A 55,536-nucleotide genomic window follows, 5' to 3' on the forward strand; every position below is an offset into this window, starting at 1 on the left:
GCCGCGGAACTCAACCACCGGCCACGCAAACGACACGGCTACCGAACACCCGCAGAAGTCCTCGCCGAGCTAATCTCTAACCCATCAAATAAATCCGGTGTTGCAGGCACCACTTGAATCCGCCCGTCCCGAATCCCTAGCGATTAGAGACAGAACGTTCTCGGGGCACCGGGGCTCAATAGGGTGGTCTCCCGAGGAAACTCCGATCTCTATGTCTCAACCTGCCTGAGCAAGTCCGGCACGGGTGGGTGCCATTGCCAGCGCCGGCCATTGCAGCCTAGTAAGGGCTGCAGCTGTTTCGCTTCCGGGTTCGGCCGTGTAAGTGAGGACGCGGTGGCCGGAATCGTCCGGCATGGTCAGGACCTCGAACCCCAGTTCCAGGGTGCCGAGCTGGGAGTGGTTCAGCGTCTTGTTCCCTGACATGCAGTTCTCGACGGGATGTTCCGCCCACATCGTTGCAAACTCCGGACTCTTGAGGCTCAGTTCCCCGACAAGGGCTGCAAGGTCTGTGTCGTCGGCGAACCGCCCGGAGAACAACCGCAGGGACGCCACGGCGCGCCGGGCCTCGGTGCGCCACTGCGGGTAGAGGGCGCGTGTGGCTTGGTCCAGGAAGAGCATCCGGGTCATATTCGGGCGTTCGGAAGGCGTGTCCGGGGCGTCGAAGTCCAGATGGGCTGCCACGAGGCGGTGGCCGGCGTGGTTCCAGGCAAGGACTTCTGTGCGTTTGCCCAGCACCACTGTGGGAACACCACCCATGGCATCGACCAGGCGCTTAGTTCCTGGCCGGACCTGATCCGGACTGCTCCGCGTGGTCTTGGTAGCACGGCGCTTGGCGCCGGAGAGGTCGGAGAGGTGTTTCCGTTCGACCTCGGTCATGGCAAGGGCGCGGGCCAAGGCGTCGACGACGGCGTCGGAGGCGTTGACGTGCTGGCCCTGTTCGAGCCTGGCGTAATAGGTCACGCTCATGCCCGCGAGCATGGCCACTTCTTCCCGGCGCAGGCCGGGTACGCGGCGGGTGCCGTAGTCCATCAGTCCCACGTCCGCCGGGGTCAGGGCTGCGCGGCGTTTGCGCAGGAAGTCGCCCATCGCTGATTCGTTCACATCCCCGAGTATTCACGATCAATCGGGAACCTGGGTAGCACTGCCAGTGCTACCCACAACACGGCGTAGCTGTTCCTGCCTGCCGTCGGCAGGGTGGAGGGGAACCCGCACCCACGTACGATGATTGGACACCTTCCGCAATGACAGCCAACGACACCACACCCCTTCCTCAATTCACGGCCCCGGCGCAACCGCCGGCCCAAGATATTCCTGTCCGGATGACGACGCGGCAGCGGCTGGTCATGGTCCTGTTGCTGACGGCGAGTTTCACCCTCGCCGTGGACTTCTCCATCCTGAACGTCGCGCTCCCCCGGATCGGGGCTGACGTTGGGTTCTCCCTGGAGCACCTGCAATGGATCGCCACGTCCTTCGCGCTGTGCGCGGCAGGTTTCACGCTGCTCTTCGGCCGGGTGGCTGACCTGTTCGGCCGTAAACGGCTCTTCATCGCCGGCATGGCGCTGCTCGGCATCGGCTCCCTGATCGGTGGGCTCGCCAACGACCCGGGGCTGCTCCTCACCGCCCGGGTCGCCCAGGGCCTCGCCACCGCCGCCGTCACCCCGGCCGCGCTGTCACTGCTGACAACGTCTTTCCCGGAAGGGACGCTGCGGACAAAGCACTGGGCCTGAACGGGTCGCTAATGGCTGCCGGGTTCACTGCCGGCGCGATCCTCGGCGGGCTGCTCACCGAACTTCTGTCGTGGCGGTGGGCATTCTTCATCAACATCCCGGTTGCCGTGGGCCGGTCGCCTGGCGCCGACGCGCTCGAGCGCGGCAGAACAGCCGCAGAGGGCACTCCGGACATACTCGAAGCGGTGATGGCGATCATCCGCCCCGTCGTGGAGTGCAACCGGATCCAAATAGACAACGGGCGCACCTACCTGCGCGAGATGGTCTTCGGCGACCCCGAGGAGCCCCACCACCGCGACGCTCTTGCCCTCACCGTACAGACCGAGGCCGCAATCACTTCAGTGCTCCGGCAGGACCAGCGCATTCGCCCCAGCGAGGCAGCGACGCTGGCACGAATCGTCTCCGCGATCATGTTCCTCGCCATGGCAGCCCCCAACCACGTCGCCAGCACGGTCAACGACATCGTCCAGGACATCAGAAACCAGGTCCGCGTCCTGCTGCCGCGGTGACCGTCCGCCGGGAGCGCTCAACAGTGCTACTTCACGGGGCGGGTTACTGTCTTCTCTTTGCTGAGCACCGAGCCGGCCGTCCCGGAGATGGACGCAGTATCCGGGGAAAGGACTTTTTCAGTGCCGAGGGTGACCGTGCCGGCGGCAGAGACGGGCCGGGCCTTGGTCTTTTCTGACGATACAAAGCGGACGCCCTCGGAAAGGGATTTGGACTTCTCAGAAGTCTTGACCGCTTGAGCCGTAGCCCGGAAGGAAACGTCGGCGGTGACCTGGGAAACTACCGGGTTCTCGGCGTCGGCATAGTTCGTGAACTCCATGGACATCCTCAAACGCCCCTTAGACAACCCGTTCGGAAGCGCAAGGTTCAGCGTAGTCGCATCCCCGAACCCGTCTATCAGTGTCACGGCTGTGCAGGTGTTAATCTTGATGACAGACACGTAGCCTACCTTCTCGGGCGGAGCCGATCCGCGGGCCGTGAAGACGCTGCCGAACACGCTGACGTTCGTCTGGATGCATCCATCCGTGCGGACAAATTCCGCGGTCACTCCCTCGCCTCTCATCTCGGTTTTCGTAGTAACGCGGTCCCCCGCGGTGCTCGGCCCGGCGCCGGCGAGTTGAACGACGAGAGTTCCGGCCAGGGCCAGTACTCCGAGTGCTGTCTTTTTCATGGCGCCTGTCTCCTTCGTAGGCCGCGAGTCCGCAGGGTCATCGGATCGTATAAGCAAGAGGTTGGAAAAACAGTGGAACGGTCCGGACTCGAGCGACCGGCGGCGCTTTGATTCCCAAGGTGCTCCACGCTGATCCCAAGGACGCGGACTGACACTTCGTTTGGGACGGCGGTGGCCGCAGGTTCACCCTCCGGATCTGGCTACCTAACCCCAGTCCACCGCCGGTCCCGCCAGGAGTGCACCCCGCACCCCGGGAAGGAGGCGCTCGCCCCATGCGTCGCAATCGTGTTATCGCCGGAACGTCCGCCTTCCTCCTAGGCGTGACTGGCCTGTGGGCCGCGTCCCTCGCCATCGGTGGCGGGAATACCGCTGCGGAGGTGCCGCTACCAACTACTGGTACTACCTTCGTTGTGCCACCCCCACTGTCACCACGCAAGCCCAGGATTCCGGCGCCAGATGTCCGGATCGCCGCTGTGGGTGACATGAACGGCGTAAGGAACTTTGACGCTGATAGCCCGTCCGCTCTGAACGGTGCGGCGATCACCCGGCTCGTGCAGACGAACCAGATTGACGCGTTCCTGGGGCTCGGGGACTTCCAGTACGCCGTCCCGCACTGCGCTGACTACCTGAAGTACTGGACGCCGCTGTGGGGCGGCACCAAGCCCAAGCTGTACTGGGTGTCCGCCCCCAACCACGACTGGCGACCAGGCCGTAACGAAGACCTCGACAACTTCATGAACGGCCAATGCCCCGGTGCCCCTGCGAAGGCTGCGATCAACCAGCAGCGCGGGTTCATCGGGAACGGGGATCCGTACTCGAAGGACTTCGGGAACTGGCACTTCGTGTTCCTGTCGTCCGCGTTCTGGCAGTACGACCCCGAGCACGCTGAAGCACTGACGACGTGGCTGGACGACAACCTCACTGCTGCCCAGGCGGCGGGCAAGTACCTTGCAGTGGTGTACCACGAACCGTATTTCACGTCGGACACGGCCGTACACGGGCGGGCCGATGACCACAAGCCATGGATCGACGTCATGTACAAGCACCGGGTCCGTCTGACCCTGTCGGGGTCACAGCACAACTATGAACGCTCTTGTCCGGTGAACAACGAGGACCAGTGCGTCAGTGACGGTATGACAGCGTTCCAGGTTTCCACGGGAGGCGTAACCCTCCGCCCCTTCACGAGCAGTCCGTCGTTTATCGTGAAGCGGTTCGACCAAACCCACGGGTTCCTTCGGATGACACTCAAGGATGACGGGTCTTTCAGCTGGAACTTCGTTCGCACGTCGGGCTCGGGCAAGGGCACGGACGCAGGAACGCGTCCGGCACCGGAGTAATCTGCCGGCGCTCCATGCCTATTCCAAGGACGAGGACTGACAATTAGATTGGGATTGCGGTGGCCATGGGTGCGCCCTTCCGGATCTGGCTACCGAGCCCAGTCCGCCGTAAGTCCCGCGAGTAGCGCGCACCGTCCCCAGGAAGGAGGCCCTCGGCCCCATGCGTCGCAGTCGTGTTATCGCTGGAACGTCTGCTGTTCTCCTTGGCGTTGCTGGCCTTTGGGCCGCGTCCCTCGCTATCGGCGGTGGGAACACCCCTGAGGAAGTGCCGCAACCAACTGCGACTTTCGCTGCCCCACGGCCACCGTCACCCAGCAGGCCCAGGGTCCCGGCACCCGATGTTCGGATCGCTGCTGTGGGTGACATGAATGGCGTCAGGAACGTTGACGCTGATAGCCCGTCCGGCCGGAACGGTGCTGCGATCACCCGGCTCGTGCAGAAGAACCAGATTGACGCGTTCCTGGGGCTCGGGGACTTCCAGTACGACACCGCGCACTGCGCTGACTACGTGAAGTACTGGACGCCGCTGTGGGGCGGCACCAAGCCCAAGTTGTACTGGGTGTCCGCCCCCAACCATGACTGGCAGCCAGGCCGCAATGAAGACCTCGACAACTTCATGAACGGCCAATGTCCGGGTGCCCCGGCGAAGGCTGCGATCAACCGGCAGCGCGGGTTCATCGGGAACGGGGATCCGTACTCGAAGGACTTTGGCAACTGGCACTTCGTGTTCCTGTCGTCCGCGCAGTGGCGCTACGACCCCGCGCAGGCTGATGCGCTGACGAAGTGGCTGGATGACGACCTCGCTGCCGCCAGTGCGGAGGGCAAGTACCTGGCGGTCGTGTTTCACGACCCGTACTTCACGTCCGACACCGACGCACACGGGCGCTCCACGGAGCTAAAACCGTGGATCGACGTGATGTACAAGCACCGAGTGCGTCTGACCCTGTCAGGGTCACAACACAACTACGAACGCTCATGTCCGGTGAACAACGAGGACCGGTGCGTCAGTGACGGGATGACAGCGTTCCAGGTGTCTACGGGAGGCATCGGCCTCCGCTCCTTCACGAGCGATCCTTCGTACATCGAAACGCGGTTTAGCGACACCCACGGGTTTCTGCGGATGACACTCAAGGATGACGGGTCTTTCAGCTGGAACTTCGTTCGCACGTCGGGCTTGAGTTCGGGCACGGATTCAGGAACGCGTCAGGCACCGTAGCCCTTCGCCGACGGCTAGATCCGGATGGGCCTCCAGGTCGGTCCGGAATCAGTGGACACCTAGGCGGGCGAGTGCACGGCCACGGACGCCCGCTCAACGGTGGGGCACGCGATCTTCAGCGCGGCGCCGCCGGGTGCCTCATCCAGGCCGAGGAGCAAGCGGACTCCGGCCGCCCCGAGCTCGTAGTGGGGCAGGGACACCGTGGACAGCGGGGGCCGGAGGTGGGCGGCGATGACTTCCTGGTTGTCGAAGCCGACGACGGCGATGTCGTCCGGGATGGATCGCCCGGCTTCCCGCAAACCGTCGTACAGCCCCATCGCCATGCGGTCGTTGTAGCAGTACACGGCGGTGACATCGCGCTTGAGCAGCTCTTCCGTAGCACCGTATCCGCCTTCCTGGTTCGGATAGGCTTCCAGAACCAGGTGCGGGTCGAACGGAATTCCGGCTGCCTTCAGCGCTTCCTTGTACCCCTGGAGCCGTCCATCCCTGGCCGGGGCCGGGGTGGTGGCATTAATGAAGGCAATGCTCCGGTGGCCGCCGCGGAGCAGGATTTCCGTCGCGGACCGTCCGCCCTGCTCTTCATCCGGCACCACGGCACGGGCCGCGCCCGGCTCCGGGGAGAAGCAGTTGACCAGGACGAAGTCAGCCTCGCGGAGTGTTTCCGGGACGGCCGTGGACCGGTGGAACCACGTCGAGTACAGGATGCCGCGGACCTTGTATTCAAGCATCATGCCGATCGCGTCCTTTTCGAGGTCGCGGTTTCCCTCGGTGTTGGCGATCAGCAGTGCGTACCCGTGTTTCCACGCCTCGTCCTGCGCCCCGTGGATGATCTGGCCCGCGAACGGGGTGGTGGCCACGCCATCAGCGACGAGTCCGATGAACTTCGAGGTGCCGCTGACCAGGGTCTGGGCCATGGCGTTGGGGCGGTAGCCGAGCCGCCGGATCGCATCGTTGACACGCTGCCGCGTCTCTTCGGCGATGCGCGCGTTCTTCTTCTTGTTGATCACCAGGGATACCGTGGCGGTGGACACTCCGGCCGCTTCAGCCACTTCGCGGAGGGTCACGGGGTGGGCGCGCTCAGGTGCCCGCGGCACACGGGCCGAAGGCACCAGCCTGCCCGTGCTTTTCTCCTTTGAAACCATCTGCCCTCCGTCAGGAGTATATCCGCCTGCCATTGCCGTCATCCCTTGGTCGCCCCGCTCTCCAGGCCCTGGATCATGGCCTTGTTGAGGACCAGGAAAACCAGCAGCAGCGGGGTGATGGTGACGCAGACGGCGGCAAACGTTGCGGTCCAGTCCACCTTGCCCATCGCTCCGATGTAGTTCTGCAGGCCCAGCGGAATGGTTTTCAGCTCCTCCGACAGGACGAACGTGTTGGCGAAGATGAAGTCATTCCAGATGAAGATGCTGTTGACCAGCACCACCGTCACCACGGTGTTCACGGACAGCGGCAGCGTGATCAGCCCGAAGATCCGGTAGGGGCCGGCCCCGTCCAGGGAGGCCGCCTCGTAGGTTTCTCGCGGGATGTATTCGAAGAATGACGAGAACAGGTAGACGGACATCGGCAGGGAGAACCCCGCCAAGGGAATGATCATCGACTGGTACGTGTCGAGCAGGTTCACCGCGGAGTAGTCGATGAACAGCGGCACCAGGGCGATCTGGACGGGGACAATAATGCCGATCAGGAACAGCCCGCGGACGAGCTTGCTCAGGCGGAAGCCGAGGACCTGGATGGCGTAGGCGGCCATCATGCCCAGCAGCACGATCAGCACGTTCGCGCCCGTGGTGACGATGAAGCTGTTCAGGATGTTTTTTCCGAGGTCGCCGGTTTCGAAGGCCCGGGCGTAGTTCTCCAGGGTGAGGGCCTTGGGCAGGGCGAACGGGTCCCCGGTGGCGAAGTCGTGCTCACTGCGCAGGCTTGTCAGGAAAAGCCAGGCGAGCGGGTAAACCTGGACGACGACGATCAGTGCGATGAGCACCCGGGACAGGATCCGGAACAGGTCGGGTCGGCGTCGGCGCGCGGCCGGAGTTGGCGTGGCCGGCGGCGCCGGGGCGGCCGGTGCGGCTGGGGCTGTCTGGGTGATCATGACTCTGCCTTCCGCTTGAGCATGAAGAGGATGAGACCGACGGCAACCAGGCACTCGATCACGATGAACACCGAGTTGGTGCTGGCGTAGCCGAAGTCGGTGCTGGTGAATGCTGTCTTGTACATGTAGGTGGTGAGGAGCTCCGAGGACTGGCCGGGGCCGCCGTTGGTCATGAGGTAGGGGATGTCGAAGCCGCGGAGCCCGTAGGTGGTGGCCATGATCGTGGTGGTGATCCACACCGGGCGGATGTGCGGGAAGCGGATCTTGGTGAACAGGGTCCAGCGGGAGGCCCCGTCGAGGACGGCAGCCTCCTCCAGTTCCTTCGGGACGGAGATCAGCGCCGCGTAGATGATCAGCATGTACAGCCCGGTGAACCGCCATCCTTCGGGCGCGGAGACAGCCGCAAGGACCGTGTTGACGTCGGAGAGCCATGCGCGTTCCAGGCTGCCGAGACCGATCCAGTCCAGGAGCTGGTTGAGCAGCCCCACGGGGTCGATGGAGTAGATGCGCACGAACAGGAACGCGATGGCAACCGTGGAGATGACGGCCGGCAGCAGGTAGAGGGTTTTGATGAGTTCGCGGCCGCGCCGCAGCGAGGTCAGCAGGCTGGCCACGACAAGGGCGCCGCCCAACTGCAGGACCAGGCAGATGGTGAGGTATCCGAGGGCATTGAAGAACGAGCGCCAGAAGACGTCGTCGGCGGTGAACATCCGGATGTAGTTGGCCAGTCCCACGAATTCCATGTCGCTGATGCCGTTCCAGGAGAAGAAGCTCAGGAACAGGGACTGGAGGATGGGGAACAGCACGGCTGCACCGTAGAGGAGCAGCGGCGGGAGCAGGAAGACCAGGACTGAGAGCCGGGACCGGTTGGGGAGCATGGCGGGGCCTTTCGGGCGGGGGACGCTGGGCTCCCCCGCCGCTTAGGGGTTATTTGAAGAACTTCGGTGCGTTCTGCGCGACGGTGCTGTCCATCGTGTTGGTGAACTGCTCGGGGGTGATGTTGCCCTGGACCAGGAGCACGAGCTCCTGCTGCAGCCGGCCGTTGGTGGTCGGGTCCAGCTGGGTGTCCCACGGCATGGCCTGCTGGTCCCCCAGATCCTCTGCCTTCTCGACCGCCTTCTTGTACAGCGGGGTGGCGTTGGCGGGGATCGCCGTCTTGACGTCAGTCGTCGGCGAGAGGGCTCCGGTTGCCGCGTATTCGGCGGGGTACTTCCCCAGTGCGAACTTGAGGAAGTCACTCACGAGCGGGTCGTACGTCTTGGCGTTCACCGCCATGCCGATGCCGGAGGGGGAGACGAACTCGTTGGCGGCGGTGGCCGAGCCTTCCGTCGTCGGAAGCGTGATGAAGTCGATGTCCCCGCGCACTGCCGGGTTCAGCTTGTCCGTGGCCAGGCTGGGCAGTTCCCAGGTGCCGATGTTGTACATGGCTGCCTTGCCGGAGGTGAACTGGTTCTGCGCATCGGAATAGCCCTGGGAGGAGAAGCCGTCCTGGAAGCATTTGGCCTTGCCCAGGGCAGCCAGCCATTCAACCGACTTCTGGCCTGCCGGGTCGGAGAACTTGGCCTCGCCCTTCTTCAGCTTTTGAATGAAGTCCGGGCCGGCCTCGCGGAAGGGCTGATAGGCGACGTAGCGTTCCAGCGGCCACTGGTCCTGCCCGTCGATGGCGATCGGCGTGATGCCGGCCTTGCGCAGGGACGTACACATGGCGGGAATGTCGTCCAGGGACTTCGGGGCGGCAACCCCTGCCTTCTGCAGCAGTGCCTTGTTGTACCAGAAGAATTCGAGCTCGAACTGGAACGGGATCATGTAGAGCGAGCGGTCGTCGAAGCGCTGGTAATCCAGGGCGGCGGGCCGGTAGTTGTCGTAGACGTTGAGGGTCTTCAGGAGTTTTTCGGCGTCGACCATCTTGCCCTGCTTGGCCAGCTGTTGGGCGAAAGGGGTGGCGTCGGTGTCAAAGAGCTCGGGAAGCTTGTTCGCGGCGGCGAGGGTTTCGAGCTTCTGGATGTAGGAGGGCCTGTCCGGTGTGGTGATCAGGTTGAGGGAGAAGCCGGGATGGTCCTTGGCGTAGTCCTCGGCAAGCTTCTTCATGATGTTGATGACGGCACCATCGGCCGGACGGGACAGCAGCCATGAGATTTCACGGGCCTTGATTTCTCCGGTGGGGGTGACGTTGGAGGGGCTGCTAACCCCTCCCCCGCCGCAGCCGGCCAGGGCCAGGGCGGTGACAGCTGCCACGGCAGCGGTTCGGAACAGTTTTTTCATTGCGGCTATCTTCCTGATTGGAACGGACGACGACGGTGTCTGGCTTATTCAGTTGTCGGTGCGCTGGCGGATCTCAAGTTCGGAGACGGTGACGGAACCCTCGCCGGCGAAGACACCGATCCGGCCCTCCGGCAGGTCATAGATTCGGGTGCTGAGGGACACCTGCCCGTCGACGACGGCGACGCAGAGATCGCCGTCGACAATCACCTCCAGGGTGTGCTCCCCAGGGTTGAGGGTGCAGTGGCGTTCCAGCTCGATCCCGAAGGGAACATCCCCGGAGACCTGCCACTGCGCGTCGCCGGTGATCCTGCGGGGCCACCGGTCGAACACTATGCGCCCACGTTTCGGTTCCAGACGGACGGCGTAGGACCGATCGCCGTCGGCGCTGGAGCGGAGCAGCAGCCCGCATTCGGTGGTGTTGGGGCCGATGTCCAGCACCGCCTTTGCGTAGAACTGCCCGGGCAGGTCCTGCGCGGAAACCAGGGCCGCATATCCGTCCGGCACATTCAGGCGCGCCGGCAGTTCGTTTGTCAGTGATACCGGGACCTCGTCCCAGAAGCTGTCCACGAGCTCGTCGGCGAAGCCGAACGCCAGGGTACCGTCCGGGTTCTGCCGCGCCTCCAGGACGGACATGGTGCCCGCCCACTGCCAGGGGCCGTCGTCGGAATTTCCTTCCTTGCTGGCGATCCAGCCGAAGAAGAAGCGGCGGCCGTCCCGCGCTGCGCTCTTGGACGCGTAGAAGGCGCGGCCGTCGATGCTGTCCAGGTGCGGCACGGTCCAGGGGCCGTCCGGGCTCTTGGCCATCCGGTAGCGGGTGGTGAAGGATTCGGAGAACTCGGAGTAGACCATGTACCACCAGCCGCCCCAGGCGAAGACGTCGGGGCATTCATGGGTGATGTAGCGCCGCGGAGCCCAGAACGGCTCGGAGTGCTGCCAGGTCATCAGGTCGCGGGACACGCACTGGGCGATGACGCCGCGGCGGCGCTCGGGACCGGCGGAATGCCGTGCCGCCAAAAGCATCCTCCACTGGGCGGTGGTCTCGTCATAGAAGACGAAGGGATCACGCCAGTCGCCGGGTTCATAGCCTTCCGGCGCACCGAAGGTGAGTTCCGGATGCTTCGTCCACGTTTGCATGCCGTCCGTGCTCGTGGCGTGCATAACGAGCTGGAGCGGAGCGCCGTCGGCTCCGAGGTTGCGCGGATTGTGGCCGGTGTAGAACAGGTGGTGGGTGCCGGCCCCGTCGACGACGATGCTGCCTGTATAGGCATTGAAGTCCAGGTCGGTTTCGCTGCCGTGCTGCAGCGCGACGCCGTGGTTCTCAAACTGTGTGAGGTCCTTGGTGGTGACGAGGTTCCATGAGGTGCCGGGCTTCGGGTGTTCGCGGACTTCGTGGAGGTAGAAGAGCCAGAACTCCCCGTCCTTTTCGTAGGGAATGAGGTCGCCCACCCATCCGTCGGAGGGCTGGAAGAAGACTGCGGGTTTCATCTGCGTTGATGTCCATTCTGCTAAAGCGTTTGATCACCAGTAAAACTAAGGGCAGGCGCGCCGCTGGTCAAGCGTTTTAGCAAAACTTGATTCTTGCCTCTGGCAACCGGGCCAAGAGTAAGTCGCGAACGGCAACATCCTGCCGATCCGTTTGTCACCGATGCCCAGAGAACCAGCCCGGGTCGAAAGCGGCAATATATTGCCGAAACGTGTGAAATGGGGAAGACTGAGGCTAAGAAGAGCCAGAAACGGCAATATCGTGCCGATGAAAGTGGGGGAAGAGTGGCGGAAGGCGACGTGCAGGGCATCGGACTGTCCGTTCGTTTGGCGCGCAGGGAAGCAGGGCTTAAGCAGAGTGACCTGGCCGATCTGGCGGGAGTCTCCGAGCGCACTGTCCGGGCCATCGAGACAGGCACCGGCAACCCCACGCTGGCAGCCGTCGTCTCTGTAGCGAACGTCCTCGGGCTGCGCGTGGCGGCCGCCTGATGGCCGGTGACCTGCAGCGGCTGCGCTTCCTTCCAACCGCCGACGTATACAAGCAAGGAGAGCTGGCCGGGCGACTGGCCAGGACCGAGAACGGCGGCACTGAATTCACCTACCTTCCGGCTTACTTGAAGGCAGGGCTGCCCGGCATTGCCACCACACTGCCGCTGGCTGAGGCGCCTATTGTCACCCACGGAGGCGGCCTGCCCGCGTTCTTCGCGGGACTGCTGCCCGAAGGTCACCGGCTGACCATGCTGAAGAACGCTGCCAAGACCAGCCTCGACGACGAGTTGACGCTGGTATTGGCGGTCGGATCCGATGTGCCGGGCGACGTGCAGATCGTCCCGGCAGGCGAACCGCCAGCCGAGCCGGAGCCCCTGGCGGATACAACAGATCCGGCAGCGCTGGACTTCTCCGTCCTCGCCGAGGCGCTCGACCTGCACGGACTGCCCGGCGTTCAGCCCAAAGTCAGCGCCTCCATGCTGTCAGCGCCGCTGGCTTTGGGCAGCGGCCGGTACATCCTGAAGATGAACCCGCCCACCCACGCCAGCCTTATCCAGAACGAGGCGGTTCATCTGGCTGCAGCCAGGGTGCTGAAAATCCCCGTCGCCACCGCCAGGGTTGTCCATGACAAGAACGGGTTGCCCGGCCTTCTGGTCACACGCTTCGACCGGGTCGGTGACGGCGGGCAGTGGAGGCACCTGCCGGCGGAGGACGGGGCGCAGGTGTTGGGAGTGCCTCCTGCATCGAAGTACAACGTGGCCGCGGAAGAGGTCGTTTCAGCCTTGTCCCGGGTATGCAAGGCGCCGGCAGTGGCGGCCCGGAACCTGTACCTGCAGTTTGTTTTCGCCTGGCTGACCGGCAACGGCGACCTGCACGCCAAGAACGTTTCCGTCCTGGGCGGCCGGCACGGCGGCGGATACGTCATCGCGCCGGTTTATGACGTTCCCTGCACACTCATCTACGGCGACATCACCACGGCGCTGCCAGTGGCCGGCAAATCGAAAAATCTGAAGGCGCGGCACTGGGCCGAGTTTGCAGCTGAGATAGGCCTGCCGCCCAGGGCTGCCGCATCCGCCAATGCGGCCGCCCTGAAGGCGGCAGCCGCAACCGATCTCGAGGCGCTGCTGTTCCACGGGTCCCCACTGAACAGGGCCGTCAAGGAGTTGCGGTACCGCCGGGCGGAGCTATCCGTTTAATCCCCGCCTGTAGGCACTGGGGGTGAACCCAAGGTACTTCTGAAAGTCATTCGTCAGGTGGGCGTGATCGGCGTACCCAAGCTCGGCAGCTATCGCTGCCAGATCCGCTGAAGCATCCAGCCGCGTCCGCTCGGCAGCGTCCTGAAGACGCCGACGGCGGATCAGCGCGGCAGGGCTGAGGCCGATGTACTTCCTGGCCACGCGCTGCAGGGTCCGCTGCGACACCGCCAGCGCAGATGCCGCATCCTCCACCCGGACCAGGGAGGCGTCCGAACCAATGACGTCCATCAGCCGGTTGGCCAGCAGCGCCTCCTCGGACACCGCAGGCCCTGCCAAGCTATCCAGCCACCGCACCAAGGCATCCACTGCCCGCTCCCGGCGGGCATCGCCGTCGTGCGTGTTCATGACCTCCGCAACGGAAAGATGCAGTCCTTCCGCAGCCACCGTTAGTTCCATGTCCCGCAGGCTGGCGGGATCATCGGTGAACAGCGGCACGGCCGCCGGCCGCAGCAGGGCACCAACCGCCCAGCCCCGCCCAGCCAGGTCCCTATGGGCCGCCCGGGTAGTCGGGCCGGAGAAGACCACGCCATCAGGCTGCACCACGAGATTGGAGCCGGGGTACGCGATCAGCTGCTGGCGCGAGATGCGGCCGGGCTCGATGTCCCACTCGGGAATCCAGAACCACTGGACCAGGTCCGCCACGGGGGCGGGCGCCGGAAGGCGGTGGAAACTGGGAAGCCGGGCCGGGTAAAGGACGCCCTTGAACGAACTCTCCATTGGTCCCTTCAGACTGTCGCGAATCTCCAAGCGCCGCCGCTGCCCCGGCACGTAGCGTCATAGACATGACAGATACTACAAGCACCGAATCCACCACGGCTGCCCACGGAGAGCACACCACGCACGGAATCCCGAACGGCCTGACGAGCCTCACGCCGTTCCTTGCCGTGACCAACGCCAGGGAAGCGATTGCCTTCTACCAGGACGTGTTCGGCGCCCGCGTGGTCGGCGCCACGGAGATGGGCGGAGTAGTGGTCCACGCGGAACTCGACTTTGGGAACGGCCACCTCCAGCTCGGCGAACCCAACCCCGAATACCACCTGGTTCCGGCGCCGGAGGGCGAAAATGACTGCTACTCCCTAGGCCTCTACTGCCGGGACGCCGATGCCCTGGTGCAGCGGGCGGCGCAGGCCGGAGCCACGATCCGTGAGCCGCTGGCCACGTTTGTCTCCGGCGACCGGTACGCCAGCATCCGCGACCCCTTCGGCGTCCGCTGGACCATCATGACCCGCGTGGAAGACCTCTCCGAAGAGGAAAGCAACCGCCGGGTTGAGGAGTGGGCGGCGCAGCAGGGCTAAACGGCGCCGGCGACCCGCATCCGGGCTGGCGGATGCGGGTCCGGCTATCCGACTAGGCGGCGGTGACAGTGACGGTGCGGGTGGCGAGCACCTCCGACGTGAGCCAGTGCAGGAAGCTGATGCTGATGGTGTATTTCCCGGGGGCCGGCGGGCGCAGTAGGTAGTCGAATTTCTCCGCGGCGCCGGACTTGATGATGTTGGTCAGGAGCGGCTGGCCGGCCATGGAGGGCTGCACAGCCGGGCCGGTAGGGTCCGGTGTGTTCCAGAAGGGCCGGCCGTCGTGAGCGATCAGCTCCGCGATCCTGGCCGGCCTGCCCGCCGCATCCGTGATGGTGGTGAGCGTTGGGAAGTAGTCCACGTTGAGGTGGCGGATCAGCGTCGGATACCTGCCGTTCCGCACAACGTTGGCCCGCATCTGGGAGATGGCCCAGACGACGTCGTCGCCCCTTGGCCGGTTGGGGATGTTGCCGCCGATGAGAAAGAAGTGCCTGGGCTCGAAGCGGTTCAGCCCAGCATCCTCGCCGTTGAGCCCCGCGGCATGGTTCAGTTCGTGCCACCGGGGATCGAGCGAATAGGGCGCGATCAAGGTTTCCGTGGCGGCGTCATACAGCGGACCTTCAAACGAGTGACGGCGGGCCCCAGCGGGCACGGGCAGGGCCGGGTTGGGCCGGGGATCGATCACGATCGGACCGAACATGCCCATCTGGACGTGGAGCGGCGTGTTGACGTGGCAGTGGTAGAAGTAGGTGCCCGCCGCGCCGCGGTGGGGGTTGCCGCGTTCGGCGACGTCCGGCCGCCACTGGTAGGTGTAGTGGCCCGAGACCTCGAAGGAGGTGTGGCCAACACCGTCATTGCGTGGGTCCGGTTCGATGCCGTGCCAGTGGATGGTGTGAACCCTTTTGTTGGGCTTGAGGGTGGCCTGGAACAGGTTCCCCTCCTGCATCCGCACCGTGGTTCCGGGGATTTGGCGGCCGAACTTGTTCCCCTCGAAGCTCCACATCTCGTGCTCGGAACCGTCTGGGAAGTCGAACTTCCTGTTGAAGAAGTCCATCTCAAGGAAGACATCGGGCTTCAGCGGAAACTGGGTTTCCGGGCTGCCCTCGTGGGGCTGGTCGGAGGAGAAGTCCACCTGGCTGCGGAATGTGTGGTGCGGGTCTGCCGCCGTGGGCGGCGTCCCTTCACTGGGGGCGGGCTGGCCGGCCAGCACCCAGTCCGCCACGAGCCCGCCGGGGTACAGTCCGCCGCGCGCCGTCTGGGACGGTTCCGCGTGGCAGTGCATGGGGTACGTCCAGTCTTTGTCCCTGGCATTCCACACCTGGTCGACCGTGTCCGGCGGCCGCCGGACCGGCAGAATCGATTCTTTGTGGTCCAGCGGTTGCAGCTGGACTGTGTCTTCCCACTGCTGGAGCACCACGTCACCCTTCGGCGTAACCCGGCCGTGGGACCTTGGAAAGTCGAGGCCGTTGGACCGCACGGTCCACACGTGGTTGCCGTGGTAGTGAAGCTGGTGGTCCACAATGCCGGCGTTGAGCATCCGCATGAGGTGCCCGGTGCGGATGGCCCCGGCCGCCGGGGAGGCACTGAAGTCGCGCACGTCGGTCTCGCGCGGATGCCCCGAGGGCAGCGTGTCCTCGTGCCGCCGGTCATTGAACGCCAGGTCAGTGGTGACTGCCAGCGACTGGAATCCTGAGAACCCGTTGATGGTGAAGTAGTTCGGGACCGCCGGGGTGGTGATGGGGTTGACCGTCTGGCCCCTCGAGGCAATGCGCGCCCAGTTGGAGTCCACGTCATGGCACAGCCAGAGCCACTGGCGCTCGAACTCCGCAGCGCCCGGGGCAAGCCGCCACGCGTTGCGCGGATCGATCACCACCAGGGCGCCGTAAAGACCGAGGGTCCGTTCCACCGGCTGGTTGCCCGGATCGGTGTAGAGGTAGGTCCCGGGCAGAGGCGCCGGAAACCGCAGGAGCTTCGAGGTGGCCGGCGCTACTGGACCCGAGCCGACGTCGGCCCCACCCCGTCCCGCACGGTGGAACCGCATCTCGTGCGGCTGCGCGAGGTTGTTGTGCAGCATGATCTCGATGGTGCTGCCAGTCTCGGCGATCAAGGTCCTGGGCGGAAAGAAGCTGGCCCAGTAGCCCTGCCGGGCAAGGAAGTGCCGCGGGAATGCCGGGTCCGGCCGGAGCGGCGAGGGCCTGCCATGCGGCGGCACCGGAGCGCCGAGCGGATAGGTCCGGCTGACCACCACCCTTCCGTTCGCGGTGATGACCCGTTGCGTCATCGCCAGCGCCGGGGCCGGATCATTGACCGCAGTGCGGCGGTCCCCGAAACCCCGGTGATAAACGAGCGAGCCGTCCACCATCGGAACGAACCCGTCGTTGATGTGGACATCTAGGACCGCCATTGCCGACCTCCTGTGCATGGGAGACCGAGATTAGGTGAGGAACACAGGTCCATGTCGCCCCCAATTGCGATATCAGACTGGGCTTCATGTTGCCCGGGGCAACCTAGGGAAAACTTGGGGCATCTTCGGGAAACAGCCATGTCCTGACATACAGCAGCCTTTGTCCGCCGGGAGCAGGTTCCGGGGCGGCTGCACAGCACTGGCTAGACTGTGACCGTGCCGTCCATCTCTACTCCCCCGCCCGGCTCCGGCCCGCGCAGAAGCCGGTTCGCCGAAAAGCTCCTGCCCGGCGGCACCGAACCGGACCCGCGGTTTACCCTGGCCAACGAGCGCACGTTCCTGGCATGGATCCGCACGTCCCTGGCGCTCCTCGCCGGCGGGATCGCGGTGGAGGCCTTCACCACTGACGTCTTCCCCGAGCCCGTCCGCCGCGGTCTGTCGGTTCTGCTCCTCCTGCTGGGCATGCTGCTGAGTGCAGGGTCCGCCATCCGCTGGCTGCGGGTGGAGAGCAGCCTGCGCTCGAACCGGCCGTTGCCGCTGCCGCTGATCGGTCCGCTGCTCGCCGCCGGCTGCGCCGTCGCAGCGGCGGTGGTGATCGCCGTCGTCGTTCTTGCCTGAACCATGGACGAAAACCCGGCCACCGCTCCCCTCCCAGGTAACGGCCCGCTCGACGGCGACCCGGGCTTGCAGCCCGAGCGCACCGCACTCGCGTGGGGCCGGACAGTCCTGACGCTGATTGCCGCGAGCGCGATGAGCCTGCGCTGGCTCCCGGACCAGGGGCCGTTCGTGCTGGCGATGTTCGGCCTCACCATTGCCGCCGGCACCGGCATCTATGCCACCCAGCGGCGGCGCTACCGGCGCAGCGTCGAAGGGATCAGGGCGGGATGCCTGGCACCCGATATCGCGGCTGTCTTCTGGACCGCCGGCGCCTGCGTCGTGCTTGGAGCGCTGGGCGTCTGGCTGGTGCTGTCCTGACCGGGTGAGCCGAGCGTCATGAAAGCGCATTTTCAAATCCGACAAATTTTATGCTGAAAAAAGACGCCCACGCTTGTACCGTGTGGTGTGGGCGAACTTAGAGCTGGTGCTGGGCCGGTTCAAGGATTCGCCAGACCTGGAGTTGACCATGGCCAGCTTGGGAGTGGCAGTCGTTATTGAGGACGACGCGGATATGCGCAATCTTCTACGGGCAGTCCTGGAGCAGACGGGATTCGCCGTTTACACCGCGGCCAGCGGGCTTGAGGGGGTCGATCTGGTACAGCGCCGACATCCCCGCGTTGTCACTGTCGACGTCGGCCTTCCGGACGTCGATGGTTTGGAGGTCCTGCGGCGCATCCGGCAGTTCAGCTCCGCCCGGGTAGTGATGCTCACGGGCCGCGCCGACGAATCGGACATCGACGAAGCGCTGCACTGCGGGGCAGACGAGTACGTCACCAAGCCTTTCCGGCCCCGGGATTTGCGGACCCGGATCGAGGCGCTGCTTGCCGCCGGGACCGCGGGCCCGGTTCACCATGCGGTATAGCTGAAACCTTGCGGCTTGGCTGATAGCCCGCCACCGCTGGGCTAATCGGCCAGTGGCCTTCCGGCCCTGCGCCGGCCGTGGCGGTCAGGATCCCCGGGTGCGGCGGCGGGACCCGCCCAGGTAGCCCATTCCTGCGCGTCGACCGTGGGCCGGCCCAGGAAGTGGCCCTGGCCGGCGGCAACTGCCAGCCGGGTCAGGACGGTCAGCTCCTCGGCGGTTTCGATGCCTACCGCCGCCAATTCCGCGCCCGTCTGCCGTCCGAATTCGACCATGTCCGCGACCAGGTACTGGCGGCTTGGGTCCCGGTGGATCTCTTCGATTAGATCACGGCCGATCTTGATGACATCGGGCCGGAGGGAGCGGATGTGGCGCATGGACGCAGCGTCCGTGCCCGCCTCATCCACCGCCAGGCGCAGGCCGGAACGGCGCATCGGCGCCAGGACGTCCAGAAGTGGGCCCAACTGGTCGCCCTGAAGTGGTTCGGTGAGTTCCAGGATGATGCGGGAAAGCTCCAGAGGTGCATGATGGAGGAATCCGGGAAGCCGGGGATCGAGGCATACCGCCGGGGAGACGTTCAAGGCGACGGCCAGTTGGGGTGGAAGTTCCTGGGCCGCGGCCACGGCGGACTGCAACGCCGAGAACTCCAGATCCGCTCCCAGCCCGGCCGCGGTGGCATTCTTGAACCAGGACCCTGCACTGCCGCCGTCTTCCCACACAAAGCGTGTCAGGGCCTCGGCGCCGATCACACCCCTGCTGGCTAAATCGTGGACCGGCTGGAAAGCGGTGACCAGCATGCCCCCGTGCAGGACCGCTTCAATGGCCGCCCGGTCCCGGGCGGCGACGCCCAACTGATCACCGTCCTGCTGGACGCTTGCCTCCCGTTTGTCCGGCTTGGTCCGGTCCCCGGCCCGCCTGGCAAGGGAGCGGCTGAAGATCAGATGCTCGTGCAGGGCGGCCTCCGGATGTCCCGGATGCGCTGCGACGTGCTCACGCAAGCGCTCACGGACCTCGGCCCCTTCCGGATCCGTACCGGCCAGGACCGCCTCGATGATCTCACGCGCCTGCGCCCGCACCAGAGGGACCTCATGGGCGGCCTCCCCCACCCAGCCGTCATCCTCGGGGAACGGACTATCAACCAATGGGCACTCCTCTAGTTCCGGCTCATGTGCTGCTGGCCGCGCCTTCCTGCTGCGCAGCGGGATCCCTCCCGCATGCTGGGCACTGAATGCATCATAAAGGGAACCGCTGAAAATAATCTGTCATGCGGATTCAGACTCCGCTTACTCGTCCGGATTTCCGACGGGCTCAATCACCGGGTGCAGCCTCTCCGCCTCCTGCCAGAACTCATTGACGCGCGCATTCCAAACGTCCGGGATCTCCTGGAAGGGCTGGTGGGATTCCTCCGGCATCACCTCGAACTGTGCACCCGGTATGCGTTGGGCTACCGCCTCGCCCAGCTCCGGCCGGCTCATGGGATCCACTCCGCCGGCCAGGACAAGGGTGGGCGCTTTAATCTGCCCCAGCCGGCCTGCCGTCTCGTGGACCACGAACGCGTCCAGAAACTTCAGGAAATCCCCGGTGGACTGCTGGTACGGGAATGCCAGGACGTCGTCGATGATCTGGCTGACCATACCGCTGTTGTGTGCCCGCGGCGTATAGACCAGCAGGAAGAAGAACTCCAGGAATGCGCGTTCGTCGGGTGCCAGCGCGGCCTGCCAGTGGATGGACCGGCAGAGCGACTTCATGTACTGGTCCATTCCGGGCCAGGTGCTCTGCAGCACCAGGCTGCGCACCAGCTCCGGGTGCCGCAGAGCAAGCTCCTGGCTGATGATGCTGCCGCCGGAGATCTCAGCAACATGCGCTGCCGAGATGCCGAGACCCCGCAGCACCGCAGCCGCGTCGTCCGCCATCGCCTCGACCGTCGGCTGCCCTTCCGGCATGGCCGTGCGCCCCGCACCCCGGTTATCGAACGCCGTCAGCCGGTAGCGGTCCGCCAGCCCGTCCAGCTGGAACTGCCAGGACTCCACGGTGTCCCCCAGCCCGCCGATCAGCAGGACATCCGGGCCCTCGCCCACCTGTTCGGTCCAGATCTCCAGCTCCCCGGCTTTCACATACCGCCCCATTCCGGCCCTCCTGTCGCGTTTGGCCCCAATCCACCCGTAATCTACTCTCCTGCGGGTGGGGCGCCTAGGGCGATTTTTCCGGGCCGGCGCCCGCTCGCTGCCCTCCCGGCGGGCACCCGCTGGCCGTTGTCCGGTGCTGCGGGCGACTCTATACTGTGGACACCGCGAGCTGGTCCAGTGCCTTTGGCGGCCGAACTGTATTCCCGGGCGGTGACACTTAGGGACCCGCTGCGTACCGGGACGGGTATCGCCCTGCAGCGCCGACCCCGGCGGGAACAATTCCACTATTGGATCAGGGGTACCACCCCCCCATGGCACGGAAGCAGCAGACCGATGAGCACCATGCACCAGGCGGAGCAGAACGGCGAAACGGACGGCGCCCTGCAGGAGTTGCGCAGGCATCTGGCGGGGCAGGTGATTGAACCGCAGGATCCGCTGTACGACGAGGCCCGGGCGGTCTGGAACGGCATGATCGACGTGCGTCCCCGGGCCGTCGTCCGGGCGGGAGCCGTCGGAGACATCGATCCCGCCCTGCACACCGCCCGCAGCACCGGCCTGCCGCTTGCTGTTCGCGGGGGCGGGCACAACATTGCCGGGCACGGCACTGTCGACGGCGGCCTGGTGCTGGAACTGGGCCAGTTGCGCAACGTGGAGGTCGACGTCGAACGCCGGCTCGTGACCGTGGAGCCCGGGGCGACCCTGGCAGACGTGGACCGTGCCACCGCCGCGCACGGACTGGCCGTGCCGCTGGGGGTTATCAGCGCCACCGGGGTTTCGGGACTGACCCTCGGCGGTGGGGTGGGCTGGCTGACCCGGTCCAACGGGCTGAGCCTCGACAACCTGGACAGCGCCGACGTCGTTACCGCCACTGGAGAGCACCTGCACGCCAGCGAACAGCAGAACCCCGAGCTGTTCTGGGGGCTGCGCGGCGGGGGCGGCAACTTTGGGGTGGTCTCATCCTTCACCTTCCGCGCCCGGCCGCTTCCGGCTGCCGTGTTGGGCGGAAACTTCTTCTACCGCCCCACCCGCTGGAAGAGCGCGCTGAGCGCCTTCGACCGGTGGACTCAGGATCTGCCCGAGGAGATGAACCCGATCGTCTCCTTCCTGGTGCTCCCGCCCGACTTCGAGATGGGCGAGGAGCCGTGGATGATCATCGGCTTCGCTTGGACTTCGGAGAACCACCAGCCCGGGCTCGAGCTGATTGGGCAGCTGCGCGAAGCCGCGCCCCCGGACGCGGAGGAAGTGGGTCCCACCGCCTGGCTGGAGTGGCAGACTGCCATGGACAGCCTCTTCCCCAAGGGCTCCCGCGGGTACTGGAAGAACGTGTCGTTCTCCCGGATGGACGATGTGGCCATCGACGTTCTAACCGGTTTCGCCTCAGAGGTGACATGGTCCGGGACCGGGATCGATATCCACCACATGCAGGGGGCCTTCGGACGGGTGCCGAAGGACGCTACTGCGTTTCCCAACCGCTCGGCGAAGTACTGGCTAAACATCTACGGCTTCTGGCACGACCCTGCGGAGGACGCGCGGCTGAGCGCGTTCGCCCGAAAGGCCTATGCCCTCATGCAGCCGTTCAGCGAGCACGGCCAGTACGTCAACTTCCTCGGCGCGGAAATCGGGCAGGACCCCGTCGAGGCCGCGCGCCAGGCCTACGGGCCGGACACATACGAGCGGCTGGTGGACCTGAAGAACCGCTTCGACCCCCACAATCTTTTCCGCCTCAACCACAACATCGTGCCCACCCCGGCCGCAGAGACCTAAGCCGGGCGGTCGGGACCTTGTTCATGACCCCCCAAATTAGGTGGAGCCGCACGTCAGAAGGCATCTGGGCCTAAGAAAATCCCAACGTCCCCTTAGCAAAGTGAGCGCGGGGGCTCACTTACACATGATTTTTCATTGCCCCCGTCAGCAATCTGCCAACAGGGGGGCACAGACATGCGAGTTCAGCATCAAGATAAAGTCATGCGGTCTAAAAACCGCACAGTGCGGCGCCGCAGCGCACTGGGGATGGCAGTCGTGGGCGCCGTCATGCTGTCAGGGCTAAGCGTCCTGCCGCCGGCCGTCGCGGCACTGCCGGCCGGAGGTTCGGGACTGTCGCACGCGGCGATGGCGGGCATTCTGCCGGCTGCCCTATCCGGGGGTCCCGCTAGTGTGGGCCCGCTCGACCCGACCAACGGCTATCCGTACTGGTACGCCGACGGCGGAGATGAAGCCAAGGGGCTGGACCCCGTTCGGTTGGAACTGTGTCTTGACGCCCAGGACTGCCCGGTTATCGGCATCGACTACGATCCGACCCAGCCGCTGGCAATTCCCGGGAACTTCCCGGAAGAATCCTTCTGGTGGTCTGCCGAATCGTCGCTGACAATGCCAGGCGGCGCATCAGCACGCCTGATCATGGCGCAGGAAGCGGCTTTCGCCGGCCTTGGGTCCGTGGCACAGGGCCAGCAGAACGGGTTTGCCCGGCTACGGCTACGGCTCGACAACGGCGTGCCGGGCCAGCAGTACACGTTCACCCACCCGTACGGGGTGGAAGTCCTGACCGCAGACGACAGAGGCCGGATCCGCTTCACCGAAGACATCGGCTGCATGCAGCAACCGTGCACCTGGAACGAGCCGTCGAACGGACGCCTCGGCCCCTACCTGCGCTGGGACCCGGCCGTGGCACCGGCCGCGCCGGAAGGCTTCATCGGCGACCCGAACATCGAACACGCGGTGGTGGGCAGCCCTAAAGGCACGGACTACTTCCAGGTGTCGGGCCCGAACGGGGCCGGGAACGCCGCGAGCGCACGGACGGACCTGTTTGCCGTGCAGGGCAAAATCGCCACCCTGAAAGCAGGGGTAGACAAGCCCGGGGGCGTCTATAACTCCAAGCAGACGGTCAGGATCCAGGCTTCCCTGCCCGACAAGGCGAAGATCATCTACACGACGGACGGCACCGATCCTGGCTTCAACGAAGACGGCACCGTCAAAGGTACGGAATTCGTTCCTGCGCCGGGCGACATGGCCGCGGCAGTCGCCGTCGAGCTGGCCACACCGGGCCTGACAACCCTGAAGTACATGGCAGTGGACCTCGAGAACAAAGAGAAGGCCACCGCCGTCTACACCGAAGAGTACGAACTCGACGCTACCCGGCCCTGGCTCGAGGCCAGTCCGGACGCCGCCACAGGTCCCCTTGCCGGACGGCAGAGCGTAACCTTCACGGGGACCACGAACAACCCGTCCGTCGCGCCGGACATCTACTACACGACGGACGGTACGGCCCCGGGCCTGACGGAGGAAGGCGAACCTGCCGGCTCCACCCGCGAGTACACCGGTCCGGTCCCTCTGGCCATGTCGACCACCATCCGGGCAGTCGCCGTCGACCCTGCCACCGGCACCGCGGGCGAGGTACGTTCGTTCCCGTTCAAGGTCCGCAACCTCTCCGAGGTCGGCCCGCTTGGCGAGCACGGATTCCCCCTGTGGCTGAAGGACAACGGCTGGGAAGGCCAGGACCCGATCCAGCTGGACCTATGCCTGGATGACCCGCTGTGCCCGGTGGTCGATGTCCTGCCCGACCCGGCGCAGCCGACATCCTGGCCTGACAACTTCCCGGGAGAGGCGTTCTGGTTCGCGTCCGACGCGGAAGTAACGGTGGGCACCGAGGTCATCCGGCTGACTCTGGCCTCGGAGGCGGCCTTCGGGGCGGACGCCGTTCAGGACAAAGCGCAGGTCGGCTTCGGCCGGGTACGGGTCACCGGTGACGCGGTCTTTGAACCCGGCGCCACCTATCGGTTCACGCACCCCTACGGCATCCTGGAACTGACCGCGGACATCGACGGAAACATCAACTACACGGAAGACCTGGGCGCCCTGAACTCCACCGGCGACTTCTCCGGGATGCTGGAGACCAAGATCGGGCCGTTCCTCCGTTGGACCGAAGGTGCGCCCGAAGGCTACCTGGGCGACGGCACCACGCCGCACGCCGTGACCGGCAGCCCTTACGACACCGATTTCTTCAAGATCGAGAAGATTGTCTCGGCCGGGGGCGACATCCTGGCCGACCCGGAGCTCCTCGGCGAGACCGACCAGTTTGTGGTCCAGGGCCGCAAGACCGGCGCCGCCCCGCCGGAGCCCACCCCCACGGCAAGCACGGCCGGCGGCGTCTTCGCCACCGACCAGCTCGTGGCACTGACGGCCACTCGGGCGAACGCGCAGATCTTCTTCACCACCGACGGCACGGACCCGACGACGGCCAGCACGCTGTACACGGGACCGATTCCCATCACCACCGAGGGCGTCACCACGCTGAAGTTCATCGCGGTGGCCTTTGGAATCGCCTCCGAAGTGAAGACGGAAACATTCACCGTGGACAAGACAGCACCGGTCCTCACCGCCAATGTGGGTAGCCAGGTCCCCACGGGCACCGCCGTCACACTCTCGGCCAACGAGGACGCGTCCATCTTCTTCACGCTGGACGGCAGCGAGCCCACAGCCGACAGCACCCGCTACTCGGCACCGGTGCAGCTCGCGGCTGGCCAGACCCTGCGGGCCCTGGCGATCGATGCCGCCGGCAACGCCAGCAGCATCGGCCGCTGGACCGCTGCCGCCGGAACCGGTGGCGGGGCCCCGGTTCCGCCGCCCGCAGAACCTGCAACGAAGGGCTCCACCGGCCGGGATTTCAACGGCGACTCCAAGGCCGATCTCATCTCGACGGACACGTCCGGCAGGCTGTGGCTCTACCCTGGCGACGGCAGAGGTGGCTTTGCGCCGAGGAAACAGGCCGGGGCGGGCTGGAACATCATGACCAGCGTGGTCAGCGCCGGCGACACCAACAGCGATGGCAAGGCTGACCTAGTGGCCCGCGATGCGGCCGGCAGACTGTGGCACTACCCAGGCTCCGGCACCGGCGGGTTCACATCGAGAAAACAGGTCGGGCTGGGCTGGAATGTCATGACCAGCATTGTTGCCCCCGGTGACTTCAGCGGCGACGGCAAGGCCGACCTCGTAGCCCGCGACAAGGCCGGCGACTTCTGGCTCTACGCCGGCGACGGCCGTGGCAACTATGCCCCCAAAAAGCAGATCGGCAGGGGCTGGAACATCATGACCACGATTGTCGGTGCCGGCGACACCACCAGCGACGGTAAGGCTGATCTGGTGGCCCGCGATTCGACCGGCAAGCTGTGGCTGTACCCTGGCGACGGCCGAGGCGGCTTTGCGCCGAGGAAACAGGTCGGATCGGGCTGGAACATCATGACCCTGGTGATGGGACCCGGCGACTTCAGCGGCGACGGCACGAACGACCTGGTTGCGCGCGACAAGGCCGGCATCCTGTGGATCTACGCGGGCAAGGGTGACGGGCACGTGATGCCGATGAAGCAAATTGGCCGGGGCTGGAACATTATGAAGAACATCTTCTGATCCCTACCTGACCACCCGGATCCGAACAAGCACAGCGGCCCCCTGCCGGCTATCCGGCAGGGGGCCGCTGGTCAGCCAGGCGTCCCGGGCTGGTGGCGTAACCCAGAATGTGGGCCACCGGAGGGGTCAGCGACTGGACGGCGAAGCCAAACCGCCGGTTCTCCCGGATGGTGAATCCGGCGGTTGTGATGGCGCCGAGGGTGTCCCGGTTAGGGTGGCACCCTCCGGCCAGGCGCTGCCATGCCGGCGTCAGCAGATCTTCGACGGCAGCCAGGACAGGGCGGTCCGAGCGGACGTGTTCGTAGTAGGCCAGGGTCCCGCCGGGGCGCAGGACGCGCCGGATTTCCGCGAGGACGGCCGCCTGGTCCGCGACGCTGCACAGCACAAGGCTTGCGACGACGGCATCCGCACTGCCGTCGTCGGCCGGGATCCGCTCCGCTGCAGCCGCTCTCACCGTCACTTTGACGGGGGCATCGGCGGCGCGGTTCAGGGCGAGGCTGCGAAGGTAGTCGTCGGGCTCCAGCGCCAGAACGTGTGTGACCGCCGGCGGGTAGAGGGCAAAGGCGGATCCGTCCCCCGCACCGATCTCGATCACCGTCCCGTGTAGGCCGGCCAGCATCCGGCGACGGTGTTCGGTGGCCCCGCGGCGGTTCATCCGTTCGACGGCGCGCGCGTAGGCGCGGGCGAACCGCGGATGCTGCAGGTGCTTCAGCGCACCGCCGCCGGTCAGGTCCGCGTTGTCCATTCCGTTGACTCCTCATAGCGCTGTCTCTGAGCTTCGAGCTTTTCCGCGTCATACGACCTGAGGCCGTGCTTCACCCCCAGGCGGATGATCCAGTACAGCGCCGTTGCGATGAGCAGCGCCGGCACCGTGAACATCAGCACGGCTGCAACTATTCCAAGCATGTTTCCCCCTGTGAGCATTTGGTGCTTGGCACAGCTTCTCACGGACGGCAGGCGCTCCGCGTCCAAAAGGAAGCCGGCGGGTTTGGACTCGGCGCCGTTCCTATTAAAGCCGGACAGCGAACGTGAGAGCGTATGAACAAGGGGTTTCGGTATCCCATCGCAAAGGGGCACAGGTGACGGACGGCGGCCGCGAACAGATCATCAGCGACTACAGACGCGCCTGCGCGACACTGGGCGACACCCTCGCCGCCGCCCGCGACGAGGATCTGCGGCGGCGAAGCTGGGGAACCCGCTGGACCAACGAAGAACTCCTGTTCCACATGGTCTTCGGCTACATGGTGGTCCAGGCCCTCCTCCCCCTGGTGAAAACCTTCGGCCACCTGCCTCCCACACTCGGCAAGGTGTTCGCCCGTCTCCTGAACGCCGGCACACGGCCCTTTGACGTGGTCAACTACTGGGGATCACGCGCGGCATCCCTGGTCTACAACCGCAACCGCATGCTGCGAAAACTCGAGCGCGTCACCGACGCCCTCGCCCGCCGCCTCGCACGCGAATCCGAAAAAGCCCTCGCCTTAGGCATGGCCTTCCCCACTCGCTGGGACCCCTTCTTCGCCCCGATCATGACACTCGCAGATGTCTACGCATACCCCACACTGCACTTCGACTTCCATGCCAAACAGCTGAGCCTACCTCTCGCTGAGGAGCAGCCGCCCCCGAACAACGACTGAAACGAGGTGATCTGGACCCCGGCGCTTCAGCGCTCCGCTTCCGGCCGGTCCCCTGCAATGTTCGCGCGGTTCACACCTATGCGGAGCATCGCTTCCATCTCGTCGATGAGCCCGTCCACTCCGGGGGAAGCGGCGATTGCCGCCCCGATCCGCTGGCTTCCCGCGCGGTACCGGCCGTCGCCCAGAACCTTCCGCACGGCGTCGCGGATGGCGTCCGGCTTGGGCCTGCCGGTCTTGAGGTTAGTCCCGACGCCGGCCCAGGCCACCCGGGCGGCTCCCTCCGGCTTGTCCTCGGTGTCCCCGGCCACCACGATGGGCACGCCGTTTTCCATGGCGTAATGCAGGCCGCCGTAGCCGCCGTTCGTGACGTAGACGTCCACCTTCGGCAGGAGCTCCGCGTCAGGGAGGAACTCGGCAGCGCGGGCATTGGCCGGGAGCGGCGGAAGCGCGTCGAGCGGGCGGCGGCCGGTGCTGACGACGACGGTGACGTCCTCCCCGGCCAGCCCCTCGAGCGTGGGACCCACCAGGGCCGTGAAGTCCTCGTTGGAGACGGTCCCCTGTGTCACATAGACCACCGGGCGGGAGCCGTCCAGATCGCCCCACCACTCCGGCTTCGGCGTCACGGACGCAGAGGCGGCGTGGCGGGACATCGGCCCGAAGAAACGCAGGTTGCCCGGCGCGTCAGAGCGCGGGTACTCGAACTCCTCCACTGTGAACTGGGCGATGAGTTCCGTGCGGCGCGCCCAGTCCAGGATGAACAGCCCGTCCAGCCCCACTCCCACCAGCTCGCGGGTCAGGGCATCCACCTGCCGCTGGCTGTCCTTCAGCACCACATTGGAAACCAGCCAGTTCATCGCCTGGTTCCTCAGGCGTGCGCCCGGCCCCTTGCCGGGCGCCAGGCCGGAGCCGTAGGGGGCACAATCCCGGCTGGACAGCGTCAGCGGCAGGATGCCGCAGGCGATGATAGGAGGCCGCTCGTTGCGCGGAAGCCTGGACAGTGTGGCGGCACCTACGAAGGTGACCTCCGCCAGGACCGCGTCCGTCGGCTCGGCAGCGACCGCCGCCGCCAGCGGCAGATACTGGCCGCGGGCAGGCTCGATCACCAATCCGCGGATGCCCTCGCGGATCGCCTGGACGCCGGTGGCCGCGCTGGATTCGGTCGCATGTTCGGCACCCGGCCCCAGCAGGAGGAACTCGGCCCCGATGGCCTCTACTGCGTCCTGGTAGGCGGGGCCGGTCAGAAACCGCACCCTGTGGCCGCGGTCAATCAGGCGGCGCGCGACCCCGAGCATGGGCGAAACGTGACCGTCGTGGGGGCCGCTGCAAACGATGACTGATGACATGGCTGGAGCCTATGGCCTGCGGCGCCCGGAAAATAGCCCTTTGCCATAGATTGGAGCCCGTGAACATCAGCTGGGGATGGACAGCAGTAATGGCGGCAGCAGGGCTTGGGCTGGCCGGGTGCGCGCCCGCACCCAAGGCCGAGGAGCCGCCGGCACCGGCAGCAGCGGAATGCAAGGTGGCCCGCGGAACTGAGCTGGCGCCGTCGTCGGGCATTCTGTCCGGGGTGAACCTGGACTGGGAGCAGGAAACCCTGCAGCAATACAGCGACGGCCTGGGCCGGCGGCCCGCCGTGGTGGTCAGCTTCACGCAGTTCCCCTTCACGGCCGCCGACGAGACGAACCTCGAGGCGGCCTACGGGCAGGTCCGGTCCAACGGCGGGATCCTGCTGCTGACATTGGAGCCGCGGAAGGGCCTGGCCGCCGTGACGCAGGCGGTGGCCGACAAGCTGTCCGGCAGCCTGGACCGCTTCAACAAAGCCGGGGTTCCGGTGATCGTCAGGTTCGCCCATGAAATGAACGGCTCCTGGTACGAATGGGGCCAGCAGCCGGCCGAGTACAAGGCCGCCTTCCGTCGGGTGGCGGACTCCGTCCACCGGCTCGCACCCGGCAGCGCCACCATGTGGGCGCCGAACTACGGCGGCGGCTACCCGTTCACGGGCGGCGCGCACCAGGCGGTGAAGGGAACGGCGGCGTCCGCGGCACTGGACACGGACAGGAACGATGAGGTGACCGGGGCGGACGACCCCTACGCGCCCTACTACCCGGGCGACGACGCCGTGGACTGGGTGGGGATGTCGCTGTACCACTGGGGCAACACCTACCCGTGGGGCGCCAACGTGGTCCCCGAGCCCGGCAAGTTTCTGCAGCAGCTGACCGGAACGTACAACGGCGACGGCGGCAACGACCTCGCCGTCCCCGACTTCTACGCCGAGTATGGCAAGAGCCGCGGCAAGCCGGTTGCCATCCCGGAGACCGCCGCGCTGAGCATCCCCGGCCGCAGCGGCGCCAAGGAGCTGGCCATCAAGCAGGCCTGGTGGCGGCAGCTCTTCGACGCGCGCATCCCGAAGGACTACCCGCAGCTGAAGATGATCAACTGGTTCGAATGGAACAAGAGCGAGGTGGAGGTCAAGGCCGCGGTGGACTGGCGCTCCGCCGGAACCCCCGCCATCGCCACGGCCTACACCGCCGAACTGCCCGACTGGTTCCAGTTCGCTGCAGAACCGAAGGACTGCACACCGGCGCCGTGACGTTCACGCGCGGCCGTACCTTCCCCCGGGTGGTACCTTAAGTCACCGCCTCATTTGGGCGGTTCATCAACTGTTTGGCGCCTGCCGCGCACTCCGACGTGCGCTGCCGGCCGTCCGTGCATGAGGAAGCTGGGGCTTGAATGCGCATTTGGAAGAAACTACGCGCCCGTGGCGGTGCCGCCGCCGTGCTGGCCGTTGCCGCGGTGCTGGCCCTGACCACGGCCGTCCCGGCCGGCGCGGTCACGGGCGACTATACCAAGGACACCGAGCACCCCTTCGTGGGGCTGGTGGTTTTCTACGGACCCACTGGCGAGTTCCACCACAGGTGCTCGGGCTCGCTGCTGACGCCCACCGTGTTCCTGACCGCAGGCCACTGCACCGCCGTCGGTTCCTCGGCTCGGGTCTACTTCCAGCAGGACGCCGGCGCGGATTGGAGCCCTGATACCGGAACGGATCCGGACACCGGCTACCCGGGCCCCTGCGCCGAGGGAACGCTGGGAACGCAGTGCGCGGAGTCGAGCAAACTGTACAACTACGGCTACACCAGCATGGCCGAGGTCCCGGAGACGAAGGACGTCGGCCTGGTGATCCTGGAGCAGCCCATCCTGCTCGAGGAGTACGCACGCCTCGCGGCACCGGGGACCCTGGACGCCCTGGCCAGCAGGCGCGGACAGCAAGAAACAACCTTCACCGTGAGCGGCTACGGAATCTCGGAGGTCAACCCGGTTTCCGACACGTCATTCCGGGAACGGCTCATGGCCGAGTCCAAGCTGACGAACCTCACCAGTGCGAGCGCCGACGGCTACAACATCCAGACCAACGGCAACGGCAAGGGCATGGGCGGCACGTGCACCGCCGACTCCGGCGGGCCGCTGTTCTATGGCGGGATAACGTCCAACCTCATCACCGGCATCACCTCGTTCAACCACAACCGGTACTGCAAGGGAACGAACTTCTCGTACCGCACGGACCGGCAGGATGTGATCGACTGGATCACCAAGACCGCCGGGATCCCGGCCGCGGATATCGTCGTGAAGGCGCCGTAGGCCGGCCCCTGGTGCCCATCAAATTACACTCTTGGCATACGGGTTACCATAGGGTAACTTAGCCGAGGGCGGCCTCCGATTCCCCAGGTTGGTAGCCGCCCACGGACAAGCCCCGCACCGTCTCTTGATCAATGGTGCGGGGCTTTTTCGCGCTGAGCGGGCGCTAGGCCAGAAGCTCAGCCACAGCCTTCACTGCCACCGTCCGCAGTGCGTACACGGGGCCGAACACCGGCCGCTTCGGCAGCAGGGGCTCTGGCGCCGGATGGTCGTGGACACCCGGCAGGGGAATGCGGGGCGGGGTGATGCGCTGCCACGCCCACGGCAGGAAGTAGGTGCGGGCCCAGGCCAGGTCCCCGGCCCTGGCATCGCGCCAGTTGCTGTGCGGCAGGGCCTTTGGCTCCAGCGGCTGCAGCGAATGCTGCACCTGCAGAGTGTCCAGCACCTGCATGGCGATGGTGTGGTGGCCCAGCGGCGAGAAGTGCAGCCGGTCCGGATCCCACATCCGCGGATCCCTGAGCCCGGGCAGCGTCCACAGGTCCACCAGCAGACAGTCATGCGCCGCAGCGACAATCCGGATGTTCTCGTTGAAGATGGCTATCCGCGAGCGGCTCCGCCCCAGGATGGGCGTGCGCCGCCAGTCCGGTCCGGCGAACAGCATGATGGTGGCGCCGGTGCCACTTAGCCGTTCCACTCCGGCCTCCAGCTTGGCCGCCAGCTTGTCCGGGTCGGTCCGGTGGAACACCATGTCGTTCCCGCCGGCCGACAGCGTGATCAGATCAGGCTTCAGCTCCATTGCCGGATCGGTCTGCTGGTCAAGGATCTGGTCCAGCAGCAGGCCACGGATGGCCAGATTGGCGTAGGCAAAGTCTTTCCGCTCCGCGCTGAGCTCCTCTGCCACCCGGTCCGCCCAGCCCCGGAGCCCTCCGGCGCAGCGTTCCTCGGGGTCGCCGACGCCCTCGGTAAACGAATCTCCGATTGCCACATACCGGCTCCAGGGGTGTGGGGCCGTTGCGTCCGCAGCGAAGTTCCGGGGTCCAAAGTGGCCGATGTTTTTCATCGCCTCGTCCTCTCCCTTACGCCCCTGGCGCGGTACGCCTGTGGCGTTATCCAAGCAACGTTCGAACCCTGCGCGAAATTCCTGAAAAGTTCCTCCTTTCGTGAAAAATTTCCGCCCGGCCTAGGAATTGGCAACCGGCTCGCCGCAAGCCAAACCGGGTTGGCACAACCCGTAGGCCATAGGCTCCCCCGGTGTTAGATTCAAGGTGCTTGCGCCCCTCTGACCTGCAAGGAGTCTCCAAAATGCTCATCGGCGGCCTTCCGGCTCACATTCTTCTGGTCCACGGCGTCGTCGTATTCGGGCCGCTCGCCGGCCTGGCCGCCGTCGTCTATGGACTGGCCGGCCGGACCCGCCGATATCTCGCCTGGCCGCTGGGCGTGCTGGCACTGATCCTTGCCCCGATGGCGCTCATCACCGCGCAGGCCGGAGAGCAGCTGCAGGCGACCCGGGGTGCCACCGACGCCATCCAGGCCCACGCCCGGCAGGGCGACATCCTGAAGATCGCCGCCGTCGTCTTCTTCGTTGTTGTGGTGCTGCTGCTCGCCGCGACGTTCGCGCCGCTGGCCGAGCGGATCCCGGCGCTGGTTTCACTGCAGCGCTCCCGTCCGGCCCGCATCGCGGCCCTTACCCTGGGCGTGCTCGCCGGCCTCTTCGTCATTTACCAGAGCGTCATCACCGGTCATTCCGGCTCGTTCTCCGTGTGGGGCGGGTAGTTCCGGGGTCGCCTTACGCGGTGCTCTGGCCGCGTTCGGCAGGAATCCCGGACTTATCCAGCGACCGTCCAGCGGGTCCCCCAAGCTGGCCCCAGCTTTCCCCAAGGCTCGCGGGACAGAGTTGCCTCACTCGCACAGGCCGGCTATCACGGGCAACTGATGGCAGGTTTAGGCGCCGGGCTCGCAATGTCCCCCATGCATTCCGGGCCCGGCGGAAAGGTCCACCGTCGGGCTCAGCCTTTCGTGAGGCCAGTTACCCAACCCTGCCCAGCGACACCGTCAGGTCCGTCCGCGCCGCCGAGTGGTCCCTGTTCTGCGCCACCATCACGATTGCGTACAGGCCCTTGCGCAACTGCCCGCTGCCGGTCCGGGTAAAGCCGTTCGACTCATAGAACACCCCGGCCGCCGCGAGTACCTGATCCGCGCCGCCGGGAACCGTCAGCAGCGCGGTCCACGCTCCGTCGGAGCCGCCTGAGCCCTGCAGCTGGCCGGGCGGAACAGGAATGTCAGCCGGCCAGCCGGCGGGTAAGGACGGAACGGTGCCGGCACCCTCTCCGCCTTCACCGCCACCGTCTGAACCCCGACGTCGGCCGCCGGCCTGAGCAGGCGCCGTGCCCGCCGTCGTACTCCCGTTGACGGAGGACGACGGCGGGACGGGAGCTGAACGCTGCTCCGCTACCTGCGGCGTCGTTACCTGCGGCGCCGGGCTGCAGCCGCCGAGCGCGGCAGCGGCGAGGACCGTCAAAGCGAGTCCCCGCCACAGAACCAAAGAGCGGTTCACGGGAGCCGGCCGCCAGCCACGGTAAGGGTCACCACGGCGACGGTGCCAGGGCCGCCGCGTTGCCCGTGCCCTCGCCGTTAACCAGGAACGGCAGGTGCCAGAGGTCGTTCGGCACGATCGGATCGCCCGGCATCACGTTCTCCGGAAAGATGTACTCGAACACCGGGGCAATGTACTGCCCCGGCTGGAGCCCGTTGGCCCGGGTGGGCGCGTTCTTGAAGCACATGTCCAGCGCGGCCTGGTTGATGGTGGTGGTGGTGACGTTCACCGGCGTGGGCAGGCACAGGCTGCGCACGCCCACCCGGACGGTCCGGTCCGGCTGGCTCAACAGCCCGTTGGGCGCCTTCGTGGCACGAAGCCGGGCCCGCTGCGGCTGGGCCCCGGTGTTCTGCGTGGTGATCCCGCCGGTGGGGCCGCTGATGGGAACGCCGTTCTCGCCGGTCATCTCAAACGGCGTGATCCAGCGGTTGCGCACCGAGCCGTCGGGGTTGCGGTCCTCGTAGTAGATGTCAACGGCGGTCTTGACGTCCGTGGTCTCGGCCTCGAGGAACATCCGGTCCTGGGTTTCCTGGGCTGCGCCGTTGGCCGCCGTCGCCAGCGGATCCGCGGTGCCGACGCCGAACTCGCCGATGGCCAGGTAGCTGGGCTGGGTGCCGGGCTGGGTGTAAATGCCCAGGTTGGCCTCCACGGTGTGTGCCGAGATGTAGTCCTCGGTGCCGTGGACGAGCGTACCCGAGTAATCCACGGTGTCCCCCACCTCGAACGGCGCCTGCTGCGACGCGTCCGGGCCCGTCGTCGGAAGTCCGGTGAAGCCCGGCATCACATACTGCGAGCAGTACTTCTGGCCGGCCGCCGGGGCGCTGAGTTCGCCGCTGGCCGGCAGGGCAACGCCGGCGATGCTGAAGTTGCGGCAGCCGGGGGCGAGCGGCCGGTTCTTCTGCGGGCAGAGCGGATCGTCCTTCACGTGGGGATCCGTCCGCGGGACACACATGGGGTAGCCGGTGCCGGCGTGGATTGTTGGATTGTCCTGGTCCACGCTGAAGCGGTTGTCGGGCGACTGTCCGTTGCTGAACCGGCCGGTGTCCGCGCCTGCGCTGTCGTGCAGGCCGGCGATCTTGGGGTCGTTCAGCTGCACGGTGACGGTGCCGCCGGCCGCGTTGGCGATTTTCAGCGCGCCGTTGGCGTAGTCAATCCCGGTGATTTCACCGCGGCCGGTGTTGGCCGACTGCTGGGAGACGAAGGCCAGGCCGGCGATGTGCTTCGTTCCGACGGTGTTGCCCACGGCCCTCAGTTCCAGGCCGTCGGTGCCCAGCGGCGCGCTGCCGCCGGTGCCGCGGACGAAGTCGGCCCAGCTCAGCGTGTTGGCCGGCATCTGGACGATGAGGTTGCAGGGGATGGTGACGACGACGCCGTTAATGGTGACGGCGCCGCCGAAATCAGCCGGGTCCGCCGTGGGGCAGGCAGCGCCGTCCACGGTGGCGTTGCGGGCAAGGCCGGTGTCGTCGAAGCCGTGCAGCTGCGCCGCGGGGACAGAGAAGGCCGGGGTGGCCAGCGTGGGAACCACCCACGGGGAGACGATTCCCTTGGGCGGCTTGGCTGTCCCGCCACCGCCGCCCTTGGCCAGGGCTGTGCCCACACCGCCGGTGGCGATCAGGCCGGCGGCGGCGCAGAGAATAGTAACTTTTCGAAGCGTGGTGGGCCGAACGTTGGTGGTCCTCATGGCTGGTCCTTTCGGAGGTGCCGTTGTTCCTGGACGGAACTGTTCCAGGGCGGGACAGTTCGTGTGCGGGACGTGCAGGAACGGGTTCCTGCGCTCATGAGGGGCGTCGCAATGCGGTGATGACATGCTCTGGTGCGTGGCCCGCCCGTGGTGCGGGCCGACGTCGGACGTTGTTTTTGCCGGGGCAGCAAAGGCAACATTTGGTTGCCGAGGCCAACCATCTTCCCCGGCGGTTGGGAAAAACCTGTGCCACTGCTTGGTTCTTCCCCCCGGCTGGGTGGTGGTCCCCCACCGGCCTGAGGCCCCCAAGAAATTCCCAACACAGCCGCTCTAGGTTTCTGCCATTCGGGCCGGCCGTTGCGGCGGGCAACTAATTCAGGGGAGGAACGCCATGGACAACCATGGACTATTTGAGGTGCGGCCACGGTCTCAAGCGGCGCCGCCGGCATGGGTCATCGGCACCATTCTGCTGGGCATTCTGGCCGCGCTGGCACCGCTGCTGTTTTCATCGGGTCCGGCCACCGCGAAGGTGAGCGCCGCCGTCACCTACGTGCCGCAGACCCGCACGTACTACATCGCGGCGAACGAGGTTGAGTGGAACTACGCTCCCTCGGGCAAGAACCAGATCACCGGCGAAGCCTTCGACGAGGACGCCTCAGTGTTCACCAAACAGGGGCCGGACCGGATCGGCAGCACGTACATCAAGTCCCTCTACCAGGCCTACACCGACGCCACGTTCAAGACCCTCAAGAAGCGGACGCCCGCCGAGGAGCACCTGGGCTACCAGGGCCCGGTGATCCGCGGCGTCGTCGGGGACACCATCAAGGTGATCTTCAAAAACAACCTGGACCGGCCGGCGTCGGTCCACGTCCACGGCGTGTTTTACGACAAGAGCAGCGAGGGCGCCCCCTACGCGGACGGCACGTCCGGCGCTGCAAAGAACGACGACGGCGTGGCCCCCGGTGCCACGTACACCTACAGCTACGAGGTGCCCGAGCGCGCCGGCCCCGGACCCATGGACGGCAGCTCCGTGATGTGGATGTACCACTCCCACACCGACGAGGTGGCCGACGACTACTCGGGACTCGTGGGCCCCATGGTGATCACCAAGGCCAGCGCGGCCCGCGCGGACGGCACCCCGAACGACGTCGACCGCGAGTTCTTCCTGCAGTTCAAGGTCAGCGATGAGAACGCCAGCCCGTACCTGGAGCGCAACATCGCCAAGTTCACCGGCAAGCCTTCCACCGTGAATACCGACGATGAGGACTTCGGCGAGAGCAACCTCATGCACTCCATCAACGGCTACGTCTACGGCAACGAACCGGTGGAAGCCCTGACCATGAAGAAGGGCGAGCGGGTGCGCTGGTACCTGATGGGCATGGGCACTGAGGTGGACCTGCACACGCCGCACTGGCACGGCAACACAGTGACGGCACTCGGCATGCGCACGGACGTGGTCAACCTCCTGCCGGCCAGCATGGTGGTGGCAGACATGGTCCCGGATGACGTGGGAACCTGGCTGTTCCACTGCCACGTCAACGACCACATCAGCGCCGGCATGATCACCCGCTACCGGGTCCTCAACGCCGACGGCACCGAAGGCGGGGTGACCCAAGCGGCTCCTGACCACGCCGCGACCCACTAGCCTCCCCTCCCTCTAGGCCCAACTGACTGGCAGTTGTTGTCGTTATGAACGCCCGTAACGACAACAACTGCCAGTCAGTTGGGCTGCGGCGTGTGGAACAATCGAAGAGCCCTTTGAAAGGAGCCCTCCACCCATGCGGCAGCCGGACCAGGGACAGCGGGTACCCGCCGGCCACGGGACGCCAGCATGGTGGGCCCGCGCGCTGCGCAACTCCCCCGCCACCCTCACTTTCGTTGTCCTCTTCTGGGCCGCCGGCGCTCTGTCCGCCAGCATCCGCTCCGGGCCGCCACCATTCCTTCTGCCCCACGTGGCGGCCACCTCACAGTCGGTGCCGGACCACTGGTACGCGCTGCTGCTCTCCGCCGTCTGGGAGCGGGACCTTGCTGGCTACGTGGTGGGCACACTCGTGGTGCTTCTCGCCGGGCTGCCGCTCGAACGCCGCCTGGGATCCCTGAAGTTCACGTTGGCCGCGATCGGTGGGCACGTGCTGGGGATCGTGGCGACGCTCGGGTTCCTCGCGGCCGCCCGCGGCCTGATGGGGAGCTGGATCCGCGACCTGAGCGGGCACTTCTTTCTGGGGCCAAGCGCCCTAGCCTGTGCGGCCGCTATGGGTGCCACGGCTTCTCTCCCCACCCTGTGGCGGCGCCGGATCCGCGTGGTTCTCCTCGCCGTACTGCTGCTGTTTGCGATGTACGCCGGCGGCTTCGAGGACCTGGTCCGGCTCGGCGCTGCCGCGGCGGGAGGGCTGCTGGGCCCGGTGCTGCAGGGCCGCCGGCCGCGCTTCGGCAGGCCCGCTGTCTCCCGGCACGAGGCCCGGATCCTGGTGGCACTGCTCCTGACGGTCGCGGCGATCGGACCGGTGGTCGCGGGACTGGCGCCACACGCTGTCGGGCCTCTTTCCGTGCTCAAGTTCCTGTTCACCAACATCCAGCCGGTGGACCCCGCCGCGCTGCAGGCATCCTGCTCCCGACCGGCCGGCCTCAGGGACTGTGCCGCCGCCCAGCTGCAGCTGCGGGCAGGCGCAGGTGGAATCTTCATGGCAATCCTGCCGTCGTTCCTGCTGCTCCTGTTCGCCGACGGCCTGCGGCGCGGCCGGCGGTTCGCGTGGGCGGGCGCGCTCCTGATCCAGGCCTCGCTGTCCCTGCTGGCGGCCGTCACCATCGCCGGCGTGCTGCTGCCGCCGCCTCCGGGTTCAGCCGCCCGCGAGGGTGTGGGCGGGATCGAGCTGTCCGGCTACTCGCACCCGCTCAGCCTGGTGCTCCCGATGCTCCTGCCCGTTTTGCTGGTGCTGCTCCTGTGGGCCGGTCGGAACCTGTTCCCGGTGCAGGCTCCGCGCGGAACATACCTGCGGCTGGCGCGCCGGGTGGTCATTGCCCTGGTTCTGCTGAGCGTCGTTTATGTGGGCCTGGGCCTGGCTTTGGCGGAAGGTTTCTCCCCCGTGCCCGGCCTGCCTCAGCTTCTGGCCGACATCCCCGACAGGTTCCTTCCCCTTGGCTTCCTGGTGGACCGCTCCCCGGCCTTCTTCCCCGAAAGCACCGCCGCCGTCGTCCTTTACGAAAGCATCGGCGTCGTATTCTGGGCGTGGACCGGAGCACTGCTGCTCCGGACGTTCCTGCGTCCGGCCCACGGCCGGCACAGCGCGGACGAGGAACGGGCCCGGCGCATCCTCAAGTCGCACGGCGGCGGCTCGCTCTCCTGGATGACCACGTGGAGCGGGAACAGCTACTGGTTCACTTCTGGGTCGAGCTTCGTCGCCTACCGCGTGCTCAGCGGGGTGGCCGTGGCGCTCGGGCCGCCCGTAGGTCCGCGGACCGAACGGGAAGCCGCTTTCACGGACTTCGCCCGGCACTGCCAGTTCAGCGGGTGGACGCCGTGCTTCTACTTCGTGTCCGAAGAGCTCCGTGGCATGGCCGGATCGCTGGGGTGGGGCTCGGTGCAGGTGGCGCAGGAAACCGTGCTGCGGCTGGACGAGGTGTCCTTCCGCGGCAAGAAGTTCCAGGACATCCGCACCGCGCTGAACCGGGCGTCGAAGGCAGGCATCCGCGCCGAATGGACCACGTTTGTCCAGGCGCCTCTTGCTGTCCAGGCGCAGATTGAGGCGATTTCCGAGGAGTGGGTGGCGGACAAGAAGGTCCCGGAGATGGGCTTCACACTGGGGAGCCTGGACGAACTGGACGACCCCGAAGTCCGCTGCCTGCTCGCGATCGATGCTGACCACACCGTGCACGCGGTGGCGTCGTGGCTGCCCGTGTACCGCAACGGATACGTGGTGGGCTGGACGCTCGACTTCATGCGGCGGCGCGGCGACGGGTTCCGGGCGAGCATCGACTTCCTCATCGCCTCCGCCGCGCTGAGCCTGCAGGACGAGGGCTGCGAATTCATGAGCCTGTCCGGGGCGCCGCTGGCACGGGTGCCTGCTTCGTCCGTTGCTGCCTCAGCCGAGGCAAACGGCGCCCTGGACCGGATGCTCGACTGGCTCGGCGCAGCGCTGGAACCGGTGTACGGGTTCAGGTCCCTGCTGGCGTTCAAGGCGAAGTTCAAGCCGGACTACGAGCCCATGTACCTGCTGTATCCGGACGCGGCGGCCCTGCCCGCGATCGCCAACGCCATCACCCGGGCGTACTTGCCGTCGATCAACCTGGGCCAGGGCCTCACCCTGGTGCGCGGCCTGCTCACCCGCCGCTGACCCAACTAGGTAGCACTTCAAGGCGTTCCCAGCGCTGAGAACGCCCTCAGCTGCTACCTAGTTGGGCTTGCCGGCCTACTTGAGTGCGAAGCCCGTGTGCCGTTCCAGCGCGTCGACCAGTTCGGACTGAAACGCCACGTTCTTCACGGCCGGATGGGATTCCCGGCGCTGCTGGTGGAACCAGTACCCTCCGGATACGTGATCATCAGCAGACGACCGGGTGGCCAGCCACACCTGCGTGGCGTGCCCCAGCTCCAGGTCATCGGGCGCGCTGCGGCCGCCCATCCGGGTTGGTACCCAGCCCGGATCGACGGCGTTGCTTTCTACGTCGGGCCATCGGTTGGCCACCGCGGCCGCGAGCGCCGTGACATACAACTTGCTGTCCGAGTAGGCCGCCGGCCGCCTGGCCGCATCCGTCCAGTCGATGCCTGCAAGGTCGGGAGTGCCGGACCGGTGCATGCCGCTGCTGAGGTAAACAATGCGCCGCGGCCGGGCCATGAGCGCGGTCATGAGGTACGGCGCGACCGTGTTCACCGCAAAGATCTGGTTGCCGCTGTACACGCCGGCGTTATGGATGACGGCATCGAACGGGCCAAACTGGCCGGCCTGTTGCGCCACCCCTTCCGTCTCGATGAGGTCGGCAAGATCCCCGACGACGGTCCCCACAGCCTGGTCCCTGACCGCGCCGGCACTTGCGAGGCGGGACTCATCCCTGGCGTGCAGCACCACTTCGTGGCCCTGCTGGAGCAGCGCCCGGGCAGCATTCAGGCCGAGTCCGCCGGCAGAGCCGGTGATGAATATTCTCGCCACTGTTTCACAGTAGCCGGGGCACCCTGCGTCTGGCAGGCACTGACAGGGCCTCCCTCCGCGGCCGCGGTCTCAGTAGGCTGGATGTGAACCAATCCCGTGCTGTCCGCCACAGTCGGGAAGAGACTTGGGGGTCCCTGTGGTTACCCCTTTCAGCAGGGTCTGCCTCACGCCACGGCGATGGGGTTTAGTAGATGAAAGAAACGGCCGATCCCGTCATCTGCGGCCCGTTCCACCACACCGACAAACAGGAGAACCATGCCTACCGTCAACGCTTACGCCGCGCCCTCCGCTTCCGAGGACCTCATCCCCACCACCATCGAACGCCGTGAAGTGGGCCCGCGTGACGTCCTCATCGAAATCAAGTTCGCCGGCATCTGCCACTCGGACATCCACACGGTCCGTGGCGACTGGGGCCCGCAGCAGTACCCGCTCACACCCGGCCACGAAATTGCCGGCTTCGTCACGGAGGTCGGCTCCGAAGTGACGCGCCACAAGGTGGGCGACCGGGTGGGCGTCGGCTGCATGGTCAACTCCTGCAAGGAGTGCGCCAACTGCCTCGCCGGCGAGGAGCAGTACTGCCTCAAGGGGATGACCGGCACGTACGGCGCCGTCGACCGCGACGGCACCATCACCCAGGGCGGCTACTCCACCCACGTTGTGGTGACCGAGGACTTCGTCGTCACCATTCCCGAGGGCATCGAGCTCGACGTCGCCGCTCCCCTGCTGTGCGCCGGCATCACCACCTTCTCCCCGCTGAAGCGCTGGGGCGCCGGCCCCGGCAAGAAGGTCGCCGTCGTCGGCCTTGGCGGTCTCGGCCACATGGCCGTCAAGCTGGCGCACGCCATGGGCGCCGAGGTCAGCGTGCTGTCCCAGTCGCTCAAGAAGCAGGAAGACGGCCTGCGCCTGGGCGCGGACCACTACTACGCCACGAGCGACGCCGGCACCTTCGAGACCCTCGCCGGCAGCTTCGACCTGATCATCAACACGGTCAGCGCCTCGATTGACATCAGCTCCTACCTGCAGCTGCTGTCCCTCGACGGCACGCTGGTCAACGTTGGTGCCCCGGCCGAGCCGCTCCCGGTCAACGCGTTTGCGCTGATCGGCGGACGCCGCGCCTTCGCCGGTTCCATGATCGGCGGCATCCGCGAAACCCAGGAGATGCTCGACTTCTGCGCCGAACACGGCATCGGCGCCGAGATCGAGGTCATCCCGGCTGACAAGATCAACGAAGCCTACGAGCGCGTCCTCGCCTCGGACGTGCGCTACCGCTTCGTGATTGACACCGCCACCCTCTAAGGCGATTAACGCCCGACGGCGGGCCGGTCCCTTAGGGGGCCGGCCCGCCGTCGTCCGTTCCACCCCGGGGCAGCGGACAGACGACACCAATTACGAAACTTTCAGGAACATACGTGACCCAAGACCTCACCGGCTCCGAAACACCCACTCACACCCCGCGCGGTAACTCAGCCACCCGCTCCGGCGCAGCCAATCCACCGGCCAGCACCACACGGATCCCGCGGGCAGGCCTGCTCATCCTGGCCATGGCCGGCTTCACCGCCGTCACCACCGAACTCCTGCCGTCCGGGCTGCTCCCCCAGATCAGCCGCGAGCTGGGCGTGGAGGAATCGGCCGTCGGCTCGCTGACCGCTGCCTACGCCGCCGTCATCGTCATCACGGCACTCCCCCTGTCGAGGTTCCTCGGTGCGCGGATGCCCCGCAAGACCCTGCTGATCGTGACGGTGCTTGCCTTCGCGCTGAGCAACGTGCTGCTGGCCGCCAGCCCCAACCTGAGCCTGGCCATTGCCGCCCGGCTCCTCGGCGGTGTGGCCCACGGCCTGCTCTGGTCCAGCATGGCCCCCTACGTTGCACGGATCGTGCCGGCGCATTCCGTTGGCAAGGCCATGGCGATCGTGTTCAGCGGCAACAGCTTCGCCCTCGCGGTCGGCGCTCCGCTCGGGACGATGATGGGGGCCGTGCTCTCGTGGCGCGCCTCTTTCCTTGTGCTGGCCGGCGTCGCGGTGCTTCTCGCGTTGCTGGCAATTCGCTTACTGCCTCCGGCTTCGGACGCCGACCGGGAGTCGGCGCCGTCAATGCGCGCAGCCATGGCACTGCCCGGTGTCATCGCGGTCGCGACCGCCTGGCCGCTGCTGCTCCTGGGCCACTTCGCCCTGTTCACCTACATCGCCCCCTTCGTCCTGGCCGCGGGCCTGCCCAGCAGCGCCACCGGCATCTCACTGTCCGTCATCGGCGTCGCCAGCCTGGTGGGCATCTGGATTGCCGGCCTCACGGCGGACGCCCGTCCCCGGGGCTCGGTCCTGACCGGGGTGGCACTGCTCCTGGCCAGCTTTGCCCTCCTGCCTTGGCTCGGCGGGACGTGGACGGGGGCACTCGCGCTCCTGACCCTCTGGGGCATCACCTTCGGCGCCACCGGCATCTACAACCAGGCAGCGATTCTCCGCGCGGGTGGGGAGCACAAGGACGCCGCCAACGGACTTGCCGTGGTGACCATCCAGTTGGGCATCGCCGTCGGTGCGGCGTACGGTGCCCTGGCCCTGAACACCGTCGGCGCGCTGCTGGTGCCACTCGCGGCGGCAGTTCCGCTGGCGGTGGCCCTGGTGATCATCTTCGCCAGCCGCCACCGCGGGTACCCTGCCGGTCCGCGCGAGGTGCGTCTGTCCCGTCCACCCAAGTAACTCGCAGTTGTTGTCGTTTTGAGGGCTGAAAACGACAACAACTGCCAGTCAGTTGGGCTGCGTCAAACTCTTGCGCAGATCTTGTGGCTACAGTGCCCGCCTCTTGAGGCTGGTGCCTCACGATCCTTTCACAGCATCGTGTGGCGTCAACGAGGAGGTCCGATGGAGTCGGTGCGGCGGAGCAGCAGGACGGAGACGGAAGCCGTAGGCGCCTTCTGGCGGTGGTGGTCCGTCGCAGGAGCCGGCCTGATCACGGCAGCCGTCATGAGCGGCGTTTACGGCGACCTCCCGGAAATCATCGGCGCCATGGTGATGGCGATTCACCCCGAACTCAACTGGGAGACCGGCCCGGGTACCCGATCGCGGCACCGACTCTGCGTCACGGGCGGTGGCGACCCCCGGCTGCGCGTCCTGGCCGAGCGGTGGCGGCGGGCGGCTCCCGCGTCCACTGAGGCCTGGGAATTCGCCGCAGCCAGGGAGCCTCAACCCGGCATGGCCACTGGCACCCTCGAAGGCCTGGCGGAACCGGTGGACCTGGGGCGGGCCAGGATTACGGTGGACTGGGACGAGAGGAGCGCCCTGGCCGAACTCACGGTTTACCACCCGGCCTTCACGGGCATGGGCACCAACGACTGCCGGCAGGCAGGCCGCCTGCTGGTGGACTGGCTGATCGGCGAGGACGATGTCCAGCGGTGGGTCGGCGCCATCAACGTGGCCCGGACCGATCCCCGCGACAGCCAGCCAGCCGCCGTCGTGCCTGAATTTTTTCACGCGGTGGCCGCCCGGAACTCGGATCCCCGCTGGACGATGCGGGAGGCCAAAACATCCTCGGGGCACCGTGTGATTGTCTGCGCGCTGAGGCCCTTGCGATGGATCGATCACCCGCTGCTGGACCTGCACACGGCTGTCCGGATCAGCTACCGGCGGACCGGAAATGACGGCCTGCCGGACGATGGCCTGCCGGACGGGGAAGCACTGCTAGGACTGCTCCACCTCGAAAAGAACCTGGACGCGGTGCTCGGCGCGCGCGGCACGCTGGTGGCCTCAGAGACGTCCAACGGACTCCGCGTTCTGCACTACTACACCGACTCCGAGGACCAGAACGGACGTGACAGCTTCGACCGCTTCGCCCGGGACCGGCAAGAAGTCCAGGTGGCCCACACCGGCGATCCGGGGTGGGGCCGGGTGCAGAAATTTATCTAGGGCATACGAACGGCAGCCGGATCCGGGTTCTGGGGGGAATGCTCGCGGGTCCGGCTGCCATGCCCCGCTGGGTTCGAACTGGCGCGTTCCGCCGTCGGGGACAGGTTGATTTTGGGCGCGTGGACTTGGAAAAAGCATGGACGATGTGCCAGTCGTCGTGCCTCCGGCCACCCGATCTGGGGGTAGCATTCAAGCGCCAACTACCACTTCTCTTTTGGCCAGGGCCGGACGATAATTAAATCGATCACCGGAGCTGGGCCGGCGGCGGTGTCGCCTGTCTGAGACCAAGGCGGCCCCCCCAGCCGCCGCCGTCCCTTTATTTCAGCCGCCGCCCTTCCAAACCCGCCGTCCTCGACAGGCGCAATAGTGCGTCCTATGGTGATGCAATGAGCGATGTTCCAGCCGCCGATGCTCCGGCGCCTGAGCAGGACAAAAGCACCAGGGACGGCCTGGCCGACGCACTTTCGCCCGTTGTCGCCCCTGAAAATACCGATGAGGAGCGCCTCAGGGAGACCGGGTCCGACCAAGCGGCGGGCGAGCGCGAAGCAGCGGACTGATGAGCGAGGTTATAAACCGCCTGGCGGCGGCGCTGGATGCCCACGACCTCGAGGCGGCCGCGGCACTGTTTCATCACGACTACCGCAGCAGTCAGCCTGCCCACCCAGGCAGGGCCTTCGTTGGCCGTGCGCAGATGCATGCGAACTGGCAGGCAATATTCGCCGGGATTCCCGACATCCACACCGAGCTGGTTGGTTCAGTCGATGACGGGAACACCACATGGAGCGAATGGGACTGGACCGGAAACCGCGCAGACGGGCAGCCGTTCCGGGCCCGCGGAGTGATCCTCTTTGAAATCACCGGAGGCCTGATAACGGCGGGCCGGCTCTACATGGAGGAGCTCGAAAACGACGAGGAAAGCATCGAGGCAGCCGTGCACTCCATGTCCGGGCGGACGCCGGACAAGCCACAGGGGTGACGCGCCGCAGCGATCGACTGTGGGCCCGGGATTCGACAGGCTCAACCAGCGGGGACCAGCCTCAGGCGTGGGTGGGCTCCTCCACCAGCGCCGTGGCAATGCTGTCCGCATCCTCCAGCGCGGCCAGGTAGCGCTCGGCGTCGAGGGCCGCCGCGCAACCGGTTCCGGCGGCGGTGATGGCCTGGCGGTAGCGGTGGTCCACGGCGTCCCCGCAGGCGAAGACGCCGCTCAGGTTGGTGCACGTGGTGGGCGAATCCACCTTGATGTACCCCTCGCCGTCGAGCTCCACCTGCCCGGCCACCAGCTCGGTGCGCGGCACGTGCCCGATCGCCACGAAGAGCCCGGTGGCGGGCTGGTGGCGGGTTTCGCCGCTGCGCGTGTCCGTCAGCGTGACACCGCTGACCTTGCCGTCGCCGTGGATGGCCGTGACGGCCGAGTTCCAGGCGAACGTGATCTTCGGGTTGTCCTTGGCGCGCTGCGCCATGATCCGGGAGGCGCGCAGCTCACCCTTCCGGACGACGACGGTCACGGACTTCCCGAAGCGGGTCAGGAAGGTGGCCTCTTCCATGGCGGAATCGCCGCCGCCCACCACCATGATGTCCTGGTCGCGGAAGAAGAAACCGTCGCAGGTGGCGCACCAGGAGACGCCGTGGCCGCTGAATTTCTTTTCCTCGGCCAGCCCGAGTTCCTTGTATGCGGAGCCGGTGGCCAGGATGACAGCCGGGGCCTGGTACGTCTCGCCCGCACCGGTGACCACGCGCTTGAGGTGACCCTTGAGCTGAACGGAAGTGGCGTCGTCGAACACCACCTGCGCGCCGAACTTTTCGGCCTGCTGTTGCAGGCCGTCCATGAGCTCCGGGCCCTGGACGCCCTCTGGAAAGCCCGGGAAGTTCTCCACCTCGGTGGTGTTCATCAGTGCGCCGCCGGCCGTGACCGCACCCGCCAGGACCAGCGGTTTCAGGCCGGCCCGTGCCGCGTAGATGGCCGCGGTGTATCCGGCCGGGCCGGACCCGATGATGATGAGCTGTTCGGTGCTGACCTTGTCAGCGTTGGCCTTCTCGGTGCCGGCGTTCTCGGGCTTGGCGTTCTTGTTCACTGCTGGCTCCTTCTCTTCGGGCTCATTCACGGGAAGCTGTTACTGGGCGTCGACGTGGCGCGCGGGCAGCAGCTCGGTGACCAGGGCTTCGATGCGGGTGTGGATCTCGTCGCGGATGGGCCGCACGGCATCGATGCCCTGGCCCGCGGGGTCCTCCAGCACCCAGTCCTCGTAGCGCTTGCCCGGGAAGTACGGGCACTCGTCGCCGCAGCCCATGGTGATCACGACGTCGGACTCCTTGACCGCCTCGGTGGTGAGGATCTTGGGGACCTCGGCGGACATGTCGATGCCGACTTCGGCCATGGCCTTCACCGCGGCCGGGTTCACTGCCTCCGCGGGCTGCGAGCCGGCGGAACGCACCTCGATTGCGCCCCGGGACAGGCTGGTGAGGAACGCCGCCGCCATCTGGGACCGGCCGGCGTTGTGCACGCAGACGAACAGGACGGAGGGCTTCTTGGCGGGGTCAGCGGTCATGGTGTTCTCCTAGGCTGGTGGTCTGTATGGCGAGATTGCGGAAAGAAGCGCCTGCCCGCCCACAGCGCCGCTTACACAAGTGCAACAAGTGTGGGCAGTTCAATCAAGAGCAGGATCAAGGGCGGTGCGTCCGTGCAGGCAGGACAGGCCTGCCCGTCGTCCGGGGCGGGCAGGCGCGTGGATGTTCTGGTGTGCCGGAGCGGTCAGCAGCAATCCTGGCCGTCCTCGCAGCACTCGTCGTCGCAGCAGCCGGTGCTCATCCCTTCACCTCCTCCCCTTTGCTAGCGGGATTGGTCTTTGGCCAGCGGATGCTCGTTGACCGGCTCAAGAGCCGGCTCGTCCACCGCCGGCTCAAGCGCCGGCGCCGCCGGGTACAGGGCACGCACGAGCACAAATCCCACGGCACCGCCGAGCAGCTGGGCCAGGACGAAGGCGGGCGCCGACGCCGGGGCGATGCCCGCGAAGGTGTCCGTGATGGTCCTGGCTATGGTCACGGCGGGGTTGGCGAAGCTGGTGGAACTGGTGAACCAGTAGGCCGCGGTGATGTAGCCGCCGACGGCGAAGGCCACCCGGTCCGTCCTGCCCGAGCGGAGGGTGCCGAACACAATAACCAGCAGCCCCGCCGTCGCCATAACTTCGCCCAGCCAGAGCCCGGCGCCGGCCCGTTCGTGGCTTGAGAATGTCACCGCGTCCAGCCCGAACATCAGGTTGGCCAGAACAGATCCGGCCAGGCCGCCCGCTAACTGGGCCGCGATCAGCCCCGCCGCGGTCCGGGTGTCCAGCACGCCCAGCACCCGCTCGGCGAGGGTCACCACCGGATTGAACGACGCCGACACCGGCTGGAGCGCCACAATCAGCGCGACCAGTGCCGCGCCCGTGGCGAGGCTGTTCTGCAAGAGCTGCAGCCCGACGTCGTCCGGCGACAGCCGCGACGCCATCATGCCGGAGCCGACGACGGCCATGACCAGAAACGCTGTCCCCGTGAACTCCGCAGCCGCGCGCCGTGCCAACGTGCTCATTTGCTGTGGCCCCCGATCAGGGTAGCCAGATTCGCCAGGGCATCGGTCCGCGCCCGGTAGTACACCCACACCCCGCGCTTTTCCCGCTCGAGGAGGCCGGCTGCGTGAAGGACCTTCAGATGGTGGCTGATGGTGGGCTGCGAAAGATCGAAAGCGCCGTTCAGGTCGCAGACGCAGGCCTCGCCACCCTCATGCGAGGCCACGAGCGACATCAGCCGCAGCCGCACCGGGTCCGCCAGCGCCTTGAGCAGCGGCGCAATGCCTTCCGCCTCGGTCGCGGACAGGGGTTCCCTGGACAGCGGCGAACAGCAGGCAACCGTCTGCACCGGGGTGAGTTCCAAATTCATAGACACACGTAAATATTTACACTCATCTATGTCTAAGGCAAGGTGCTTCCCACTGCTGAAGAGCTGGGGCGCCAATTACCGGCCGTCCGGTATCCATTGCTGGCCTCGGGTGCGGGGTCCACTATAGAGAGGAGCGGCAAGGCTCGCACCGGCCGTCAGCGCCCATGGCCGGACGGATCTAGGGGGCACCCATGGACAAGAGCGGTTCTGATTTTCCAAACCGGCGTGCTGTGCTGACGGCAGCCGGAATCGGGGCGGCCGGTCTTGCCGTTGCACCCCTCCTGTCCGCCTGCACCGGCGTACCCACAGTGGCTACGCCATCGGGTTCGGCCTCCCTGCTCCCGGCCCCTCCGGGACAGATCGCACCATTGCTGGACAAGCCAAAAGTCACAAATGCCCTGGCCCAGCTCGACGGATTGATCCGAAATGCTTTGGAACAGACCGGGCTGCCGGGAATGGCCGTGGCCGTGGTGCATCAGGACGAGGTGGTGTACTCCAAAGGCTTTGGGGTGCGGGAGGTCGGCAAACCGGAGGAGATAGGCCCCGACACGGTGTTCCAGTTGGCATCCGTATCCAAGCCCATGGCGTCCACGGTGGTGGCAGGGGTGGTGGGGCGGCGGGTGATCGACTGGAACGACCGCGTCATCGAACACAACAAGAACTTCGCGCTCAAGGATGACTACGTCACGCGGAATGCGACCTTTGCCGACCTGTTGTCGCACCGCAGCGGACTGAAAACAGGGTCGGGCGACCTGCTGGAAGACCTCGGATTCGATCGCGCGTACATCCTCGGGCACCTCAACCAGGAACCCCTCGACACGTTCCGGTCCAGTTACAACTACAGCAATTTCGGCTATACGGAAGGCGGCCAGGCAGCAGCCGACGCCATGAAAATGTCGTGGGAGGATCTGGCCGACGAGATTCTGTTCCGGCCGCTGGGCATGTCCGCCAGCAGTTACCGCCACTCCGCCTATGAGAAAGCATCAAACAGAGCAACCATTCATGTCCCGCTCGGGAACAAGGTGTGGGCAGCGAAACACCGCCGCGATGCCGATTCCGAGGCCCCGGCCGGCGGCGCGAGTTCATCGGTGCGGGACCTGGCCAAATGGCTCCGGCTGCAGCTCGGCAAAGGCAGCTACGAGGGCAAGCCCGTCATTGATGCGGCCGCCCTCCAAACAACCCACGTTCCCCATACGGTTTCGGGCCCGGCGTCGGCACCGGCCGCCCGGTCGCGTTTCTATGGGCTGGGCTGGAACGTCTCCTACGATGACCAGGCCCGCCTCCAGGTTGGACACTCCGGGGCATTCAACCTCGGTGCAGCCACCGCCGTCTCCATGCTTCCGGGTGAACAACTCGCAATCGTGGCGCTGACCAACGGGCGCCCGCAGGGAATTCCTGAAGCCGTCACGGCCGGCTTCCTGGATACTGCGCAGCACGGATCCCCCACAGTGGACTGGCTTACCTTCACCGCCGCCGTCTTCAAACAGATTGATGAGTCCGAGAAACCAAAGGTGGACTACACCAGGGCTCCGGCCGATGCTTCTCCGGCCAAGGCAAACAGTGCCTACACGGGCACTTACGGGAACTCCTACTACGGCCCCCTTGTGGTCCTCGAGCAGGGCGGCAGACTGGCCATGAAGATGGGACCCTCCGGCAGTCCCACGACATTCCCGCTGACGCACTTCGACGGCGGCACCTTCAGCTTTGAATCCATCGGAGAGAACGCCAATGGCCTGGCCGGTGCACTGTTTGCGGCACCAGTCCGCGGCACCTCGCCCAGCGTCACCTTGGACTTCTACGACAGAACCGGGCTGGGAACATTCAGGCGGACCTCAGAGGGCTAGAAGCGGGAACTGTTTCGTGCAACGATGCGGCATGACCAGCAGCACCGGCGCCAGTCCATGGCCGTCCCAGGCGAGATCAACACCGTGCCATGTTGTACTGCTCGGCGACTCGATCTTCGACAATAAGGCGTACGTCAATGACGGGCCCGACGTCGTGGAGCAGTTGCGCGGCGACCTCCCGGCGGGCTGGAACGCCACGCTGCTGGCGGTCGACGGCGACGTAATCGCCGGAGTCCGCCGCCAACTCATTGCCCTTCCCGACGACGCCACCCACCTTGTGGTCAGCGCCGGCGGCAATGACGCCCTCGGCTTCGCCGACCTGCTCGAAGCCCCTGCCCGCTCCGTGGCGGAAGCCCTGGACATGTTTGCCGACGCGCAGGCGCGGTTCGCCTCCGACTATGAATCGATGGCCGAAGCGCTTTCAGCGACGGGGCTGCCCGCAGCGGTATGCACCATCTACGACACACCCTCCTCCGGGCCCTTCTACCGGATGATCAGGACCGCCCTCACGGTCTTCAACGACTCCGTCACGCGGGCCGCGTTCTCCCGTGGCATCAGTTTGCTTGACCTCCGGCTCATCTGCAACGACGACGGCGACTACGCGAACGCGATTGAACCCTCCGTCCAAGGAGGCGCCAAAATCGCGTCGGCCATCACCGCACTGCTGGATGGAACACGCCAGGTGCCGCGGTCAGCGGTGGTCGGCGGCACCTGACTGCATGCGGCTGTGGGGCAATTCAAAACTAGCGGAGGGGGGCCGTCGAGTTGCGGACCACCAGCCGGGGCGTGCTGGTCACATCCGCAATGGGCGCGCCGGGATCGTTGAGCCGGTCAAGGGCCACACGTCCGGCAGTTGTTCCCAGCTCCACGGCATGCAAGTCCACCGAGGTCAGGTCGATGCCGCGCAGCCGGGCCGTCCGTGAATCGTCGTAGCCCACCAGCGACAGGTCCCCGGGAATCGCCAGCCCCATCGCATACGCGGCCTCGCGGACACCCAGCGCGAACTGGTCGTTGTGCGTGAACACGGCCGTCGGACGGTCCGGGCTGGCTAGCAGCTCCGCCGCCGCGCGCTCCGCAGCCTCCTGCGTGAAGTCGTCGGCCGCCACGGTTTGCGGGGTCAGGCCGGCGTCCCGCATCATCTGCTCGTACGTTTGCCGGCGGACGGTATGGCCGTCAAAGGGCGGCCCGGTCATGTGCGCAATCCGCGTGTGCCCCAGGCCGAGGAGGTGTTCGACGGCGGCCCTCGCCCCGGCGCGGTCGTCAGGGTAGACGCTGTCCACGCCCCGCACGCGGCGGGTGACGCTCACCACCGGGATGATCTGCGCCAGTTCCCGTACCCGCTCGTCGGGATCCAGCAGCGCCGCGGCAATGATGATCCCCACCCTCGCCTCGATGAGTGAGTCCATCGCGCCCTGGTCCACGCCGCCGATGGAGCGGGAGACGCTGAGAATGAGCCGGTTGCCTGCCTGCGGCAGCGCCAGCCGCACGCCGTTGAGGACGTCGGAGTACACCTCGTTCCGGAGGTCCAGGAGGTAAAGTCCGACGGCGGTCCGAGACTTGCTTGCCAGGGCGGCGGCTGCCGCATTGTGCCGGTATCCCAGACGCTTGGCGGCGTCGAAGATCGCCTGCCTGGTCTCCGGGCTAACGCCGGCAGCGTCGCGGAAGGCGAAGGAGACCAGCGTGCGGGAGACTCCGACTTCCCGCGCAACATCAGCCTGGGTGGCTGGCCGGTGCTGCCGCTGGATGCTCATACGGCCATCCTCCCACGGCGGGAAATCGTCGAAACTCCGCCATTTGTAAGTTTGACCTTACATTTAAGCCTTTCGCGCGTTAGTCTTGGGTGTGACAGCGGGCACATGTCCCGCAAAATTGAGACAAGGGAGTCCTTATGTCTGCAACCCAAGCGCAGCGCGACGGCGCGCATACGCCCTCGCTGCCGCCGCTCACCAACGGCCCGCACCGCAAGCGCCTCGGCATGGTCGCCACAGTGGCGACCTTCGGCGGCCTGCTGTTCGGCTACGACACGGGTGTCATCAACGGCGCACTCCGGCCCATGACCGCCGATCTCGGCCTAACCCCGATCACCGAGGGCATCGTGACCAGCTCGCTGCTGTTCGGCGCTGCCGCCGGCGCCGTCGGCGGCGGCCGGCTCTCCGACACCTGGGGCCGCAGGAAGACCATCATCCTGCTGGCCATCCTTTTCCTCGTTGGCGCATTGTCCTGCGTGTTCGCGCCGAACTTCGAGGTCATGGTCATCGGCCGCGTCATTCTCGGTCTCGCCGTCGGCGGCGCCTCCTCGGTGGTCCCGGTATACCTGGCGGAACTCGCACCCTACGAGATCCGCGGTTCGCTTGCCGGCCGCAACGAGCTCATGATCGTCATCGGTCAGCTCGCCGCATTCGCGGTGAACGCCGTCATCGGCAACCTCTGGAGCGAATTCGGCGGCGTCTGGCGCATCATGCTCGCAGTAGCCGCGGTGCCCGCCGTTGCCCTCTTCCTCGGCATGCTCCGGATGCCCGAATCCCCGCGCTGGCTCATCTCCCAGGGCCGCAGCGAGGACGCCCTGGCCGTGCTCATGACCATCCGCTCGTCCGAGCGTGCCGAAGCCGAGATGGCCGACGTCAAGCACCTCGCCGACGAGGAAAAGGAAATGAACCTCTCCGGCTGGGGCGCACTGAAGAACAAGTGGATCCTGCGCATCCTGCTCGTTGGCATCGGCCTGGGCGTGGCGCAGCAACTGACCGGCATCAACTCGATCATGTACTACGGCCAGTCCGTGCTGGTTGAGGCCGGCTTCGACTCCCGCGCCGCCCTCATCGCCAACATCGCTCCCGGCGTCATCGCCGTCGTCGGTGGCGTCATTGCGCTGACCATGATGCAGCGGGTCAACCGCCGCACCACCCTGCTGCTCGGCTTCACCCTGACCACCATCTGCCACTTCCTGATCGGCATCTCCTCCATTGCGCTGCCCGTCGGCAACCCGGCCCGGCCCTTCGTGATCCTCTTCCTGGTGGTTGCCTTCGTCGGCTCCATGCAGACGTTCCTGAACATCGCCGTCTGGGTGATGCTCTCGGAGATCTTCCCGCTGCACATCCGCGGCTTCGCGATCGGCGTCTCCATCTTCTGCCTGTGGATCGCCAACGCCTTCCTGGGCCTGTTCTTCCCGACGCTGGTGGCATCAGTCGGCATCACCGGAACGTTCTTCATGTTCGGCGTGGTGGGCATCCTGGCCCTGATCTTCATCTACACCCAGGTGCCGGAAACCCGCGGCCGCACCCTCGAAGCACTCGAGGAGGACGTCACCACCGGCGCCATTTACCTGGTGCACAAGGCCCCGGCGACGGCGGCACACTAACAGCTCCCTGGTTCGCCCGGCGTTTTAGCCACCGCCCAACTGACTCGCACTTAATGTCGTTTTGAGCGCCCAAAACGACAACAACTGCGAGTCAGTTGGGCGCCTACGCGCCTGCGGGCTGGAACAGCTCCACAACGTTGCCGGCCGGATCCTCCAGCAGGATCTGCTGGCCGCCCGGTCCCCTGACAATGTCGTTCCGGAACGGAACGCCCGCGGCCCGCAGCCTGTCCACCTCGGCGGCGATATCGCTCACGATGAGATGGATCCGGTTCCACCCGCCCGGTCCCGGGACCGCGCCGTCAGGCATTGCCCGGCCCGCCGAGCTGGTGGGTCCGCTCAGCAGCAGTCGCAACTGGCCGCGGACGACGTCGGCAAACGCCGGCGCCGCGCTCATCCTTACGGAGAAGCCGAGGTGCTTCGTGTAGAAGCCGACGGCGGCGTCGACGTCGTCCACCATGTACCGGACGCTGACAAAGTCCTTAGTGCTGTTAAAGTTCTCAGGGTTGCTGGACATTTCCCTTCTCCTTTTTCCGACGGACGGATCAGACATGCTGATCCACGATCACCGGGTTCCCGTCGGGGTCCACAACGATGAAGCTGCCCGGCCCGATTCCGTCGCCGGCCTCGGCAACGAAGGGAATGCCCTGGTCCTTAAGCTGGCGTTGAAGATCCCGCACGTCGGTGAATGATTCGAGCTGCTGCGCGTCCTGGCTCCAGCCCGGGTTGAAGGTCAGTGAGTTCTTTTCAAACATGCCCTGGAAGAGTCCGAGCACCGTCTGTCCGTTCCGCAGGATCAGCCAGTTCTGGTCAATGTCGCCCCCGGACCTGGTGAAACCCAGCTTCTCGTAGAAAGCCGCGGAGGCCGCGATGTCCTTGACGGCGAGGCTGAGTGAGAAAGCGCCGAGTTGCATGTGCTGCTCCAGTCTCCGGAACTCTCCGGGCCATTAATGTTTCCGATGGTAGTCGCGGGGCCGTCCAAGCCGTCCCAGATAGCACTCAGCGATGTCGTGACCTGCTAATACGCCTCGGTGTGCTCCAGCTCCGGCAGGACAACCAGCGGATCTCCGGCAAAGTGCAGCCGGCGCGAAGACTCCCCTTCAATCCAGGCGAACACCACCGAGCCGTCAAGGGGCACGCGCTCGAGAATCCCGGAACGGGCAGCATTCCAGATCTCCAGCTCCGCCGGGGTCAGCTTTCCCCCCGCTGCCGGGAGGTCGGCGTCGTGATCATTGCCAGCGTTCGCGTCCATGCACCAATAGAACCAGCTGCGCATGAACTCTCCGTGAACGTGGCCCGCGTGACACGCCCCTGCATTCGCCGCAGCCCAGCTGTGGCGAACGGCCCGCGCGCGTGGGACCATGCCTCATGGCCAACGGCAACGCGGTCCGGGAGGCAATTGAGAAGGCGCGCGAGGAGATGCTTTTCATCGGCCCGGACCACCCCTACTATCCACTCCTGGCAGAAATGGTCACCGCCGTGGAGGCGGCTTGGCGGCAGGGGTACGATGCGCACCGCGCCGGCAGGCCTAACACCAATCCCTACAGCTGGCGCCCGTAAAATTCGGGCTTGTGCCGGGCCCGGTTCGCGAGGGGGAGTGCGTCCGGACTCGGCAATTCTGACGGTTCGGGGCTGGGCTTCCGTTCCTTCAGAACAGAGCCAGCATTGCCCGCTGACATGGGGAAATAGTTGGGGCACCTTGGGGCAATCCCGTCGCAGACCACACGCTCCCTCGCGCCGGTCCAAGGAACTCCAAAGTTCTTCCAAGGACGGACGCGGAAACTTTAAGCAGGCCGGCGGCGGTGGCCCTTGGTCCACCCTCCGGGACCTGGCTGCCTAACCCAGTCCGCCGCCGGCCCCGCAAGGAGATGGAGGCTCAGTTGCTGCGGTCGCCCTGGCAGCGATCGACCGCGCGCGAATCGCCAGCGCCGTCCCGGCGACCACGTCCGCCTCCTGATGCCTCCTATATACAAATCAGCTACTGCAGGGTAGCTTCGATAGAGGAACCTTGCGAATATCTGCAGGAACCCCTTCCGGCGTTGTGCACCGCCCGGAGGTAAAGCCGCTGTAGCCCCATGGC

General features: G+C 66.3%; 53 protein-coding genes. 27 read left to right on the plus strand and 26 right to left on the minus strand.

Annotated features, from left to right (window positions below):
• Positions 1-216 precede the first annotated feature (216 nt).
• The gene (locus DBZ45_RS03790; protein WP_317616942.1) at positions 217-1,101 is read right to left on the minus strand and encodes a helix-turn-helix transcriptional regulator; all 885 of its coding nucleotides are present in this window, start codon (positions 1,099-1,101) and stop codon (positions 217-219) included.
• Positions 1,102-1,319: 218 nt separating this feature from the next.
• Here DBZ45_RS03790 and DBZ45_RS23120 point away from each other — a divergent pair, with 218 nt between their 5' ends.
• Together DBZ45_RS23120 and DBZ45_RS23125 are read left to right on the plus strand one after the other, a co-directional pair.
• Positions 1,320-1,727 carry an MFS transporter gene (locus tag DBZ45_RS23120; RefSeq protein WP_223256905.1) on the plus strand — a complete coding sequence of 136 codons (408 nt, stop codon included), beginning with the start codon at positions 1,320-1,322 and terminating at the stop codon, positions 1,725-1,727.
• Between the two features lie 11 nt (positions 1,728-1,738).
• A complete protein-coding gene (locus tag DBZ45_RS23125; protein WP_223256906.1) occupies positions 1,739-2,236 on the plus strand; it encodes a hypothetical protein in 498 nt (165 codons plus the stop codon).
• Positions 2,237-2,262: 26 nt separating this feature from the next.
• On the opposite strand, the gene DBZ45_RS03800 is transcribed toward DBZ45_RS23125, so the two are convergent.
• Positions 2,263-2,904, minus strand: a complete 642-nt coding sequence (locus DBZ45_RS03800) for a hypothetical protein (protein ID WP_111902631.1) — start codon at positions 2,902-2,904, stop codon at positions 2,263-2,265.
• 482 nt (positions 2,905-3,386) lie between these two features.
• Here DBZ45_RS03800 and DBZ45_RS03805 point away from each other — a divergent pair, with 482 nt between their 5' ends.
• On the plus strand, positions 3,387-4,241 hold the full coding sequence (locus DBZ45_RS03805; protein WP_223256913.1) for a hypothetical protein: 855 nt from the start codon (positions 3,387-3,389) through the stop codon (positions 4,239-4,241).
• 364 nt (positions 4,242-4,605) lie between these two features.
• Complete coding sequence (locus tag DBZ45_RS03810; RefSeq protein WP_369073513.1) at positions 4,606-5,457, plus strand: hypothetical protein; 852 nt, start codon at positions 4,606-4,608, stop codon at positions 5,455-5,457.
• A 59-nt stretch (positions 5,458-5,516) separates the two neighbouring features.
• Here DBZ45_RS03810 and DBZ45_RS03815 read toward each other — a convergent pair whose 3' ends face one another.
• The 5 genes from DBZ45_RS03815 to DBZ45_RS03835 are packed head-to-tail and all read right to left on the minus strand — an operon-like array spanning position 5,517 to position 11,290.
• Positions 5,517-6,599, minus strand: a complete 1,083-nt coding sequence (locus DBZ45_RS03815) for a LacI family DNA-binding transcriptional regulator (protein ID WP_111902634.1) — start codon at positions 6,597-6,599, stop codon at positions 5,517-5,519.
• 38 nt (positions 6,600-6,637) lie between these two features.
• Positions 6,638-7,543 (minus strand): carbohydrate ABC transporter permease, encoded by a 906-nt coding sequence (locus DBZ45_RS03820; protein ID WP_111902635.1) that lies wholly within the window; start codon positions 7,541-7,543, stop codon positions 6,638-6,640.
• Complete coding sequence (locus tag DBZ45_RS03825) at positions 7,540-8,421, minus strand: carbohydrate ABC transporter permease (RefSeq protein WP_111902636.1); 882 nt, start codon at positions 8,419-8,421, stop codon at positions 7,540-7,542. Before DBZ45_RS03825 ends, DBZ45_RS03820 begins: the two co-directional genes overlap by 4 nt.
• A 49-nt stretch (positions 8,422-8,470) precedes the next feature.
• Positions 8,471-9,805, minus strand: coding sequence for an ABC transporter substrate-binding protein (locus DBZ45_RS03830; protein ID WP_111902637.1), 1,335 nt, complete (start codon positions 9,803-9,805; stop codon positions 8,471-8,473).
• Between the two features lie 48 nt (positions 9,806-9,853).
• Complete coding sequence (locus tag DBZ45_RS03835; protein WP_111902638.1) at positions 9,854-11,290, minus strand: GH32 C-terminal domain-containing protein; 1,437 nt, start codon at positions 11,288-11,290, stop codon at positions 9,854-9,856.
• Between the two features lie 297 nt (positions 11,291-11,587).
• On the opposite strand from DBZ45_RS03835, the gene DBZ45_RS03840 reads away from it, so the two are divergent.
• Both DBZ45_RS03840 and DBZ45_RS03845 read left to right on the plus strand, forming a co-directional pair.
• Positions 11,588-11,776 carry a helix-turn-helix transcriptional regulator gene (locus DBZ45_RS03840; RefSeq protein ID WP_111902678.1) on the plus strand — a complete coding sequence of 63 codons (189 nt, stop codon included), beginning with the start codon at positions 11,588-11,590 and terminating at the stop codon, positions 11,774-11,776.
• A complete protein-coding gene (locus tag DBZ45_RS03845; protein WP_111902639.1) occupies positions 11,776-12,972 on the plus strand; it encodes a type II toxin-antitoxin system HipA family toxin in 1,197 nt (398 codons plus the stop codon). The genes DBZ45_RS03840 and DBZ45_RS03845 overlap by 1 nt, the downstream gene beginning before the upstream one ends.
• Here DBZ45_RS03845 and DBZ45_RS03850 read toward each other — a convergent pair.
• Complete coding sequence (locus DBZ45_RS03850) at positions 12,961-13,749, minus strand: helix-turn-helix transcriptional regulator (protein ID WP_111902640.1); 789 nt, start codon at positions 13,747-13,749, stop codon at positions 12,961-12,963. The genes DBZ45_RS03845 and DBZ45_RS03850 overlap by 12 nt on opposite strands.
• A 65-nt stretch (positions 13,750-13,814) precedes the next feature.
• Here DBZ45_RS03850 and DBZ45_RS03855 point away from each other — a divergent pair, with 65 nt between their 5' ends.
• Positions 13,815-14,327 carry a VOC family protein gene (locus DBZ45_RS03855; RefSeq protein WP_111902641.1) on the plus strand — a complete coding sequence of 171 codons (513 nt, stop codon included), beginning with the start codon at positions 13,815-13,817 and terminating at the stop codon, positions 14,325-14,327.
• Between the two features lie 52 nt (positions 14,328-14,379).
• On the opposite strand, the gene DBZ45_RS03860 is transcribed toward DBZ45_RS03855, so the two are convergent.
• Positions 14,380-16,728 (minus strand): multicopper oxidase domain-containing protein, encoded by a 2,349-nt coding sequence (locus tag DBZ45_RS03860; protein ID WP_111902642.1) that lies wholly within the window; start codon positions 16,726-16,728, stop codon positions 14,380-14,382.
• A 216-nt stretch (positions 16,729-16,944) separates the two neighbouring features.
• On the opposite strand from DBZ45_RS03860, the gene DBZ45_RS03865 reads away from it, so the two are divergent.
• From DBZ45_RS03865 to DBZ45_RS03875, 3 genes are all read left to right on the plus strand, one after another.
• On the plus strand, positions 16,945-17,346 hold the full coding sequence (locus tag DBZ45_RS03865) for a YidH family protein (RefSeq protein ID WP_111902679.1): 402 nt from the start codon (positions 16,945-16,947) through the stop codon (positions 17,344-17,346).
• A 3-nt stretch (positions 17,347-17,349) separates the two neighbouring features.
• Complete coding sequence (locus DBZ45_RS03870; protein WP_111902643.1) at positions 17,350-17,703, plus strand: DUF202 domain-containing protein; 354 nt, start codon at positions 17,350-17,352, stop codon at positions 17,701-17,703.
• A gap of 148 nt (positions 17,704-17,851) precedes the next feature.
• Entirely contained in the window at positions 17,852-18,247 is a 396-nt protein-coding gene (locus DBZ45_RS03875; RefSeq protein WP_111902680.1) for a response regulator transcription factor, read from the plus strand.
• A 41-nt stretch (positions 18,248-18,288) separates the two neighbouring features.
• Here the strand turns inward: DBZ45_RS03875 and DBZ45_RS03880 are convergent, their stop codons facing one another.
• On the minus strand, positions 18,289-19,386 hold the full coding sequence (locus DBZ45_RS03880) for an EAL domain-containing protein (RefSeq protein ID WP_111902644.1): 1,098 nt from the start codon (positions 19,384-19,386) through the stop codon (positions 18,289-18,291).
• A gap of 141 nt (positions 19,387-19,527) precedes the next feature.
• On the minus strand, positions 19,528-20,370 hold the full coding sequence (locus DBZ45_RS03885; protein WP_111902645.1) for an alpha/beta fold hydrolase: 843 nt from the start codon (positions 20,368-20,370) through the stop codon (positions 19,528-19,530).
• A gap of 342 nt (positions 20,371-20,712) precedes the next feature.
• Between DBZ45_RS03885 and DBZ45_RS03890 the strand changes: the two genes are divergently transcribed.
• Both DBZ45_RS03890 and DBZ45_RS03895 read left to right on the plus strand, forming a co-directional pair.
• Positions 20,713-22,134: an FAD-binding oxidoreductase gene (locus DBZ45_RS03890; RefSeq protein WP_440130497.1), complete on the plus strand. Its 1,422-nt coding sequence runs from the start codon at positions 20,713-20,715 to the stop codon at positions 22,132-22,134.
• 201 nt (positions 22,135-22,335) lie between these two features.
• A complete protein-coding gene (locus tag DBZ45_RS03895) occupies positions 22,336-25,770 on the plus strand; it encodes a chitobiase/beta-hexosaminidase C-terminal domain-containing protein (protein ID WP_190242994.1) in 3,435 nt (1,144 codons plus the stop codon).
• A gap of 49 nt (positions 25,771-25,819) precedes the next feature.
• On the opposite strand, the gene DBZ45_RS03900 is transcribed toward DBZ45_RS03895, so the two are convergent.
• On the minus strand, positions 25,820-26,515 hold the full coding sequence (locus DBZ45_RS03900) for a class I SAM-dependent methyltransferase (RefSeq protein WP_111902648.1): 696 nt from the start codon (positions 26,513-26,515) through the stop codon (positions 25,820-25,822).
• A complete protein-coding gene (locus DBZ45_RS03905; RefSeq protein WP_146617441.1) occupies positions 26,497-26,676 on the minus strand; it encodes a hypothetical protein in 180 nt (59 codons plus the stop codon). The genes DBZ45_RS03900 and DBZ45_RS03905 overlap by 19 nt, the downstream gene beginning before the upstream one ends.
• A gap of 173 nt (positions 26,677-26,849) precedes the next feature.
• Here DBZ45_RS03905 and DBZ45_RS03910 point away from each other — a divergent pair, with 173 nt between their 5' ends.
• A complete protein-coding gene (locus DBZ45_RS03910; protein ID WP_223256907.1) occupies positions 26,850-27,404 on the plus strand; it encodes a DinB family protein in 555 nt (184 codons plus the stop codon).
• A gap of 26 nt (positions 27,405-27,430) precedes the next feature.
• Here the strand turns inward: DBZ45_RS03910 and DBZ45_RS03915 are convergent, their stop codons facing one another.
• The gene (locus DBZ45_RS03915) at positions 27,431-28,747 is read right to left on the minus strand and encodes a glycosyltransferase (protein WP_111902650.1); all 1,317 of its coding nucleotides are present in this window, start codon (positions 28,745-28,747) and stop codon (positions 27,431-27,433) included.
• 59 nt (positions 28,748-28,806) lie between these two features.
• On the opposite strand from DBZ45_RS03915, the gene DBZ45_RS03920 reads away from it, so the two are divergent.
• Both DBZ45_RS03920 and DBZ45_RS03925 read left to right on the plus strand, forming a co-directional pair.
• Entirely contained in the window at positions 28,807-29,994 is a 1,188-nt protein-coding gene (locus tag DBZ45_RS03920; RefSeq protein ID WP_223256908.1) for a glycoside hydrolase family 26 protein, read from the plus strand.
• A 140-nt stretch (positions 29,995-30,134) separates the two neighbouring features.
• Positions 30,135-31,040, plus strand: a complete 906-nt coding sequence (locus DBZ45_RS03925) for a trypsin-like serine protease (RefSeq protein WP_111902651.1) — start codon at positions 30,135-30,137, stop codon at positions 31,038-31,040.
• 163 nt (positions 31,041-31,203) lie between these two features.
• Here DBZ45_RS03925 and DBZ45_RS03930 read toward each other — a convergent pair whose 3' ends face one another.
• Complete coding sequence (locus DBZ45_RS03930) at positions 31,204-32,022, minus strand: SGNH/GDSL hydrolase family protein (RefSeq protein WP_317616943.1); 819 nt, start codon at positions 32,020-32,022, stop codon at positions 31,204-31,206.
• A gap of 317 nt (positions 32,023-32,339) precedes the next feature.
• On the opposite strand from DBZ45_RS03930, the gene DBZ45_RS03935 reads away from it, so the two are divergent.
• Positions 32,340-32,810 carry a hypothetical protein gene (locus tag DBZ45_RS03935; RefSeq protein ID WP_111902652.1) on the plus strand — a complete coding sequence of 157 codons (471 nt, stop codon included), beginning with the start codon at positions 32,340-32,342 and terminating at the stop codon, positions 32,808-32,810.
• A 253-nt stretch (positions 32,811-33,063) separates the two neighbouring features.
• Here the strand turns inward: DBZ45_RS03935 and DBZ45_RS03940 are convergent, their stop codons facing one another.
• Positions 33,064-33,591, minus strand: coding sequence for a hypothetical protein (locus tag DBZ45_RS03940; RefSeq protein WP_146617442.1), 528 nt, complete (start codon positions 33,589-33,591; stop codon positions 33,064-33,066).
• 28 nt (positions 33,592-33,619) lie between these two features.
• Positions 33,620-35,311 carry a hypothetical protein gene (locus tag DBZ45_RS03945; protein ID WP_111902654.1) on the minus strand — a complete coding sequence of 564 codons (1,692 nt, stop codon included), beginning with the start codon at positions 35,309-35,311 and terminating at the stop codon, positions 33,620-33,622.
• Positions 35,312-35,702: 391 nt separating this feature from the next.
• On the opposite strand from DBZ45_RS03945, the gene DBZ45_RS03950 reads away from it, so the two are divergent.
• Both DBZ45_RS03950 and DBZ45_RS03955 read left to right on the plus strand, forming a co-directional pair.
• Positions 35,703-36,956, plus strand: coding sequence for a multicopper oxidase domain-containing protein (locus DBZ45_RS03950; protein ID WP_111902655.1), 1,254 nt, complete (start codon positions 35,703-35,705; stop codon positions 36,954-36,956).
• Positions 36,957-37,089: 133 nt separating this feature from the next.
• On the plus strand, positions 37,090-39,642 hold the full coding sequence (locus tag DBZ45_RS03955) for a bifunctional lysylphosphatidylglycerol flippase/synthetase MprF (protein WP_111902656.1): 2,553 nt from the start codon (positions 37,090-37,092) through the stop codon (positions 39,640-39,642).
• Positions 39,643-39,717: 75 nt separating this feature from the next.
• On the opposite strand, the gene DBZ45_RS03960 is transcribed toward DBZ45_RS03955, so the two are convergent.
• Positions 39,718-40,452, minus strand: coding sequence for an SDR family NAD(P)-dependent oxidoreductase (locus tag DBZ45_RS03960; protein ID WP_111902657.1), 735 nt, complete (start codon positions 40,450-40,452; stop codon positions 39,718-39,720).
• A gap of 255 nt (positions 40,453-40,707) precedes the next feature.
• Here DBZ45_RS03960 and DBZ45_RS03965 point away from each other — a divergent pair, with 255 nt between their 5' ends.
• The 5 genes from DBZ45_RS03965 (at position 40,708) to DBZ45_RS03980 (ending at position 45,324) form a co-directional block, all read left to right on the plus strand.
• Positions 40,708-41,748: an NAD(P)-dependent alcohol dehydrogenase gene (locus DBZ45_RS03965; RefSeq protein WP_111902658.1), complete on the plus strand. Its 1,041-nt coding sequence runs from the start codon at positions 40,708-40,710 to the stop codon at positions 41,746-41,748.
• Between the two features lie 113 nt (positions 41,749-41,861).
• Complete coding sequence (locus DBZ45_RS03970; protein ID WP_190242995.1) at positions 41,862-43,145, plus strand: MFS transporter; 1,284 nt, start codon at positions 41,862-41,864, stop codon at positions 43,143-43,145.
• Positions 43,146-43,307: 162 nt separating this feature from the next.
• Entirely contained in the window at positions 43,308-44,348 is a 1,041-nt protein-coding gene (locus tag DBZ45_RS03975) for a hypothetical protein (RefSeq protein ID WP_111902659.1), read from the plus strand.
• 386 nt (positions 44,349-44,734) lie between these two features.
• Positions 44,735-44,905, plus strand: coding sequence for a hypothetical protein (locus DBZ45_RS22830; protein WP_190242996.1), 171 nt, complete (start codon positions 44,735-44,737; stop codon positions 44,903-44,905).
• A complete protein-coding gene (locus DBZ45_RS03980) occupies positions 44,905-45,324 on the plus strand; it encodes a nuclear transport factor 2 family protein (protein WP_111902660.1) in 420 nt (139 codons plus the stop codon). Before DBZ45_RS22830 ends, DBZ45_RS03980 begins: the two co-directional genes overlap by 1 nt.
• Positions 45,325-45,385: 61 nt before the next feature.
• Here the strand turns inward: DBZ45_RS03980 and trxB are convergent, their stop codons facing one another.
• The 4 genes from trxB to DBZ45_RS04000 form a co-directional block, all read right to left on the minus strand.
• Positions 45,386-46,420 (minus strand): thioredoxin-disulfide reductase, encoded by a 1,035-nt coding sequence (gene trxB, locus DBZ45_RS03985; RefSeq protein WP_223256910.1) that lies wholly within the window; start codon positions 46,418-46,420, stop codon positions 45,386-45,388.
• A gap of 39 nt (positions 46,421-46,459) precedes the next feature.
• Entirely contained in the window at positions 46,460-46,894 is a 435-nt protein-coding gene (locus DBZ45_RS03990) for an arsenate reductase ArsC (protein ID WP_111902661.1), read from the minus strand.
• 281 nt (positions 46,895-47,175) lie between these two features.
• The gene (locus tag DBZ45_RS03995; RefSeq protein ID WP_111902662.1) at positions 47,176-47,913 is read right to left on the minus strand and encodes an aquaporin; all 738 of its coding nucleotides are present in this window, start codon (positions 47,911-47,913) and stop codon (positions 47,176-47,178) included.
• On the minus strand, positions 47,910-48,260 hold the full coding sequence (locus DBZ45_RS04000; RefSeq protein ID WP_111902663.1) for an ArsR/SmtB family transcription factor: 351 nt from the start codon (positions 48,258-48,260) through the stop codon (positions 47,910-47,912). Before DBZ45_RS04000 ends, DBZ45_RS03995 begins: the two co-directional genes overlap by 4 nt.
• A 191-nt stretch (positions 48,261-48,451) precedes the next feature.
• On the opposite strand from DBZ45_RS04000, the gene DBZ45_RS04005 reads away from it, so the two are divergent.
• Complete coding sequence (locus DBZ45_RS04005; RefSeq protein ID WP_111902664.1) at positions 48,452-50,104, plus strand: serine hydrolase; 1,653 nt, start codon at positions 48,452-48,454, stop codon at positions 50,102-50,104.
• 31 nt (positions 50,105-50,135) lie between these two features.
• A complete protein-coding gene (locus tag DBZ45_RS04010) occupies positions 50,136-50,819 on the plus strand; it encodes an SGNH/GDSL hydrolase family protein (RefSeq protein WP_111902665.1) in 684 nt (227 codons plus the stop codon).
• Between the two features lie 28 nt (positions 50,820-50,847).
• On the opposite strand, the gene DBZ45_RS04015 is transcribed toward DBZ45_RS04010, so the two are convergent.
• A complete protein-coding gene (locus DBZ45_RS04015; protein ID WP_190242997.1) occupies positions 50,848-51,855 on the minus strand; it encodes a LacI family DNA-binding transcriptional regulator in 1,008 nt (335 codons plus the stop codon).
• Between the two features lie 137 nt (positions 51,856-51,992).
• On the opposite strand from DBZ45_RS04015, the gene DBZ45_RS04020 reads away from it, so the two are divergent.
• Positions 51,993-53,459, plus strand: a complete 1,467-nt coding sequence (locus DBZ45_RS04020; protein ID WP_111902666.1) for a sugar porter family MFS transporter — start codon at positions 51,993-51,995, stop codon at positions 53,457-53,459.
• A gap of 103 nt (positions 53,460-53,562) precedes the next feature.
• Here the strand turns inward: DBZ45_RS04020 and DBZ45_RS04025 are convergent, their stop codons facing one another.
• From DBZ45_RS04025 to DBZ45_RS04035, 3 genes are all read right to left on the minus strand, one after another.
• A complete protein-coding gene (locus tag DBZ45_RS04025; protein ID WP_111902667.1) occupies positions 53,563-53,973 on the minus strand; it encodes a VOC family protein in 411 nt (136 codons plus the stop codon).
• A gap of 28 nt (positions 53,974-54,001) precedes the next feature.
• Entirely contained in the window at positions 54,002-54,370 is a 369-nt protein-coding gene (locus DBZ45_RS04030; protein ID WP_111902668.1) for a VOC family protein, read from the minus strand.
• Between the two features lie 104 nt (positions 54,371-54,474).
• Positions 54,475-54,708 (minus strand): hypothetical protein, encoded by a 234-nt coding sequence (locus DBZ45_RS04035; protein WP_146617443.1) that lies wholly within the window; start codon positions 54,706-54,708, stop codon positions 54,475-54,477.
• A gap of 116 nt (positions 54,709-54,824) precedes the next feature.
• Here DBZ45_RS04035 and DBZ45_RS04040 point away from each other — a divergent pair, with 116 nt between their 5' ends.
• Positions 54,825-55,016 (plus strand): hypothetical protein, encoded by a 192-nt coding sequence (locus tag DBZ45_RS04040; RefSeq protein WP_111902670.1) that lies wholly within the window; start codon positions 54,825-54,827, stop codon positions 55,014-55,016.
• Positions 55,017-55,536 lie beyond the last annotated feature (520 nt).

The organism is Arthrobacter globiformis (assembly GCF_003261175.1).
Taxonomy (GTDB): domain Bacteria; phylum Actinomycetota; class Actinomycetes; order Actinomycetales; family Micrococcaceae; genus Arthrobacter; species Arthrobacter globiformis_A.

Excerpts from the sequence above, each read along its gene's own strand:
- DBZ45_RS03810 (WP_369073513.1), top strand. The coding sequence starts at position 4,606 with ATGAATGGCGTCAGGAACGTTGACGCTGATAGCCCGTCCGGCCGGAAC.
- DBZ45_RS03980 (WP_111902660.1), top strand. The coding sequence starts at position 44,905 with ATGAGCGAGGTTATAAACCGCCTGGCGGCGGCGCTGGATGCCCACGAC.
- DBZ45_RS23120 (WP_223256905.1), top strand. The coding sequence starts at position 1,320 with ATGACGACGCGGCAGCGGCTGGTCATGGTCCTGTTGCTGACGGCGAGT.
- DBZ45_RS03875 (WP_111902680.1), top strand. The coding sequence starts at position 17,852 with ATGGCCAGCTTGGGAGTGGCAGTCGTTATTGAGGACGACGCGGATATG.
- DBZ45_RS03925 (WP_111902651.1), top strand. The coding sequence starts at position 30,135 with ATGCGCATTTGGAAGAAACTACGCGCCCGTGGCGGTGCCGCCGCCGTG.
- DBZ45_RS03935 (WP_111902652.1), top strand. The coding sequence starts at position 32,340 with ATGCTCATCGGCGGCCTTCCGGCTCACATTCTTCTGGTCCACGGCGTC.
- DBZ45_RS03830 (WP_111902637.1), bottom strand. The coding sequence starts at position 9,805 with ATGAAAAAACTGTTCCGAACCGCTGCCGTGGCAGCTGTCACCGCCCTG.
- DBZ45_RS03915 (WP_111902650.1), bottom strand. The coding sequence starts at position 28,747 with ATGTCATCAGTCATCGTTTGCAGCGGCCCCCACGACGGTCACGTTTCG.
- DBZ45_RS03965 (WP_111902658.1), top strand. The coding sequence starts at position 40,708 with ATGCCTACCGTCAACGCTTACGCCGCGCCCTCCGCTTCCGAGGACCTC.
- DBZ45_RS03890 (WP_440130497.1), top strand. The coding sequence starts at position 20,713 with ATGCACCAGGCGGAGCAGAACGGCGAAACGGACGGCGCCCTGCAGGAG.
- DBZ45_RS03845 (WP_111902639.1), top strand. The coding sequence starts at position 11,776 with ATGGCCGGTGACCTGCAGCGGCTGCGCTTCCTTCCAACCGCCGACGTA.
- DBZ45_RS04005 (WP_111902664.1), top strand. The coding sequence starts at position 48,452 with ATGGACAAGAGCGGTTCTGATTTTCCAAACCGGCGTGCTGTGCTGACG.
- DBZ45_RS03950 (WP_111902655.1), top strand. The coding sequence starts at position 35,703 with ATGGACAACCATGGACTATTTGAGGTGCGGCCACGGTCTCAAGCGGCG.
- DBZ45_RS03990 (WP_111902661.1), bottom strand. The coding sequence starts at position 46,894 with ATGACCGCTGACCCCGCCAAGAAGCCCTCCGTCCTGTTCGTCTGCGTG.
- DBZ45_RS04035 (WP_146617443.1), bottom strand. The coding sequence starts at position 54,708 with ATGGACGCGAACGCTGGCAATGATCACGACGCCGACCTCCCGGCAGCG.
- DBZ45_RS03945 (WP_111902654.1), bottom strand. The coding sequence starts at position 35,311 with ATGAGGACCACCAACGTTCGGCCCACCACGCTTCGAAAAGTTACTATT.
- DBZ45_RS03815 (WP_111902634.1), bottom strand. The coding sequence starts at position 6,599 with ATGGTTTCAAAGGAGAAAAGCACGGGCAGGCTGGTGCCTTCGGCCCGT.
- DBZ45_RS04030 (WP_111902668.1), bottom strand. The coding sequence starts at position 54,370 with ATGCAACTCGGCGCTTTCTCACTCAGCCTCGCCGTCAAGGACATCGCG.
- DBZ45_RS03975 (WP_111902659.1), top strand. The coding sequence starts at position 43,308 with ATGGAGTCGGTGCGGCGGAGCAGCAGGACGGAGACGGAAGCCGTAGGC.
- DBZ45_RS03995 (WP_111902662.1), bottom strand. The coding sequence starts at position 47,913 with ATGAGCACGTTGGCACGGCGCGCGGCTGCGGAGTTCACGGGGACAGCG.
- DBZ45_RS03820 (WP_111902635.1), bottom strand. The coding sequence starts at position 7,543 with ATGATCACCCAGACAGCCCCAGCCGCACCGGCCGCCCCGGCGCCGCCG.
- DBZ45_RS03850 (WP_111902640.1), bottom strand. The coding sequence starts at position 13,749 with ATGGAGAGTTCGTTCAAGGGCGTCCTTTACCCGGCCCGGCTTCCCAGT.
- DBZ45_RS22830 (WP_190242996.1), top strand. The coding sequence starts at position 44,735 with ATGAGCGATGTTCCAGCCGCCGATGCTCCGGCGCCTGAGCAGGACAAA.
- DBZ45_RS03895 (WP_190242994.1), top strand. The coding sequence starts at position 22,336 with ATGCGGTCTAAAAACCGCACAGTGCGGCGCCGCAGCGCACTGGGGATG.
- DBZ45_RS03855 (WP_111902641.1), top strand. The coding sequence starts at position 13,815 with ATGACAGATACTACAAGCACCGAATCCACCACGGCTGCCCACGGAGAG.
- DBZ45_RS03885 (WP_111902645.1), bottom strand. The coding sequence starts at position 20,370 with ATGGGGCGGTATGTGAAAGCCGGGGAGCTGGAGATCTGGACCGAACAG.
- DBZ45_RS04015 (WP_190242997.1), bottom strand. The coding sequence starts at position 51,855 with ATGAGCATCCAGCGGCAGCACCGGCCAGCCACCCAGGCTGATGTTGCG.
- DBZ45_RS03905 (WP_146617441.1), bottom strand. The coding sequence starts at position 26,676 with ATGCTTGGAATAGTTGCAGCCGTGCTGATGTTCACGGTGCCGGCGCTG.
- DBZ45_RS03835 (WP_111902638.1), bottom strand. The coding sequence starts at position 11,290 with ATGAAACCCGCAGTCTTCTTCCAGCCCTCCGACGGATGGGTGGGCGAC.
- DBZ45_RS03860 (WP_111902642.1), bottom strand. The coding sequence starts at position 16,728 with ATGGCGGTCCTAGATGTCCACATCAACGACGGGTTCGTTCCGATGGTG.
- DBZ45_RS03800 (WP_111902631.1), bottom strand. The coding sequence starts at position 2,904 with ATGAAAAAGACAGCACTCGGAGTACTGGCCCTGGCCGGAACTCTCGTC.
- DBZ45_RS04000 (WP_111902663.1), bottom strand. The coding sequence starts at position 48,260 with ATGAATTTGGAACTCACCCCGGTGCAGACGGTTGCCTGCTGTTCGCCG.
- DBZ45_RS03805 (WP_223256913.1), top strand. The coding sequence starts at position 3,387 with ATGAACGGCGTAAGGAACTTTGACGCTGATAGCCCGTCCGCTCTGAAC.
- DBZ45_RS04010 (WP_111902665.1), top strand. The coding sequence starts at position 50,136 with ATGACCAGCAGCACCGGCGCCAGTCCATGGCCGTCCCAGGCGAGATCA.
- DBZ45_RS03900 (WP_111902648.1), bottom strand. The coding sequence starts at position 26,515 with ATGGACAACGCGGACCTGACCGGCGGCGGTGCGCTGAAGCACCTGCAG.
- DBZ45_RS03870 (WP_111902643.1), top strand. The coding sequence starts at position 17,350 with ATGGACGAAAACCCGGCCACCGCTCCCCTCCCAGGTAACGGCCCGCTC.
- DBZ45_RS03825 (WP_111902636.1), bottom strand. The coding sequence starts at position 8,421 with ATGCTCCCCAACCGGTCCCGGCTCTCAGTCCTGGTCTTCCTGCTCCCG.
- DBZ45_RS23125 (WP_223256906.1), top strand. The coding sequence starts at position 1,739 with ATGGCTGCCGGGTTCACTGCCGGCGCGATCCTCGGCGGGCTGCTCACC.
- DBZ45_RS04040 (WP_111902670.1), top strand. The coding sequence starts at position 54,825 with ATGGCCAACGGCAACGCGGTCCGGGAGGCAATTGAGAAGGCGCGCGAG.
- DBZ45_RS03955 (WP_111902656.1), top strand. The coding sequence starts at position 37,090 with ATGCGGCAGCCGGACCAGGGACAGCGGGTACCCGCCGGCCACGGGACG.
- DBZ45_RS04025 (WP_111902667.1), bottom strand. The coding sequence starts at position 53,973 with ATGTCCAGCAACCCTGAGAACTTTAACAGCACTAAGGACTTTGTCAGC.
- DBZ45_RS04020 (WP_111902666.1), top strand. The coding sequence starts at position 51,993 with ATGTCTGCAACCCAAGCGCAGCGCGACGGCGCGCATACGCCCTCGCTG.